At 71.5% G+C, this 55,586-nt stretch carries 55 protein-coding genes and 1 riboswitch (2 of these 56 only partly in view); of the genes, 29 read left to right on the top strand and 26 right to left on the bottom strand.

Annotated features, from left to right (window positions below):
* A protein-coding gene (locus tag OHO83_RS04265) for an MFS transporter (protein WP_323187125.1) crosses the window boundary here: on the bottom strand, positions 1 to 886 show its 5' portion. It extends 413 nt beyond the left edge of the window; the window shows 886 of its 1,299 coding nt (coding positions 1-886); the start codon lies at positions 884 to 886; its stop codon lies beyond the left edge, outside the window.
* A 299-nt stretch (positions 887 to 1,185) separates the two neighbouring features.
* On the opposite strand from OHO83_RS04265, the gene OHO83_RS04260 reads away from it, so the two are divergent.
* A complete protein-coding gene (locus tag OHO83_RS04260) occupies positions 1,186 to 1,806 on the top strand; it encodes an L-threonylcarbamoyladenylate synthase (protein WP_266678744.1) in 621 nt (206 codons plus the stop codon).
* Between the two features lie 16 nt (positions 1,807 to 1,822).
* On the opposite strand, the gene OHO83_RS04255 is transcribed toward OHO83_RS04260, so the two are convergent.
* The 3 genes from OHO83_RS04255 to OHO83_RS04245 form a co-directional block, all read right to left on the bottom strand.
* Positions 1,823 to 3,058 carry an epoxide hydrolase family protein gene (locus tag OHO83_RS04255; RefSeq protein WP_330278700.1) on the bottom strand — a complete coding sequence of 412 codons (1,236 nt, stop codon included), beginning with the start codon at positions 3,056 to 3,058 and terminating at the stop codon, positions 1,823 to 1,825.
* A 10-nt stretch (positions 3,059 to 3,068) separates the two neighbouring features.
* On the bottom strand, positions 3,069 to 4,406 hold the full coding sequence (locus OHO83_RS04250) for a M1 family metallopeptidase (RefSeq protein ID WP_330278699.1): 1,338 nt from the start codon (positions 4,404 to 4,406) through the stop codon (positions 3,069 to 3,071).
* A 105-nt stretch (positions 4,407 to 4,511) separates the two neighbouring features.
* The gene (locus tag OHO83_RS04245) at positions 4,512 to 8,582 is read right to left on the bottom strand and encodes a Pls/PosA family non-ribosomal peptide synthetase (protein WP_330278698.1); all 4,071 of its coding nucleotides are present in this window, start codon (positions 8,580 to 8,582) and stop codon (positions 4,512 to 4,514) included.
* Positions 8,583 to 8,907: 325 nt separating this feature from the next.
* On the opposite strand from OHO83_RS04245, the gene OHO83_RS04240 reads away from it, so the two are divergent.
* A complete protein-coding gene (locus tag OHO83_RS04240) occupies positions 8,908 to 10,551 on the top strand; it encodes a GMC oxidoreductase (RefSeq protein ID WP_330278697.1) in 1,644 nt (547 codons plus the stop codon).
* Positions 10,552 to 10,590: 39 nt separating this feature from the next.
* Here OHO83_RS04240 and OHO83_RS04235 read toward each other — a convergent pair whose 3' ends face one another.
* Both OHO83_RS04235 and OHO83_RS04230 read right to left on the bottom strand, forming a co-directional pair.
* The gene (locus OHO83_RS04235) at positions 10,591 to 11,070 is read right to left on the bottom strand and encodes a carboxymuconolactone decarboxylase family protein (protein ID WP_266680228.1); all 480 of its coding nucleotides are present in this window, start codon (positions 11,068 to 11,070) and stop codon (positions 10,591 to 10,593) included.
* Positions 11,070 to 12,155, bottom strand: coding sequence for an NAD(P)H-dependent amine dehydrogenase family protein (locus OHO83_RS04230; protein WP_266678754.1), 1,086 nt, complete (start codon positions 12,153 to 12,155; stop codon positions 11,070 to 11,072). Before OHO83_RS04230 ends, OHO83_RS04235 begins: the two co-directional genes overlap by 1 nt.
* Before the next feature lie 178 nt (positions 12,156 to 12,333).
* Here OHO83_RS04230 and OHO83_RS04225 point away from each other — a divergent pair, with 178 nt between their 5' ends.
* Positions 12,334 to 12,786: a hypothetical protein gene (locus tag OHO83_RS04225; RefSeq protein WP_266678756.1), complete on the top strand. Its 453-nt coding sequence runs from the start codon at positions 12,334 to 12,336 to the stop codon at positions 12,784 to 12,786.
* A 40-nt stretch (positions 12,787 to 12,826) separates the two neighbouring features.
* Here the strand turns inward: OHO83_RS04225 and OHO83_RS04220 are convergent, their stop codons facing one another.
* Complete coding sequence (locus tag OHO83_RS04220; protein WP_227299348.1) at positions 12,827 to 13,132, bottom strand: cupin domain-containing protein; 306 nt, start codon at positions 13,130 to 13,132, stop codon at positions 12,827 to 12,829.
* Positions 13,133 to 13,278: 146 nt separating this feature from the next.
* Here OHO83_RS04220 and OHO83_RS04215 point away from each other — a divergent pair, with 146 nt between their 5' ends.
* Entirely contained in the window at positions 13,279 to 13,848 is a 570-nt protein-coding gene (locus tag OHO83_RS04215) for an isochorismatase family protein (RefSeq protein WP_266678758.1), read from the top strand.
* A 28-nt stretch (positions 13,849 to 13,876) separates the two neighbouring features.
* Here the strand turns inward: OHO83_RS04215 and OHO83_RS04210 are convergent, their stop codons facing one another.
* The 4 genes from OHO83_RS04210 to OHO83_RS04195 form a co-directional block, all read right to left on the bottom strand.
* Positions 13,877 to 14,227 (bottom strand): UBP-type zinc finger domain-containing protein, encoded by a 351-nt coding sequence (locus tag OHO83_RS04210; protein ID WP_266678760.1) that lies wholly within the window; start codon positions 14,225 to 14,227, stop codon positions 13,877 to 13,879.
* Entirely contained in the window at positions 14,224 to 15,693 is a 1,470-nt protein-coding gene (locus OHO83_RS04205; RefSeq protein ID WP_266678762.1) for an ATP-binding protein, read from the bottom strand. The genes OHO83_RS04210 and OHO83_RS04205 overlap by 4 nt, the downstream gene beginning before the upstream one ends.
* Positions 15,690 to 17,366, bottom strand: a complete 1,677-nt coding sequence (locus OHO83_RS04200; RefSeq protein ID WP_330278696.1) for an FAD-dependent oxidoreductase — start codon at positions 17,364 to 17,366, stop codon at positions 15,690 to 15,692. Before OHO83_RS04200 ends, OHO83_RS04205 begins: the two co-directional genes overlap by 4 nt.
* Positions 17,367 to 17,513: 147 nt before the next feature.
* Positions 17,514 to 18,488 (bottom strand): threonine/serine dehydratase, encoded by a 975-nt coding sequence (locus OHO83_RS04195; protein WP_330278695.1) that lies wholly within the window; start codon positions 18,486 to 18,488, stop codon positions 17,514 to 17,516.
* Between the two features lie 114 nt (positions 18,489 to 18,602).
* On the opposite strand from OHO83_RS04195, the gene OHO83_RS04190 reads away from it, so the two are divergent.
* Together OHO83_RS04190 and OHO83_RS04185 are read left to right on the top strand one after the other, a co-directional pair.
* Positions 18,603 to 18,767: a hypothetical protein gene (locus OHO83_RS04190; RefSeq protein ID WP_443066113.1), complete on the top strand. Its 165-nt coding sequence runs from the start codon at positions 18,603 to 18,605 to the stop codon at positions 18,765 to 18,767.
* 88 nt (positions 18,768 to 18,855) lie between these two features.
* Positions 18,856 to 19,686 carry an ABC transporter ATP-binding protein gene (locus OHO83_RS04185; RefSeq protein WP_266678768.1) on the top strand — a complete coding sequence of 277 codons (831 nt, stop codon included), beginning with the start codon at positions 18,856 to 18,858 and terminating at the stop codon, positions 19,684 to 19,686.
* On the opposite strand, the gene OHO83_RS04180 is transcribed toward OHO83_RS04185, so the two are convergent.
* Entirely contained in the window at positions 19,683 to 20,240 is a 558-nt protein-coding gene (locus OHO83_RS04180; RefSeq protein ID WP_266678770.1) for an AAA family ATPase, read from the bottom strand. The two genes, OHO83_RS04185 and OHO83_RS04180, sit on opposite strands and share 4 nt — an antisense overlap.
* 147 nt (positions 20,241 to 20,387) lie before the next feature.
* Here OHO83_RS04180 and OHO83_RS04175 point away from each other — a divergent pair, with 147 nt between their 5' ends.
* Together OHO83_RS04175 and OHO83_RS04170 are read left to right on the top strand one after the other, a co-directional pair.
* Positions 20,388 to 20,846, top strand: a complete 459-nt coding sequence (locus tag OHO83_RS04175; protein WP_330278694.1) for a MarR family winged helix-turn-helix transcriptional regulator — start codon at positions 20,388 to 20,390, stop codon at positions 20,844 to 20,846.
* 152 nt (positions 20,847 to 20,998) lie between these two features.
* Complete coding sequence (locus tag OHO83_RS04170; protein ID WP_266678774.1) at positions 20,999 to 22,225, top strand: SpoIIE family protein phosphatase; 1,227 nt, start codon at positions 20,999 to 21,001, stop codon at positions 22,223 to 22,225.
* A 43-nt stretch (positions 22,226 to 22,268) separates the two neighbouring features.
* On the opposite strand, the gene OHO83_RS04165 is transcribed toward OHO83_RS04170, so the two are convergent.
* Complete coding sequence (locus OHO83_RS04165; protein WP_266678776.1) at positions 22,269 to 23,480, bottom strand: FAD-dependent monooxygenase; 1,212 nt, start codon at positions 23,478 to 23,480, stop codon at positions 22,269 to 22,271.
* Between the two features lie 119 nt (positions 23,481 to 23,599).
* On the bottom strand, positions 23,600 to 24,394 hold the full coding sequence (locus OHO83_RS04160) for a helix-turn-helix transcriptional regulator (protein WP_266678778.1): 795 nt from the start codon (positions 24,392 to 24,394) through the stop codon (positions 23,600 to 23,602).
* A 58-nt stretch (positions 24,395 to 24,452) separates the two neighbouring features.
* On the opposite strand from OHO83_RS04160, the gene OHO83_RS04155 reads away from it, so the two are divergent.
* Positions 24,453 to 24,935 carry a DUF2000 domain-containing protein gene (locus OHO83_RS04155; protein WP_266680230.1) on the top strand — a complete coding sequence of 161 codons (483 nt, stop codon included), beginning with the start codon at positions 24,453 to 24,455 and terminating at the stop codon, positions 24,933 to 24,935.
* A gap of 376 nt (positions 24,936 to 25,311) precedes the next feature.
* Positions 25,312 to 27,402: an elongation factor G gene (fusA, locus tag OHO83_RS04150; protein WP_266678780.1), complete on the top strand. Its 2,091-nt coding sequence runs from the start codon at positions 25,312 to 25,314 to the stop codon at positions 27,400 to 27,402.
* A 68-nt stretch (positions 27,403 to 27,470) separates the two neighbouring features.
* Here fusA and OHO83_RS04145 read toward each other — a convergent pair whose 3' ends face one another.
* A complete protein-coding gene (locus OHO83_RS04145) occupies positions 27,471 to 28,469 on the bottom strand; it encodes a quinone oxidoreductase family protein (RefSeq protein WP_266678782.1) in 999 nt (332 codons plus the stop codon).
* Positions 28,470 to 28,689: 220 nt separating this feature from the next.
* Here OHO83_RS04145 and OHO83_RS04140 point away from each other — a divergent pair, with 220 nt between their 5' ends.
* Positions 28,690 to 29,661, top strand: coding sequence for a class I SAM-dependent methyltransferase (locus OHO83_RS04140; protein ID WP_330278693.1), 972 nt, complete (start codon positions 28,690 to 28,692; stop codon positions 29,659 to 29,661).
* Positions 29,658 to 30,161: a hypothetical protein gene (locus tag OHO83_RS04135; protein ID WP_266678786.1), complete on the top strand. Its 504-nt coding sequence runs from the start codon at positions 29,658 to 29,660 to the stop codon at positions 30,159 to 30,161. The genes OHO83_RS04140 and OHO83_RS04135 overlap by 4 nt, the downstream gene beginning before the upstream one ends.
* A 24-nt stretch (positions 30,162 to 30,185) precedes the next feature.
* On the opposite strand, the gene OHO83_RS04130 is transcribed toward OHO83_RS04135, so the two are convergent.
* From OHO83_RS04130 to OHO83_RS04115, 4 genes are all read right to left on the bottom strand, one after another.
* A complete protein-coding gene (locus OHO83_RS04130; protein ID WP_266678788.1) occupies positions 30,186 to 31,811 on the bottom strand; it encodes an amidohydrolase in 1,626 nt (541 codons plus the stop codon).
* 77 nt (positions 31,812 to 31,888) lie between these two features.
* The gene (locus OHO83_RS04125) at positions 31,889 to 32,548 is read right to left on the bottom strand and encodes a TetR/AcrR family transcriptional regulator (RefSeq protein ID WP_266678790.1); all 660 of its coding nucleotides are present in this window, start codon (positions 32,546 to 32,548) and stop codon (positions 31,889 to 31,891) included.
* 120 nt (positions 32,549 to 32,668) lie between these two features.
* Positions 32,669 to 33,022 (bottom strand): deoxyxylulose-5-phosphate synthase, encoded by a 354-nt coding sequence (locus OHO83_RS04120; protein WP_266678791.1) that lies wholly within the window; start codon positions 33,020 to 33,022, stop codon positions 32,669 to 32,671.
* Between the two features lie 44 nt (positions 33,023 to 33,066).
* The gene (locus OHO83_RS04115; RefSeq protein WP_266678792.1) at positions 33,067 to 33,960 is read right to left on the bottom strand and encodes a LysR family transcriptional regulator; all 894 of its coding nucleotides are present in this window, start codon (positions 33,958 to 33,960) and stop codon (positions 33,067 to 33,069) included.
* 119 nt (positions 33,961 to 34,079) lie between these two features.
* Between OHO83_RS04115 and OHO83_RS04110 the strand changes: the two genes are divergently transcribed.
* Positions 34,080 to 34,478 (top strand): tautomerase family protein, encoded by a 399-nt coding sequence (locus tag OHO83_RS04110; RefSeq protein WP_266678793.1) that lies wholly within the window; start codon positions 34,080 to 34,082, stop codon positions 34,476 to 34,478.
* A gap of 18 nt (positions 34,479 to 34,496) precedes the next feature.
* On the opposite strand, the gene OHO83_RS04105 is transcribed toward OHO83_RS04110, so the two are convergent.
* On the bottom strand, positions 34,497 to 35,018 hold the full coding sequence (locus tag OHO83_RS04105; protein WP_266678794.1) for an Imm49 family immunity protein: 522 nt from the start codon (positions 35,016 to 35,018) through the stop codon (positions 34,497 to 34,499).
* On the opposite strand from OHO83_RS04105, the gene OHO83_RS04100 reads away from it, so the two are divergent.
* Positions 34,947 to 36,200, top strand: coding sequence for an RNA-guided endonuclease InsQ/TnpB family protein (locus OHO83_RS04100; protein WP_266678795.1), 1,254 nt, complete (start codon positions 34,947 to 34,949; stop codon positions 36,198 to 36,200). The two genes, OHO83_RS04105 and OHO83_RS04100, sit on opposite strands and share 72 nt — an antisense overlap.
* 50 nt (positions 36,201 to 36,250) lie before the next feature.
* Here OHO83_RS04100 and yczE read toward each other — a convergent pair whose 3' ends face one another.
* Positions 36,251 to 36,994 (bottom strand): membrane protein YczE, encoded by a 744-nt coding sequence (yczE, locus tag OHO83_RS04095; RefSeq protein ID WP_266678797.1) that lies wholly within the window; start codon positions 36,992 to 36,994, stop codon positions 36,251 to 36,253.
* Positions 36,995 to 37,096: 102 nt separating this feature from the next.
* Here yczE and yczR point away from each other — a divergent pair, with 102 nt between their 5' ends.
* Together yczR and OHO83_RS04085 are read left to right on the top strand one after the other, a co-directional pair.
* The gene (gene yczR / locus OHO83_RS04090; RefSeq protein ID WP_323187069.1) at positions 37,097 to 38,584 is read left to right on the top strand and encodes a MocR-like transcription factor YczR; all 1,488 of its coding nucleotides are present in this window, start codon (positions 37,097 to 37,099) and stop codon (positions 38,582 to 38,584) included.
* Between the two features lie 27 nt (positions 38,585 to 38,611).
* On the top strand, positions 38,612 to 39,187 hold the full coding sequence (locus OHO83_RS04085) for a hypothetical protein (RefSeq protein ID WP_266678799.1): 576 nt from the start codon (positions 38,612 to 38,614) through the stop codon (positions 39,185 to 39,187).
* Here the strand turns inward: OHO83_RS04085 and OHO83_RS04080 are convergent.
* Both OHO83_RS04080 and OHO83_RS04075 read right to left on the bottom strand, forming a co-directional pair.
* Positions 39,135 to 40,013: a bifunctional 5,10-methylenetetrahydrofolate dehydrogenase/5,10-methenyltetrahydrofolate cyclohydrolase gene (locus OHO83_RS04080; RefSeq protein ID WP_266678801.1), complete on the bottom strand. Its 879-nt coding sequence runs from the start codon at positions 40,011 to 40,013 to the stop codon at positions 39,135 to 39,137. The genes OHO83_RS04085 and OHO83_RS04080 overlap by 53 nt on opposite strands.
* A gap of 22 nt (positions 40,014 to 40,035) precedes the next feature.
* Positions 40,036 to 40,126: riboswitch (ZMP/ZTP riboswitch) on the bottom strand.
* Positions 40,113 to 41,009: a helix-turn-helix domain-containing protein gene (locus OHO83_RS04075; RefSeq protein WP_330278692.1), complete on the bottom strand. Its 897-nt coding sequence runs from the start codon at positions 41,007 to 41,009 to the stop codon at positions 40,113 to 40,115. Its footprint overlaps the riboswitch before it by 14 nt.
* A gap of 97 nt (positions 41,010 to 41,106) precedes the next feature.
* Here OHO83_RS04075 and OHO83_RS04070 point away from each other — a divergent pair, with 97 nt between their 5' ends.
* Both OHO83_RS04070 and OHO83_RS04065 read left to right on the top strand, forming a co-directional pair.
* Positions 41,107 to 41,901 carry an NAD(P)H-dependent oxidoreductase gene (locus OHO83_RS04070; RefSeq protein WP_266678805.1) on the top strand — a complete coding sequence of 265 codons (795 nt, stop codon included), beginning with the start codon at positions 41,107 to 41,109 and terminating at the stop codon, positions 41,899 to 41,901.
* A gap of 83 nt (positions 41,902 to 41,984) precedes the next feature.
* Positions 41,985 to 42,962 carry a TIGR01777 family oxidoreductase gene (locus OHO83_RS04065; protein ID WP_266678807.1) on the top strand — a complete coding sequence of 326 codons (978 nt, stop codon included), beginning with the start codon at positions 41,985 to 41,987 and terminating at the stop codon, positions 42,960 to 42,962.
* Between the two features lie 29 nt (positions 42,963 to 42,991).
* Here OHO83_RS04065 and OHO83_RS04060 read toward each other — a convergent pair whose 3' ends face one another.
* Positions 42,992 to 43,699 (bottom strand): SDR family NAD(P)-dependent oxidoreductase, encoded by a 708-nt coding sequence (locus tag OHO83_RS04060; protein ID WP_266678809.1) that lies wholly within the window; start codon positions 43,697 to 43,699, stop codon positions 42,992 to 42,994.
* A gap of 275 nt (positions 43,700 to 43,974) precedes the next feature.
* Here OHO83_RS04060 and OHO83_RS04055 point away from each other — a divergent pair, with 275 nt between their 5' ends.
* The 7 genes from OHO83_RS04055 (at position 43,975) to OHO83_RS04025 (ending at position 51,496) form a co-directional block, all read left to right on the top strand.
* Positions 43,975 to 44,235, top strand: a complete 261-nt coding sequence (locus OHO83_RS04055; RefSeq protein ID WP_329432113.1) for a hypothetical protein — start codon at positions 43,975 to 43,977, stop codon at positions 44,233 to 44,235.
* Positions 44,236 to 44,925: 690 nt separating this feature from the next.
* Positions 44,926 to 46,149 carry a cytochrome P450 family protein gene (locus tag OHO83_RS04050; RefSeq protein ID WP_266678813.1) on the top strand — a complete coding sequence of 408 codons (1,224 nt, stop codon included), beginning with the start codon at positions 44,926 to 44,928 and terminating at the stop codon, positions 46,147 to 46,149.
* 93 nt (positions 46,150 to 46,242) lie between these two features.
* Positions 46,243 to 46,494: a 2Fe-2S iron-sulfur cluster-binding protein gene (locus tag OHO83_RS04045; RefSeq protein ID WP_330278691.1), complete on the top strand. Its 252-nt coding sequence runs from the start codon at positions 46,243 to 46,245 to the stop codon at positions 46,492 to 46,494.
* Between the two features lie 501 nt (positions 46,495 to 46,995).
* The gene (locus OHO83_RS04040) at positions 46,996 to 47,559 is read left to right on the top strand and encodes a winged helix-turn-helix domain-containing protein (protein WP_330278690.1); all 564 of its coding nucleotides are present in this window, start codon (positions 46,996 to 46,998) and stop codon (positions 47,557 to 47,559) included.
* 122 nt (positions 47,560 to 47,681) lie between these two features.
* Positions 47,682 to 48,530 (top strand): oxidoreductase, encoded by an 849-nt coding sequence (locus tag OHO83_RS04035; RefSeq protein WP_266678818.1) that lies wholly within the window; start codon positions 47,682 to 47,684, stop codon positions 48,528 to 48,530.
* Between the two features lie 352 nt (positions 48,531 to 48,882).
* Positions 48,883 to 50,883, top strand: a complete 2,001-nt coding sequence (locus OHO83_RS04030) for a hypothetical protein (RefSeq protein WP_330278689.1) — start codon at positions 48,883 to 48,885, stop codon at positions 50,881 to 50,883.
* Between the two features lie 109 nt (positions 50,884 to 50,992).
* Complete coding sequence (locus tag OHO83_RS04025) at positions 50,993 to 51,496, top strand: GNAT family N-acetyltransferase (RefSeq protein WP_266678822.1); 504 nt, start codon at positions 50,993 to 50,995, stop codon at positions 51,494 to 51,496.
* A gap of 224 nt (positions 51,497 to 51,720) precedes the next feature.
* Here the strand turns inward: OHO83_RS04025 and OHO83_RS04020 are convergent, their stop codons facing one another.
* Entirely contained in the window at positions 51,721 to 52,608 is an 888-nt protein-coding gene (locus OHO83_RS04020; RefSeq protein ID WP_266678824.1) for an alpha/beta fold hydrolase, read from the bottom strand.
* Between the two features lie 85 nt (positions 52,609 to 52,693).
* Here OHO83_RS04020 and OHO83_RS04015 point away from each other — a divergent pair, with 85 nt between their 5' ends.
* Positions 52,694 to 53,299 (top strand): CGNR zinc finger domain-containing protein, encoded by a 606-nt coding sequence (locus OHO83_RS04015; protein ID WP_330278688.1) that lies wholly within the window; start codon positions 52,694 to 52,696, stop codon positions 53,297 to 53,299.
* Between the two features lie 163 nt (positions 53,300 to 53,462).
* Here OHO83_RS04015 and OHO83_RS04010 read toward each other — a convergent pair whose 3' ends face one another.
* On the bottom strand, positions 53,463 to 53,930 hold the full coding sequence (locus tag OHO83_RS04010) for a nuclear transport factor 2 family protein (protein ID WP_266678828.1): 468 nt from the start codon (positions 53,928 to 53,930) through the stop codon (positions 53,463 to 53,465).
* A gap of 172 nt (positions 53,931 to 54,102) precedes the next feature.
* Here OHO83_RS04010 and OHO83_RS04005 point away from each other — a divergent pair, with 172 nt between their 5' ends.
* From OHO83_RS04005 to OHO83_RS03995, 3 genes are all read left to right on the top strand, one after another.
* Positions 54,103 to 54,513: a nitroreductase/quinone reductase family protein gene (locus OHO83_RS04005; RefSeq protein ID WP_330278687.1), complete on the top strand. Its 411-nt coding sequence runs from the start codon at positions 54,103 to 54,105 to the stop codon at positions 54,511 to 54,513.
* Positions 54,514 to 54,599: 86 nt separating this feature from the next.
* Positions 54,600 to 55,136 carry an NUDIX hydrolase family protein gene (locus OHO83_RS04000; protein WP_330278686.1) on the top strand — a complete coding sequence of 179 codons (537 nt, stop codon included), beginning with the start codon at positions 54,600 to 54,602 and terminating at the stop codon, positions 55,134 to 55,136.
* A 142-nt stretch (positions 55,137 to 55,278) separates the two neighbouring features.
* On the top strand, positions 55,279 to 55,586 hold the 5' portion of the coding sequence (locus OHO83_RS03995; RefSeq protein WP_266678833.1) for a DUF1330 domain-containing protein. Its footprint extends 46 nt past the window's final position; 308 of the gene's 354 nt are visible here — the first part of the coding sequence; it begins with the start codon at positions 55,279 to 55,281; the stop codon falls past the right edge of the window.

Here is a 55,586-nt window from a genome sequence, read left to right as displayed (position 1 = left end):
CCTGCACCCACGAGGACGCGGCCCACGCGAGCGCCGCACCCGTGAACGCCAGACCCGTCAGCACCGCCGACACATGCCGCTCGGTGTCGAGCATCAGCGGCACGAACGCCTCCAGCGTGAAGTACGCGCCCGAAGTCAGGCCCCGCAGCAGCACCGACGCGGGCAGACCGCGCGCCGCCCGCCACGTGCCCCGCGGCAACAGCCGTGGCACGAACGAGCACAGCAGGGCGACCCCCACCGCCCCGCACACCAGGTTGCGCACACTCCAGCCCGACGTGGCGTACTGCGCGAGCGCGGCACCCAGACTCACCAGGGCCGCCGCGAGCAGCGGCGGCCGCCGCGCCTCGTCGCCCCGGTACGTCGGCGCGGACTGCCGGGAGCGGCTGCTGAGCAGCGCGACCACCGCGAGCGCCGGGAGCAGCGTCAGCGCGGCCAGACCGAAGAACACCGCTCGCCAGGACCACCAGGCGGCCACGAGTCCGGCGAGTGGGGGACCGGCGAGCGAGGGGATGATCCAGGACGTGCTCATCAGGGACAGGGCGCGCGGCCGCAGACGGTCGGGGTAGGTCTGGCCGATGGCGGTGTTGATCGACACCGCGATCATCCCGGCCGCGATCCCGTCGAGGAAACGCCCGGCCGCCAACTGCCAGACGGTCGTACTCGTGGCCGAGATCAGGAGCGTGAGCACCGCGAGCACCACGCCCGCCGCCAGCGGCCTGCGGGCCCCGGCACGGTCCGCCCAGTCGCCGCCGAGGACCCCGCCCAGCAGACTCGCGGCCACGAAGCATCCCGCCACCAGCGGATACAGGGACACCCCGGCCAGGTCCCGCACGGCCGCGGGCAGCGTCGGGATCACGGCGAGTGCGGCGAACCCGGTCAGGAACATCACCGCGGCGAAGCTCACGGTGGCCGCCGCGTACTTCCTGCCGAACAGCCCGTCCCCGGCGGCGACTTCCGACCGCGACGTCCCCCGCTCGGCCACCGCCCCACCCTCGATGCCGTCACTGCGGCAATGCCGGGCGTCGCGCTCGGGGGACTCGGAGGGGGCCGTCGGATCATCGGTCACGGGCGGACAAGCTATGCGGGGCGCACGAACGCATGCCACTTGTTTTCGGCGACTGCTTTCGGGGGAGCGCCGCCCCCGTTCCGAGATCCATTCACGCCCTCGGCCACTACACTCGGCGAATGGCGAAGTACTTCGACGTACACCCCGAAAATCCCCAGCGGCGCACGATCAGCGGTGTGGCCGACAGCATCCGTGCCGACGAACTCGTCGCGTATCCGACCGACTCCTGCTACGCGCTCGGGTGCCGGCTCGGCAGCCGGGACGGCATCAGCCGGATCCGGGCGATCCGCCACCTGGACGACCGTCACCACTTCACGCTCATGTGCCAGAACTTCGCCCAGCTCGGGCAGTTCGTGCAGATCGACAACGATGTGTTCCGCGCGATCAAGGCGGCGACGCCCGGCAGCTACACCTTCATCCTGCCCGCCACGAAGGAGGTGCCGCGCCAGCTGCTGCACCCGAAGAAGAAGACGGTCGGCGTCCGGATCCCCGACCACGCGGTCGTGCAGGCCCTGTTGGCCGAACTGGGCGAGCCGATCCTGTCCAGCACGCTGCTCCTGCCCGACGAGGAAGAGCCGCTGACGCAGGGCTGGGAGATCAAGGAGCGGCTCGACCACGAGGTGGATGTCGTGGTCGACTCCGGTGACTGCGGCACCGAGCCGACCACGGTCATCGACTTCTCCGGCGGCGGGACGGAGATCGTCCGGCGCGGGGCGGGCGATCCTTCGCGGTTCGAGTAGCGGCCGGAGCAGCCGCTCAGCGCCGCCCGCGGAAGGTGCGGCGCAGGTCGTCGACCCAGGCGTCGGGGACCTCCCACGGGATGAAGTGCCCGCCCTCGTCATGGGCGTTGACGTTGACGTGGTGGTACCAGTCGGCACGGTCGCTCGCGAGCCAGTTGTCGACGCGCTGCTGCGCGGTCGTGACGCCGGGCGGGTTCTCGTGGCCGACGAAGGTCAGTCCGGTGGGGGCCTCGACCACGGGCGTGCGGGTGTGGGCGGGCGTCCACGGGTAGCGGTTGGCGTTCGCGTAGTACCGCGTCGACGTGCCGATCGTGTTGCCGGCCCAGAAGATCGTGGCGTGGGTGAGGAGATCGTCCTTCGTGAAGACGGTCTCGATGTCGCCGTGGTGGTCGCTCCAGCTGACCCAGCGCTCCAGGATCCAGGCGAGCAGGCCGACGGGAGAGTCGCTCAGACCGTAGGAGAGCGTGCTGGAGTCGAGGACGTGGACGGCGAGGTGGGAGGCGAAGCGGCGGTCGAGGGCCAGGATCCCGGCGCGGATGTCGTCGGGAAGTCCGTCGGGGATGGGTTGGCCGCCGCTCAGGTCCCAGGCCCGGTCGCCGTTGAAGAAGGTGAGCTTCTGGCCCGATCCGATGTGGATGCCGAGCAGTTCGTCCGCGTACTTGTGGCCCAGCTGACCGGTGACCAGGGCGCCGATGTCGCAGCCTCCGGCCGCGTACCGGGTGTGGCCGAGAGTGTCGGTCATGAGGGTGTGCCAGAGGTCGGCGACCTTCCAGAAGTTCATGTCGGGGTGGTCGCGCAGCGGCGCCGAGAAGCCGAACCCGGGCAGGGACGGGACGATGACGTCGAATGCGTCGGCCGGGTCCCCGCCGAAGGCCGCGGGGTCGGCGAGCGGGTCGACGACCTTCGACCAGTGCCAGAACGTCCAGGGCCAGCCGTGGGTGAGGATGAGCGGGGTGGGGTTCGGTCCGGTCCCGGGTCTGCGCATGAAGTGCACCGGGACCCCGTCCACGCGCACCTGGTAGTGCTCGTAGGCGTTGACCGCGGCTTCGGCCTTGCGCCAGTCGTAGCTGTGGAGCCAGTACTCGGCCAGCTCCTGGAGGTAGCCGCGGTCGACTCCGTAGAACCAGTCGCCGTTCCCGACGTCGTCGGGCCAGCGCGTCATGTCGAGACGCCGGCGCAGGTCCTCCAGGACGGCGTCGGGCACGTGGACGGGCGTGGGATCCAGGGGGAAGCGTGGTGTTCCGTCAGCCACGGGAGATTCCTTACCTGTAGGGGACGAGAGGTGCGGGCAGCGGCGGAAGCGGCCTGCGGCGCAGCCACGCCGTCATGAGGTCGCCGACCGGCGCCGCCGCGTACCGGGCGACGTGCGCCGTGAACGCCTCGGTGGTCACCACGCCGTGCCGGTGCGCCGAGACCCAGTCGCGCACCATGCGGAAGAACGGCTCGTCGCCCAGCGCGCAGCGGACCGCGTGCACGGTGAGCCCGCCGCGCTCGTAGACCTGGTCGTCGAACAGCGACTTGCGGCCCGGGTCGGCGAGGAGCAGGTCCTGCGGGAGCGCGGACAGCTCCCGGTGTGCGGCGGCGGCCAGTTCCTGGGTGGTGCGGCCGCCCGAGCGCTCCGACCACAGCCACTCCGCGTACTTGGCGAAGCCCTCGTTCAGCCAGATGTCCCGCCAGTCGGCGATGGTGAGGCTGTTGCCGAACCACTGGTGGGCGAGCTCGTGCGCGACGAGCCGCTCCCAGCCCCGCGCGCCGTCCACGTGGTTCGCGCCGAACAGGGAAAGCCCCTGCGCCTCGACCGGGACGTCGAAGTCCTCGTCGGCCACCACGACGGCGTACTCACCGAACGGATACGGGCCGAAGAGCTCCTCGAAGAGGCGCATCATCTCGGGCTGCCGGGCGAAGTCCCGCGAGAACTCCGGCAGCAGACGCACGGGCACGTATGCGCTCTGCGGCACACCGCCGAGCCCCGGCTCGCCCAGCAGGACCGTCTGGTACATGCCGATCGAGAGGCCCACGAGATAGCTCGGCGTCGGTGCCGGCTGCTCGTACACCCAGGTCGTCGTCGACGACTTCGTCGTGCGTGTGAGCAGGCGCCCGCCCACGACCACCGTGTACGGCGAGGGGACCGTGAGGGAGATCTGGTAGGCGGCCTTGTCGTCGGGCCGGTCGTTGCACGGGAACCAGGACGGTGCACCGACGGGCTGGCTCGCGACGAGCGCGCCGTCGGACAGCTCCTCCCAGCCGAGCCCGCCCCAGGGGCTGTTGACCGGCTTCGGATTGCCCGACCAGTGCACCTCCACCGTGAACGCGGCGCCGGCCCGCAGCGGCTTCACGGGCCGGATCCGCAGCTTGCCGCCCCGGTGCGTGAAGCGCGGCTGCCGGCCGTCGACGAGCACCTTGCCGAGCCGGAAGGCCTCGAGGTTGAGATGGAACTCGGTCAGCGGGGCCCGGCCCGCTATGGCGCTGATACGGGCGTTCCCCGCGAGGCGGTTGGGGCCGGGACGGTAGTCGAGGGACAGCTCGTAGCGGTGCACCCGGTAGCGGGGGTCGCCGTGGCCGGGGAAGTACGGCTCCGAAGCCGCTGTCTGGCCGCTCACTGAAGTGTCCACTCCCTGCGCCGTACTCAACGTGTCTGTGTCGTGCCCCCCACCCCGTGCCGTACGCATCGAAGCCCTGACCGACCTTAAGGTGTCTCCGCCCGTCTAGGACCGCCAGGCCTCGATCGGATTGCCCAGCCAGCGAGTGTCGTCGGGTACGGACTCCGCGGCCATGACCAGGGACGCGGGGCCCAGAGTGGCGCGAGCGCCGACCGTACTGCCCGGCAGGACGATTCCGCCAGGGCCCACCGTCGAACCCCCGCCGAGCGTCACCTTGTCCATCCGCAGGATCCGGTCGTGGAAGAGGTGCGTCTGCAGCACACAGCCGCGGTTCACGCTGACCGCGCTGCCGAGGGTCACGAGGTCCGTCTCCGGCAGCCAGTAGCTCTCGCACCACACGCCCCGGCCGACGCGCGCGCCCAGGCCGCGCAGCCACAGCGTCATGAGCGGGGTGCCCGGCACCGCGCCGATCAGCCACGGCACGGCGACCACCTCGACGAACGTGTCGGCGAGCTCGTCGCGCCAGACGAAGCCGCTCCACAGCGGGTGTTCACCGGCCCGGTGCCGGCCCACGAGAAGCCACTTCGCGGCGATCGCGGACAACGCGCCCACGACACCCGCGCCGAGGAGCACCGCCCCGGACAGCGCGGCGGCACCCCACCAGCCCACGCCCGCCGGCCCGGCGAGCGCACACAGCGCCCCGCCCGTCAGCACGGCGAGCGCCGCCGAGCAGAAGACGGGCACGAGCCGGAACAGTTCCACCGCGCCGCGCGCCCACAACAGCCGCCCCGGCGGGTCGTACGTACGCGAGTGGTCGCCGCCCTCGGGAGCGCGCGGCAGCTTCATCGGCGGCAGCCCCAGATACGAGGTGCCCTTCTTGGCCTTCTTCGGGGTGGCCGACAGGACACCGACCAGACCTCCGTCCGGGACGCTCCGTCCCGGCCCGGTCATGCCGGAGTTGCCGAGGAACGCCCGCCGGCCGATCGCCGCCCGCCCGATCCGGACCCAGCCGCCGCCGAGTTCGTACGGAGCGGTCAGCGTGTCGTCGGCGAGGAACGCCCCGTCGCCGACCGTGGTGAGGCTCGGCAGGGCGAGGACCGTGGAGACCTCGGCGCGACGGCCGATCTTCATGCCGAGCAGCCGCAGCCACAGGGGAGTGACGAGCCCCGCGTACAACGGGAACAGCGTCTGCCGGGCCGCGTCCATCAGCTGCGTGATCGTCCAGGACTGCCAGCCGGTGCGGCTGTGCGTCGGGTGCAGGCCCGGCCGCAGCCCGAGGCTCAGCAGCCGCACGGCGCCCACCAGAAGCAGCGCGTACGCGCATCCGAAGGCCAGTGCTGCGGGCACCACCGCGACCAGGGCGCCGCGCAGCGCCTCGCCGAGACCCGCGGCCGCGGGCACGAAGCGGAGCGCCACCGCGAGCGCGGGCACGGCCGCGAGCACCGGCAGCGCGGAGAGGACCAGGCCCGACGCGCCGTACATCAGCCGCCACCCGTACGAGCGCCTCGGCCGCTGCTTCGGCCAGTCCCGCTTGGCCTTGCCCAGCTTCACGGCGGGGGAGCCGGCCCAGCGCTGGCCGGTCGGGATCTGGCCGGTCACCGCGGATCCGGGGGCCACCTCGGCCTTCTTGCCGACGCGCGCACCGGGGAACAGCAGGCTGCGGGTGCCGACGACCGCTCCGCCGCCGACTTTGACGGCGCCGATCACCAGACGGTCGCCGTCGAGCCAGTGTCCGGAGAGGTCCACGTCGGCCTCGACGGCGCAGCCGCGGCCCAGTTTGAGCATGCCGGTCACCGGCGGCAGCGAGTGCAGGTCCACCTCGGCGCCGATCCGCGCGCCGAGGGCGCGCGCGTACCGCAGCAGCCATGAGCCGGTCAGCGAGGTCGCGCCGCTGCACTCGGCGAGCCGCTCAGCCGTCCACAGCCGCAGATGGACATGGCCGCCGCGCGGATATGTGCCGGGCCCGACGCCCCGCAGCAGCAGCCGCGCGCCTCCCGCGGCGAGCGCGAGCCGCCCCGCTGGGCTGAACAGCACCGCCGCCCCCGCGGCCACCCACCACCAGGACACGGCCTGAGCCCAGGCATAGGACCCGAACCAGTGCAAAACGTTGCCGAGCGCGGCCAGAGCCACGCACCAGCGCAGTCCGACGAGCGTGAACAGCGGGAGCAGAAGCAGGAGTTGAAGGACCTGGGCGCGTAGCGGCACCGGTTCGACGTCTCGGTGGGCCTGCGTGCCCTGCGCGGACTCCTCCAGATGGCGGGCGAGCTTGCGCAGCGTCGGGTGCTGGTAGATGTCGAGGACGGCGGCGCTGGGGTAGCGGGTGCGCAGCCGGGTGGTCAGCTGGGCGGCGGCCAGGCTGGAGCCGCCGATCGCGAAGAAGTCGTCCTTGGCGCCGGTCACGGACACTCCGAGCGTGTGCGCCCACTGTTCGGCGAGCCACGCCTCGGTGCCGTACAGCTGCTCGGTGGGCCCGGTGGAGCTGTCCAGGTCGGGGAGCGGCCAGGGCAGGGCGGCGCGGTCGACCTTGCCGGACGTGCGGGTGGGCAGGCTCTCGACGGGGGCGAGGAGTGGCACCAGGGCGGCGGGCAGCGCGGCCCGCAGGCGCTCGACGGCCTCGGCACGGTCCCAGCCGTCCTGCGTGACGACGTAGCCGACGAGCAGCTGGTTGCCGCTGCGTGCCGTGCGTACGGCGGCGGCCGCCCCGGCTACGCCGGGCAGCGCCTGCAGAGCCGCATCGACCTCGCCGAGCTCGATGCGGCGGCCGCCGAGTTTGATCTGCTCGTCCCCGCGTCCCAGGAACACGAGGCCTTCCGGGTCCGCCTTGACGAGGTCGCCGCTGCGGTAGGCGCGCTCCCAGCCGAGGGAGACCAGCGGCGCGTACTTCTCGGCGTCCTTGGCGGGGTCGAGATAGCGGGCCAGCCCCACGCCGCCGATGACGAGCTCGCCGGTGGCGCCGAGCGGGACGGGATCGCCGGCCTCGTCGACGACGGCCAACTCCCAGCCGTCCAGCGGCAGTCCGATCCTGACCGGTTCCTCGCCGGTCATCAGGCACGCGCAGGCGACGACCGTGGCCTCCGTGGGGCCGTACGTGTTCCACACCTCGCGGCCCTCGGTGACCAGACGCTGCGCCAGCTCGGGCGGACACGCCTCACCGCCGAAGATCAGAAGGCGTACGTCGTCGAGGACCTGGGGCTCCCACAGGGCGGCGAGCGTGGGCACCGTGGACACGACGCTGATGTCCTGCTCGACGAGCCAGGGCCCGAGGTCGGCGCCGCTGCGGACGCGGGAGCGCGGTACCGGCACCAGGCAGGCGCCGTTGCGCCAGGCCAGCCACATCTCCTCGCACGACGCGTCGAAGGCGACGGACAGGCCGGCCATCACGCGGTCGCCGGGGCCGATCGGCTCGTCGGCGAGGAACAGCGCGGCCTCGGCGTCGACGAAGGCGGCGGCGCTGCGGTGCGAGACCGCGACGCCCTTGGGCTTCCCCGTGGAGCCCGACGTGAAGATGATCCAGGCGTCGTCGTCGGTGCCGGGCAGGCAGTCCGCGGCCCCTCGGGGAGTCCTGGCGCCGCCCTCCTCCTTGCCGTCGGGTCCCCACGCGGTCAGGTCGTGGCCGGCGCTGATGACGGCGCGCACCCCGGCTTCGCCGAACACCAACTCGGCCCGCTCGTCCGGGTCTTCGGCGTCCACGGGGACGTAGGCGGCGCCGACGGCGAGCACCGACAGGATCGCGATGTAGAGATCGTTGGTCCCGGACGGGACGCGGACCCCGACCCGGTCGCCCCTGCGGACCCCGGCCAGCGCGAGCCGCACCCGCAGGTTCTCCACCTCGTCGGCGAGCGCGCGGTACGTGAGCTGCTTCGCCCCGTCGTCCAGGGCCACCTCGTCGCGGTGGTCGCGCACGGACGCGCCGAAGATGTTCATGAGGGTGCGGGGAGGGGCGGCCGGCCCCGCGGTGAACAGGGCCGTACCGCCGCGTACGCCGACGGCGCTGTCCTCGAAGGACTCCGCGTCGGGGGCGGCCACGGTCAGGTCCAGCGGTTCGATCAGAGCCGGGGGTTCGACCGGCGGCGTCACGTGCTCCACGACGACGCCCGTCGCGTCGTCGAGTGCCACCGTGCCGGGTGGCGGTCCGTCAGGCGGGGGGACGTCGCTGCCGTTGTCTGAGGTTGTCATGGGTTCCTTGCGTGTCGCCGCCGGAGCTGGATCAACGGTGATCCCGCATGAAAGCCGTGCTGCCGGTCCGGCCGGGCGCCGAACAACCTGACGAAGTGTAGTAACCCGCTCGATTGTTTACATGCAAGGACTTGCCTGGATCTGTGTGACAGTGCTAACTCCTCGGCGGCTGCCGACAGCCGCCCCGGGGCCGTCGGTGCGCCCGGGGACGAGTGGACGCGAGTTACCTATTCGGCGCACATGAATTACCTATTCGTGTGTAGTGACTTGATGCGCCGACGGCAGTAGAACTCGTTTCGATTCCATCGAAAGTGAGGAACGTGCCATGAGTGGTTCCACCACGCGTGCAAGCGGTTCCAGGAACGTCTCGCGACGCACTTTTATCGCTGGAACCGGTTCTATTCTGAGCGCCGCGGCGCTGTCGGCCCACGCCCCCGCCGCCTATGCGGCCACCGCCCCCGCCGCCGCTCCGATCGACTCCGGCGCGCACGTCCGCGCCCTCGTCGTCGGCACGGGATACGGCGGCTCCGTGGCCGCGCTGAGACTCGCCCGGGCGGGTGTCGACGTCCACATGATCGAAATGGGGATGGCCTGGGACACCCCCGGACCGGACGGCAAGATATTCGCCAACACGACCAGTCCGGACGCCCGTTCCTACTGGCTCCGGACCAAGACCAAACAGCCCCTCAGCAACTTCCTCGGCTTCCCGCTCGACAAGGACGTCCCCCGCCACACCGGAATTCTGGACGCCGAGGAAATGGGCGGGATCGTCGTCTACCAGGGCCGCGGCGTCGGCGGTGGTTCCCTGGTCAACGGCGGCATGGCGGTCACCCCCAGACGCGAGAACTTCGGCGCCATCCTCCCGTCGGTCGACGCCGCCGAGATGTACGCGACGTACTACCCGCGCGCCAACGCCGCGCTCGGCGTCGGCACCGTCGACCCGGCCTGGTTCGAGAGCGCCGAGTGCTACCGGTTCGCGCGCGTCGGCCGTAAGCACGCCCAGCGCTCCGGCTTCCCGTTCGTCTTCGTGCCCGACGTGTACGACTGGGACTACATGAAGCAGGAGGCGGCCGGCACCGTTCCCAAGTCGGCGCTCGCCGGCGAGATCCTCTACGGCAACAACTACGGCAAGAAGTCCCTCCAGAAGACCTACCTGGCCCAGGCCTCGGCCACCGGGAGGGTCTCCATCTCGCCGCTGCACAAGGTGACTTCGGTCGCGCCCGCACCCGGCGGCGGGTACACGGTCGTCATCGAGCAGATCGACACCACCGGCACGACCACGGCCACCAAGACCGTCACCGCGGACAGGGTGTTCTTCGCGGCCGGCAGCGTCGGCACGAGCAAGCTCCTGGTCAAGCTCAGGGCAACCGGCGCCCTGCCCGCCCTGAACGGCGAGGTGGGCAAGGGCTGGGGCGACAACGGCAACGTCATGTGCGGCCGCGCCAACCATCTGTGGGACCCGACCGGCAAGGTCCAGGCGTCCATCCCCTGCGGCGGCATCGACAACTGGGCCGCCGGAGGAGCGTTCGCCGAGGTCGCGCCGCTGCCGACCGGGATCGAGACCTACGCCTCGTTCTATCTGTCGATCACGAACACCCCGCACCGCGCCGAGTTCTCGTGGAACGCCCAGGCGGGCAGGGCCGATCTGAACTGGCAGACGGCCTGGAAGCAGACCTCCATCGACATGGCCAGGACGATCTTCGACAAGATCAACGCGAAGGAGGGAACGATCTACCGCACCGATCTCTTCGGCACGTACAAGATCTGGGGCGACCACCTCACGTACCACCCGCTCGGTGGCGCGGTCCTGGACAAGGCCACCGACAACTACGGCCGCCTGCACGGCTATCCGGGCCTCTACGTCATCGACGGCTCGCTGATCCCCGGCAACACGAGCGTCAACCCGTTCGTCACGATCACGGCGCTCGCCGAGCGGAACATCGAGAAGATCATCGCCACCGATCTGTAGCGGGTGAGCAGCGCGGGGGCCGGCCGCGGCCCCCGCGTCTCAGGCCGTGGGCAGGACACACGCGGTGTCGAGACCCAGCACGTGGTTGAGCCTGCCGAACGCCAGCCAGGAACCGATGCTCATGCTCAGCTCCACGATCTCGACCTGGCTGTACAGCGCGGTCATCCGGGACCAGAACTCCTCGTCCAGGCCGTGGTGGTCGAGCGCGTACCGCTCGGCGTACTCGGCCGCGAGACGCGTGCGGTCGTCGAAGGCGTCGCTGGTACGCCACTCGGTCACCGAGTCCGCGAAGGACTCCTCGACCTTCTCCCCGTCCCGGTCGGTACGCCAGTCCAGGCAGAACTGACACCCGTTGATCTGCGCGATCCGCAGCCGTGCCGCCTCGAACTCCCGCAGGCCCAGGGTCGTATGGGCGTACACGGACAGCGAGAAGTTGGCGGCCGCCATGCCGATACCGGGGACCATGTCCCCCCAGACGTAGCCGATCGGTTCCTGTCCCTCGGGGATGTCGATGATCATCATTGCTTCCTTCCGCGATGGCCGAGCTTTCCGACTGCGGGGCGCAGCGGGACGTCGAGCGCGTCGTAGAGGCCCGGGGCCTGGTCCACGAGCCAGTCGATGGCATTCACCAGCCGGCCGACCGCGGTGGCGTTGCCGCCGGCCGACCGGTTCTCGCCCTCGTCCGCGGCCTCGACGGTGACCTCGATGCGCGGACGGCCCTCGATGATCACCCGGTGCGCCCCGGTGCCGTCGGGGGGCGTCGGCCAGTCCGGCGCGCAGGACGGGTGGATGCGGGTGACGTGCTCGATGACGATGAGGGGTTCGCCCCCGACGATGCCCTGCACCTCGAACCGGACGGCGCCCTGCGTGCCGGCCTCGAAGTCGCCCATCGTGCGCGTGCTGACCGTGGTGTCGAGCGGGCGGCGGTCCAACGTCTCGCGGATCTCGTCGAGTTCGACCCCGAGCGCCCGCGCCATCAGACGTATCTGTCCGCCCCACACCATCGTCGGGACGGTGTCCCACAGCATGGGCGGGTCGTAGTCCATCGGCTGACCCATGCCGACCAGGAGCCGTACCGAGTCGGGCTGGTCGTACGTCGAGTAGTCGAAGATCTCCTGGCAGCGGATCGCGTCGACGGTGCTGCCGAGCCCGCTGACGAGGAGCGGCAGGACGTCGTTGCCCCAGCCCGGGTCGACCCCGGAGGCGAACAGGGACCCGCCGCCTTCCGCGATGGCGGCCACCACCGGATCCCGGAACTCCGGCGGCGCGCCGCGGTGGTCGTAGAGCGGATAGAGGGCGGGGGAGACGACGACGGCGCCGGACCGCAGGGCCCGGGTGATGTCGGCGAGGGCGTCGTCGGGGCGGATGTCGCCGGAGGCCGCGTACACGACGGCCCGGGGCCCGGCGGCCAGCACCGCTTCGATGTCGTCGCTCGCAGTGACCTCCAACTCGTGGTCGAGGCCCGCGAGTTCACCCGCGTCACGGCCGACCTTCGCGGGATCGTGGACCAGTACGGCGACGAGCTCCAGTGCCGGGTGGGCCTCGACGGCGCGGATGGCCGCGCGCCCGACATTTCCGGTACCCCAGACAACGGTCGAAATCATGCGCGGAGGGTAGCGCCGGGGCCCGAACCTTCCTAGAGCCATGACGAGTCGAGGAGATGCGGACGGACGCCTACGCACCGAGTGAACGTCCCGGGCGCCCCACTATGCTCAGCAGTTCGGCCCGGGGGAGGTCTGCCCGGGCCGAAATGCTGAGTTGTACGGGGATCACGGAGGAAACGTGCGCAGGACGCTAACCGGTATTGCTCTGGTCGCGGCGACAGCCGCTCTGCTGGCCGGGTGCGGCAGCGGCGGGGGAGACGGCAAGGAGGCCGGGGCGAAGCAGGACACGTCGACGGCACCCTCGCCCGCCGCCTCGAAGCCGGCCGGGGGTCAGGAAGCCACCCGCGAAGTGACCTTCGAGGTGCGGGGCCAGGGCAGTACGCAGGTCCTGTGGACGGCCGGCGACAGCAAGACGGAGCAGGTGAACCTGCCCTGGACGAAGACGACCCAACTGACCGTCAAGGGCGCCGAACTGAAGGTCGGCAGCCTGGTGTCGGTCGTCCCCGGCTCGGTGACCGGCTCGGAGGGCCAGCTCGAGCCGGCCTCCTGTGTCATCAAGGTCGACGGCAAGCAGGTCGCGGACAACAAGGGCGGCAAGTCGATCGCGGGCTGCAAGTACCTCGTCAAGTGACTGCCGTCAGGTGACTGCCGTCCGGTGACCCGGCGGAGCGTTACGCCACGGCTTTCGACGTCCCCTTGAGCTCGATCTCGACGAACGCCAGCCACGTGCCGCCCGTGTTGACGACGTCGTGCTCGCCGCCTGCCGGGCGCGCGTAGGACTCGCCGGCGCGCAGCTGTGACTCGGTCACCGTGCCGTCGGGGGCGAACGCGCTGATCCGGCCGTCCACCACGGGCACGACCACGTAGTCGTGCTCGTGGACGTGGCGACCGGTACGCGTGTCGGGCTCGAAGTCCCAGCGGGTCACTCGTACTTGCTCGTCCTCGTGCTGCACGCTCGGCTTCGCGGTCGTCGTCATCGAACCTCTCCCTGCTGTCGATCATGGGGCGTCGGCTTCAACGCCCACGTCAGAGGCCTGATCGGCATCCGACGCCAGTGGAACACAGGCGTGGGGGCGCAGGAAACCGCATGGAGGCGCGCGGCCCCGCCGGTCATGATGACCGCATGATCAATCGCGTAGAGGCCCTGATCGTGGTGGACGTCCAGTCAGCGTTCGTCTCCGGCAAGGGGGCCGTTCCGGATGCGGTACGTCTCGTGGAGCGGACGACGGACCTGATCGCGCGGGCCCGCCGCGGCGGGGCCCTCGTCGTGCACCTCCAGAACGACGGGCCGCCCGGGGCGGAGGACGAGCCGCACACGCCGGGCTGGAAACTCCACCACCCGGTCGAGCCGGGCCCGGCGGAGGTCGTGATCCGCAAGCCCAAGGACGACGGCTTCGACGGGACAGCGCTGGGCGGTCTGCTCGCCGGTGCGGGGGTCGAGGCGCTCGCCGTCTGCGGTGTGATGTCCGAGATGTGCGTCCAGGCGACGGCGCGGACCGCTCTCGCGCGGGGCTATCGGGTGGTCCTGCCGTACGACGCCCACGCGACCCAGAACGTCCCGGCGGCCCCCGGCATCAGCGAGGAGATCCCGGCCGCCACCGTCTCCAGGGTCGCGGCCTGGGCGCTCGGCAGCGACGCGGACACGACCACGCGCTCGGCGGACGTGTCGTTCACGGCCCCGGGGCCGGCCTGATCCGGAGCTCGTCCGTCCGGCGAACCCGTCAGCCCAGCAACTCGTTCCAGTTCGAGGGGACTCGGTCCCCGGGGCCGGGGGCCGACTGGGTCTCGGGATGGCTGACGGGGGGAGCGAGGTCCGGGCCCGTCTCGATGAGCGAGGACGTGTTGTAGTCCCAGAACCAGCTCTCGCCCGGCTCGAAGCTCTGGATCACCGGGTGGCCGCTGGTCCTGGCGTGATCCGTCGCGTGCTTGCCCAGTGAGTCGTCGCAGCAGCCGATGTGACCGCACTGCGCGCAGCGCCGCAGATGGAACCACCAGCCGTCGACCGCGTCGCACTCGACGCATCCGGTGCCGCTCGGCGGGACAGCGGGGTCGATTCCTTTCGGGGTGCTCATGAGGGCTCCTGTAGGGGGTCGGGTTCGGGGTCGGAGTTCGTGGACGTGAGAGGGAGACGCACCTGGAAGCGGGTGTCTCCTGGTTCGGAGTGCACTTCGAGCTGGCCGTGGTGCTTGTTGACGACGATGCGCCAGGAGATGTCCAGGCCGAGCCCGGTTCCCTCGCCCACCGGCTTGGTGGTGAAGAACGGGTCGAAGATGCGGCCACGGATGTCCGCGGGGATCCCGGGCCCCGTGTCGCGGAACTCCACGAGCAACTGGTCACGGTCGAGCGCGGTGCGCACCGTCAGCGTGCCCTCACCGCCTGTGCTGTTCATCGCCGCGACCGCGTTGTCGACGAGGTTCGTCCACACCTGGTTGAGCTCGCCGGGGTAGGCGGGGACCTCGGGCAGTGTGCGGTCGTAGTCCTTGACGACCTTGATCCCGTTCCCGAACTTGCCGGAGAGCATCATCAGCGTGCTGTCGAGCAGCTCGTGCACGTCCGCGAACCGGGAAGGGGCCCGGTCGATCTGGGAGTACTGCTTGGCCGCGTCGACGAGGTGGGAGATCCGCGCGGTGGAGTCCTCGATCTCGTTCATGAGGAGTTCGGTCTCGACGGTGTAGTTCAGCCACCGCACTGCGCCTTCGAGGGTCTCCTCGCCGACGGCCGAGGCGACCTGGTCGAGCCAGTCGACATCGAGGCCGGCCTGGACGAAGTTCGGCGCCAGCTGCCAGCCGGCGGTGATCCCGTGGTCGTCCAGCCAGTCCGTGAGGGCGTCCTCGCGGTCGGAGGTCTCCAGAGGGGTCAGAACAGGAGCCTTGGCCACCTGCTCGGCCGTCCGCTCCTGGATCTCGACGAGTGTCTCCAGCGTGGCCCGCCGGTACGGGCCCGAGGCGATCGCGCCCAGCTTGTGCCGCATGCCCGCGACCCGCTCGCGCAGCGCCGACGTGGCCCGCGCCGCCGCCGCGGCCGGGTTGTTGAGCTCGTGGGTGAGCCCGGCGGACAGCGAGCCCAGCGCCAGCAGCCGCTCCCGCTGGCCGACCGTCTGCTGGGTTTTCCGCGCACCGAAGAACAGCCCTTCGAGCAGGTGGACGGCCATGGGGAACCATTCCCGCACGACGGCCGCGAAGGTCTCCGCGGGCAGGACGAAGAACCGCGAGGGTTCCGTGACCCGCATCGAGCTGTTGTACGTCTGCGCGGCCCGATCCCCGAGGTAGGACTGGAAGGCACCCGAGTACACACCGCGGCTGGAGCTCCGGTTCACCTCCACGTCGTCGGCGCCGACGCGGCGCGACATGACGAGCGCGCCCTCGAGGAGCACGTAGAAGCAGGTCGCCGGATCGCCTTCCGCGTACACGGGCCCGGGCTCGAAGGCCTCCACGCGGCCCTCGCGGCACAGCCGGTCGAGCTGGTCCGGGTCGAGTTTCTCGAACAGGAACAGTGAGCCCAGTTCCTCGCGGCTGCACGGAACCGGCCGCCCGTTCACGACTGCTCCAGATACCGGTGTACGAGCATGACGGCCATGGCTCCCTCTCCGACGGCGGACGCGACGCGCTTGGCGGACTCGGAGCGGGCGTCCCCGGCCACGAACACACCGGGCACATTGGTCTCCAGGTGGTACGGCGGCCGGTCGAGGTCCCAGTCCGCGGGCGGCCGTCCGTCCGGGGTGAGGTCGGGACCGGCCATGATGAACCCCCGCCCGTCCCGCAGCACCGTCCCCTCCAGCCAGCCGGTCAGCGGCGCGGCCCCGATGAACACGAACAGCCAGTGCGCATCCACGAGTTCGGTGTGCCCGCTCGCCACGTCGCGCAGGGTCAGCTGCTCCAGATGCTCGGATCCGTGCGCGGCGTCGAGGACGGTTCCGGTGCGTACGGAGACGTTGGGCGCGTCCTCGATCTGCTGGACGAGATAGTGCGACATCGAGGCGGAGAGCGACGGGCCCCGCACGAGGAGGGTCACGGACTTGGCGCCCCTGGCCAGGTACAGGGCGGCCTGTCCCGCCGAATTCGCGCCGCCGACGATGTACACGTTGTGCCCCTGGCAGGCGCTCGCCTCGGTCAGCGCGGAACCGTAGAACACCCCGCACCCCGTGAGTCCCGCGAGGCCTGGGGCGTCGAGCTGCCGGTACGACACTCCGGTCGCGAGGATCACGCTGTGCGCGGAGACGGCGGTGCCGTCGGAGAACAGCACGGTGCGCGCGGCTCCGTTCACCTCCAGGCCCGTCACCTCACGCGCGGTGAGGATCTCGGCGCCGAACCGCGCGGCCTGGCGCCGGGCGCGTTCGGTGAGCTGGGACCCGGACACGCCGTCCGGGAAGCCGAGGTAGTTCTCGATCCGTGAGCTCTGGCCCGCCTGTCCGCCGGTCGCCGAGCGTTCCACGAGCACGGTCCGCAGTCCCTCGGATGCCCCGTAGACGGCGGCGCCGAGCCCCGCGGGGCCGCCGCCGACGACGACCAGGTCGTAGAAGTCGGCCGTCGGCGTCGTCGCCAGGCCCACCCGCGCGGCCAGCTCGGCGTCCTCGGGTTCGACGAGCGCGGTGCCGTCCGGGGTGATCACGAGCGGGAGCCGCGAGCCGTCCTGCCCGGCGGCGGCCAGCAGACAGCGGGCCTCCGGGTCCTCGGACGAGTACCACCGGTACGGAACCTGGTTGCGGGCGAGGAACTCCCGTACGTCCGACGACCGCGCCGACCAGCGGTGCCCGACGACCTTCGTCGTCGCCACGGGCTTGCGGTCGGTGGCCCGCCAGGTCTCCAGCAGGTCCTCCACGACGGGATAGAGCTTCTCCTCCGGCGGGTCCCACGGCTTGAGGAGGTAATGGTCGAGGTCGACGACGTTGATCGCGTCGATGGCGGCGCTCGTGTCGGCGTACGCGGTCAGCAGGATCCGGCGCGCGCCCGGATAGATGTCGATGGCCTGCTCGAGGAACTCGATGCCGTTCATCTCGGGCATCCGGTAGTCGGCCAGGATCACCGCGACCAGGTCGCCGCGCAGCTTGAGCTCGCGCAGCGCGTCCAGGGCGGACGCCCCGGACTCCGCGCGGACGACGCGGTACGACTCGCCGAAGCGTCGCCGCAGGTCACGGGCGACGGCGCGGGACACCCCCGGGTCGTCGTCCACGGTCAGGATGACGGTGCGCGCTGGGCCTGCGGCCTGTGCCATGCGTCTTCCACCCCGAACTCATCGGCGTCTCGCCCCGGCGCCGGTCCCCGCGGACGTGCGCGCGGGAGCGGCCGGAGAACCCCATCGTAAGTTCGATCGCCCGGGTTCGCCCCGGAACGCCCGCGGGGTGCGTGCTGCGGGGATGTGTCAGCCCGGGAGGCGTGTGCCCCGCGTGAGGTCGCCGGGGTCCGTGTTCGCGCCGCACAGGATCACGGCGACCCGCTCGCCGGGTGCGGGCGTATAGACGCCTGAGGTCACCGCCGCGAGCGCCGTGGCCGCCGCGTGCTCGACTGCGAGCCGGCGGTCGTCCCACAGGGCCTGCCGTGCGGACACGATCGCCCGGTCGGTCACGAGAACGGACCGTACGTGGTCCTTGCCCGCCCAGTCGAGCGCCATCTCGGAGGTGCGGCGTGCGCCCAGGGAGTCGGCCGCGACGGAGTCGACCGGGACGTTGACCACAGCGCCCGCCTCCAGCGCGGAGCGCAGGGCGCAGCAGCGCTCCGGTTCCACGGCCACGACACGCACGCCGTGCTCACGCGCCGACGCGGCGATGCCCGTGAAGAGTCCGCCGCCGCCCACCGAGACGAGGACGGTGTCGACTCCGGGCAGCGCCTGAACGAGCTCCTCCATGACCGTCCCGGCGCCGGCCGCGATCAACGGGTGGTCGTACGCGTGGGACTCCAGGGCGCCGCTCTCGGCCGCGTACTTCTGCGAGGCCGCCAGCGCCTCCGCGTACTCCGAGCCGACCTGCCGCACCGTGGCACCCAGCCGCCGGAGCCTGTCGACCTTCACCGCGGGAGCCGTCTCGGGGACGAAGACGGTGGCCCGGACCGAGTGCCGGGCCGTGGCCCAGGCGCAGGCGAGCCCGGCGTTGCCCCCGGAAGCGATGACGACGCCCGCGTCCGGCATCAGGCCCGCCTCGATGTGGCTGCTCACGAAGTTGAAGGCGCCACGCGCCTTGAACGAGCCGGTGTGCTGCATGAACTCCAGCGCGAGCCACCCTTCGGCCTCACCGAACGCACCATCGAACGCCCGGCCGCCCAAGGGGGCCACCACGAGCGGGCGTGTGTGCCCCGCGATGCGGTCGGCCGCGGCCCGTACGTCGTCGAAGGCAATGGTCACGAGCTTCTCCTCGGATGAGCGGGTGGTGACGACCCTACGAGAAGGGGCCGGCGCCCCGGCCGTCACCCGTTCGATTCAATGCCGGTCGGTTCGCATCGGCATGCCGGTGCGAGCGTGCTCATCGACGCCACCGTCGTGCGGCTGCTGCTGGTGCCCGCGGTGATGACGCTCCTCGACCGGTCCGCGTGGTGGACCCCGCGCTGGCTCGACCGCATCCTGCCGCACCTGTCCGCGGAGGGGGACCCGGAAGCGCCATTCGCCGCCGTCAAGCGCCCGTAGCGACCGCGCGGGTCCACGAACTGGACGTCTCCACGTTTGAATGCCATGTGCAGCTAACCTGTGCCGGTCCATTCGACAGGAGGCGTCAGTGAGCAACGGACGGATCGTCGCCGCCCTCGACGGGGCCTGCGTGCGCAGGTTCACGACGGGCCAGGTCATCCTCGACGACATCAACTGGACGGTGCGCTCCGGCGAACACTGGGCCCTGCTCGGCGCCAACGGCGCCGGTAAGACCAGCGTGCTACGCCTCATCGGCGCGCTGATGCACCCCACCACCGGCACCGTCGAGGTCCTCGGCCACCGCCTCGGCAACGTCGACGTACGCGAACTGCGCGCGCACATCGGCCTGGTGTCGAGCGCGCAGCGCGTGCCGCTGGACCTGACCGGGCACACCGTCGTCCTGACCGGGCACACCGGCACCGTGCAGCCGCTGTGGCGGAAGTACGACGCCGACGTACGCGAGCGCGCGCACACGCTCCTGGCCGAGCTCGACATCAAGGACCTCGCCGACCGGCCGTACGGCGTCTGCTCCGGCGGCCAGCGGGCCCGCATCCTCATCGCCCGCGCGCTCATGGCGGACCCGTCCCTGCTCCTGCTCGACGAGCCCTTCAACGCGCTCGACCTGCCCTCGCGCGAGGACCTCATCGACACGATGCGTCAACTCGCCGAGGGGCGACGGGGGCTGTCCACCATCACCGTCACCCACCACCTGGAGGAGCTGTCGCCGGCGATCGGCCACGCGCTGCTCCTGCGCGACGGCCGCGTTCTGGCGGGAGGCCGGGCCGACGAGGTGCTCACGTCCGCCCGGATGACGGCCTGCTTCGGCCGCCCCATCGAGGTGTCGCGCCACGGGGGCCGCTGGCTGGCCGGCTCGGCAACCGTGAGCCAGGTCCCCCCGGTCGCGGGAGACCGAAGCTAGGTCCACCCGGGGACGGGCGGCTTCTCGGCCCAGCCGGTCGCGGCCACCACCTCGCGGGCGATGTCGGCGACCGTCCGCCCGTCGGTCGCCACTCGCACGGTGTCCGCGGGGGCCCGCTCGTCCAGGAGGCGTGCCTTGCGCATGCTGCCCCGCAGCTCCGTCTCCAGCTCCGAGCCGAGCTCCCGGGCGGTCAGCCGCTCGCCCGCGGTGGCGTCGGACGCGGTGAGCAGGACCCGTACCATCCGGACGCCCGGTCCCATCGCGCGCTCGAACATGGCCGCCGCCTCGGGCAGCACACTCACCGTGTTCGTGTAGATGAGGCGCCGATGGCCGCGCCGGGCGAAGTTGCCCCACACGGCCGTCAGATTGTCCTCGGTGATCCCGGCCCGGTGCGGGTCACCCTCCGGCGCCGGGTGCACCTGCCCCATGAAGTCGCCCTCGATCACGGCGTGCGACACCTCCACGGCGCGCAGGAGGGCCGACACCTCCCAGCCCACGGTCGTCTTGCCGACACCGGCCCGTCCGCCGAGGAGCAGCACTTCGGCATCACTCATGACAGCAGGGTGACAGGGCACGGCCGCCCCGCGCGATCCGAAATCGCCGCGATCCTCTCCGCCGCGAGCCCTGGACCTCAAGTGCGGTTCAGTTTCTAGGCTCGGACACACCGAAGAATCGTGCGCACCGGACGGAGCGAACCAGCCATGGAGTACTCGCACAGCGACGCAGAACTGATCGAGCAGCCCATCGGCTACTGGGCCTGGGCCGCCTACAAGGCTGTCGTCACCCGCACCCGGGGCGCCCTCGCGGAGAAGGGCACCACCCAGCCGCAGTGGTGGGTCCTCGCGCAGGTCGCACGGGCCGAGCGCATCAAGACCCGGGCCGAGGTGTCCGACATCCTCAGCGGCTACCTCGGCACGGGCGATGTCGTCCTGGCGGAGGAGATCGACGCGACGATCGCCCACGGCTGGATCACCGAGGACGCCGGGGGGCGGCTCTCGCTCACGGCGGCGGGCAAGGACTTCTTCGACGAAGTCGCTCTGCTCCAGAGGGAGTTGCGGGTCGAGCGGCACGCGGGCGTCTCGGAAGAGGAGTATCTCACCACCCTCAAGGTGCTGCAGCGCTTCATCCACAACACGGACGGCCACGCCTGGCACCACTGACGGCGGCCGGGCGGAACGGCCACAGGACACGCCGCCGATGACGTAATCGGAGCTCCGGCCCCTGCCGCTGGGACACCCTGTGGTCGTTCGAACGCGGGGTGCCCGGCACCGTTCGCCGCACGCGCGGCACACGCAAGGAGGCGGGACGCGTCGTGAGGGAGTCCGGAATCGACTACGAGCAGGTGTTCCAGGCGCTGCCCAGCTCGGTCGCCCTGCTCAGACCCGACCTCGTGTACGCGGACGCCAACGAGGCGTTCTGCCAGATGTCGGGGCGCACCCGTGAACAGCTCGTCGGCCGGTACCTCTTCGACGTATTCCCCGACAACCCCAACGACTCGGGTGCGACGGGCATGCGCAACCTGGAGGTGTCGCTGCGCAGGGTGGTGGCCACCGGGGAACGCGACACCATGGCGCTCCAGCGGTACGACGTCGAGTACCCCGACCGGCCCGGTCAGTGGCAGGAGCGCTACTGGAGCCCTATCAACGCCCCCGTCTTCGGCGCCGACGGCAGCGTCGTGCTGCTGCTGCACCGGGTGGAGGAGGTCACGCAGCTGATCCGCGCCAAGGGCGGCCGTGGCGGTGACCGGGCCAAGGTGCTGGAGGCGGAGCTGTACACGCGCGCCAGGGAACTCCAGGACGTCAACGAGCGGCTGCGCCAGGCCCACGCCCGCGAACGCGAGGTGGCGCTGAGTCTCCAGGCCGCGATGCTGCCGGTGCCGGAACGTGTCGGCGGTGGCAGGGCGGCCGTGCGCTACCGGCCGGCCGTGGGCGCCCTGAACGTGTGCGGCGACTGGTACGACGTGGCCGAACTGCCGGGCAACCGGCTCGCGGTGGCCGTGGGAGACGTGGTCGGCCACGGCCTGCGCGCGGCCGGCGTCATGGGCCAGCTCCGCAGCGCTCTGAGCGCCGCCGTGCTCGTGGCCGCCGGCCCCGCGGCCGCGCTCGACGCCCTCGGGCTCTACGCCCGCTCGGTCGAGGGTGCCGAGTCCACCACCGCCGCGCTGGTGGTCGTCGACTGCGACCGCCACACCCTCGCCTACAGCAGCGCGGGCCACCCTCCGCCCGTGTTGCTGCACCCCGACGGCACCGTGGAGTTCCTGGACCGGGCGACCGACCCGCCGCTCGGGGCCCGCCCCGAACACGTCCCCAGACCGGAGGCCGAGACCGCCTTCGAGGACGGGGCCACGCTCGTCCTCTACACCGACGGCCTGGTCGAGCGCCGCCGTGAGGACATCGACACGGGCCTGGCCCGCCTCGCCGCCTGTCTGACCCGCCATGCGTCGGCGGACGCGGAACGCCTCGCCGACACGGTGCTCGCCGAACTGCTCCCGCGCGGTGGCAACTCCGACGACACGGCAGTCGTGATCATCCGGCTCTGAGTCTCTGAGTCTTTGAGCCTCTGACTCTCTGACTCGAAGTGCCTTACCCGCGCGCGGAGTTGCGGTGCTGGAGGGTGCGGGCGAGACGCGGCCCCAGCCACTGCTTGAGTCTGCGCAGTGACTGCAACTGGTCGGCGGCCCGGTCGATCCGGTAGTAGAGCTGCGGCGGGATGTGGGGGAGCAGTGGGGAGTGCCGCTGGCCGAGCAGGGCGAACATGTGGGCCGGCGGGAGCTGGATGTAGCGGGGGAGGTTCTCGTACCACTGGGCGCTGTGCCGGGCCGCGCTCTGGACGGACAGCAGCTCGCTCTTGCGCGTGCGCTCGTAGTGGCTGAGCGCCGGCTGGATCGTCTTCGCCTCGGCGAGGGAGCTCGCCAGGACCATCGCGTCCTGCATCGCGAGCGTCGTGCCCGCGCCGATGGAGTAGTGCGTGGTGTGCGCGGCGTCGCCGAGCAGCACCAGATTGCCGTGCGACCAGGTCCGGTTGGTGAGGGTGCGGAAGGTCTGCCAGGGGGCGGGACCGCCGAGGCCGCTGCGGCCGATGAGGGCGTGGCCGTCGAGGAGCGACGCGAAGATTCCCTCCAGACGGCGCAGGGCCTCCGGCTGGGGCAGACGGTCGAGTTCGAGGCCCTGCCAGGTCGCCTTGGAGCATTCGACGACGCAGGTGCTGTGCTCGCCGCTGTACCCGTACGCGTAGCACCAGATCCAGCCGTGCGCGGTCTGCGCGAAGGCGAACGTGAAGGAGCGGAACACCTTGGTCGTGCCGAGCCAGAGGTAGGGGTTGCGGCCCAGCGTGGTGTGCGTGCCGAAGTGGCCGGAATGGCGGTCGCGCATCGTGCTGTTGGCGCCGTCACCGGCCACGATCAGGTCGGCCTCGGGCAACTGCTCGCGGTCGCGGACCTCGCGGCCGTACTCGATGCCGACGCCCAGGGACTCCGCGCGGCGGGCGAGGATGTCGAGGAGCTTGTGCCGGCCGATGGCGAAGCCCTCGTCCCCCTCATGGGTCGTGGTGCGCTCCCCGACATGGGCGACCCCGTCACGCCAGCGCAGCGAGCCGTCGCTGATCGAGGACGCGGAGTGCGGGTCGTGGTGCCTGAGCCGCTCCAGCATGTCCGGCCAGTAGGTGACGCCCCAGCCGTAGGTGGAGCCGGCCGGGTTCCGCTCGAGGACGGTGATGTCGTGCGAAGGGGCCTGGAGTTTCAGCAGGATCGAGAAGTACAGGGTGGCGGGTCCTCCACCGACACAGACAACCTTCACGCACACTCCCAGGGTCTTCTCGCGGCCCGGCCTCGGCGCCCGGCGGCATCCGTGCAACGACGGTAGGGGGAAGTGGTTCCGCGAACCCGCGCAACACCCGCTAAAAGCACCCGAAGCGCTCAGGGTGCGGTACGGGCGTAGCGGCCCGGCGTGGTGCCGAGGACCCGCTTGAAGTGCCGGGTGAGGTGCGACTGGTCGTAGAACCCGGCGGCGGTCGCCACCTCGCCCGCCGGCTGCCCGCCGAGGAGAAGGCGGCGCGCCAGGTCGACACGGCGGGACATCACGTATTGGTGCGGCGGGATGCCGAAGGCGCCGCTGAAGGCGCGTACGAGATGGGTCGGGTGGGCGTGGACGAGACGCGCCGCCTCGTCCAGGGAGATACCGTCCACGAGCCGTGCGTCCAGGAGGTCCCGCAGGTCGTGGGCGACACCGCCGCCGGGCCGCTCGGTGTCGGGGACCCCGGGGCGCAGGTGGGTGCGCAGCCGTTCGCCGATCAGGGCGAGGCGGCTCTGCGCCTCGAACTCGTCGCCGGGACGGGCGAGGGCGCTGTGGAGCTGGCCGACGCGGGTGCGCAGGACGGGGTCGGTGAGGTCGGGCCCGTCCACCGCCGCTCCGATGAACGTCTCGTCGAGCTGCGTCATGTCGAGGTAGAGGACGCGCTTGCGGAAGCCGTGTGCGGTGGCGGGCGACCCGTTGTGCGGCACGCGCGGCGGAAGCAGACTGACGGTGTCGTTCGGTGTGCCGCGCTCGTGGCGGTCCAGGTGGTAGCGGACCGCGCCGTCGTCGACGATCAGCAGCGTCCACGCGTCGTGGACGTGCATGGGGTACGCGTGCTCGGTGAAGTGGGCGTGGAACACCTCCACGACACCCGCGACCTGCGGGCGCCAGGCGGAGATCTCCGGCCGGGGCACCATGCAAGGAACGTACAAGACCGGACCGGCCCGGACAGCGCAGTCTCGAAGCATGAGAACGATGGACGAGATCCCCACCGACGTTGCGAGCCCGGCGCCGGCCGCGGCGGACGACCACTCCGGCCCCGCGCCGGTCCGTTTCGATACCAAGATCGCCGTCCTGCTGCGCGACGACCTGGAGCCCTGGCAGCGGCTCAACGTGACCGCGTTCCTGGTCAGCGGGCTCGGCACGGCGGCCCCCGAGGTGGTCGGAGCCCCGTACGAGGACGCCGACGCCACCGCGTACCTGCCGATGTTCCGCCAGCCGGTGCTGGTCTTCGAGGGGGCGAGGCAGACTCTGGCCACGGCGCACGGACGCGCCCTGTCGCGCTCGCTGCCGACGGCCGTGTTCACGGCGGAGCTGTTCGGCACCGGCAACGACCGGGACAACCGTGCCGCCGTACGGGCCGTACCCACCGACCGACTGGACCTGGTGGGCATGGCCGTGTACGGCCCGCGCAACGCCGTCGACAAGGTCCTCAAGGGGGCGCGGATGCATCCATGAGCGGCGAGCCTGCGGGCCGCTCTGCGGACGAGCCTGCGAGCCGTCCTTAATCGGGTGCCCGGCACGGGTCCGGTTCCCTACACTCGCCACGTGTTCACGCCGCTGCCCTTCGTCGCAGCGTGCGCCGTGACAAGTGAGGGGAGCCGGGCCGTGCGTCACCGCACCGCTGTCGTCGTTCCCCGGTCACGGTTCGAGGTGATCCTGGTGTCTCGGTGCGCCCGGCACCGGCTGCGCGGCCGGTACCGGACCCCCGCGACGGACATCTGACACCTCACGTGTCCGCACGACCCCGAACCGGCCCTACGGCGGGGCCCGTTGCGCTGTCCGTCCGGCAATCGCGCTGCCTCTGAGTGGAACCACCTGAAAGGCCACAGGCGTGCGTACCGACCTGCACCGTCATGACACCGCCCCTCTGACGGCCGTCCGCAACGTGGGCATCCTCGCCCACGTCGACGCCGGAAAGACCACCGTCACCGAACGGATCCTCTACACCACCGGCGCCACCTACAAACGCGGCGAAGTCCACGACGGCACCACCGTCACCGACTTCGACGTCCAGGAACGCGAACGGGGCATCACCATCTCCGCCGCGGCCGTCAGCTGCGCCTGGGACGGGCACCGGATCAACCTGATCGACACCCCGGGCCATGTCGACTTCGCCGACGAGGTCGAGCGCTCCCTGCGCGTGCTGGACGGCGCCATCGCCGTGTTCGACGCCGTCGCGGGCGTCGAGCCGCAGAGCGAGTCGGTCTGGCGGCAGGCCGACCGCCACGGCGTGCCGCGCATCGCCTTCGTGAACAAGCTCGACCGCGCCGGTGCCGACCTCGACACGGCGGTCGAGTCGATGCGCCGGCGCCTCGGCACGGTCCCGATGGTGGTCCAGCTGCCCGTCGGCCGGGAGGACGCGTTCACCGGTGTCGTCGACCTGATCCGCATGCGCCTTCTCACCTGGCGCGAGGGCGGTGACACATACGAGGAGGGGCCCGTTCCGGAAGAGCTGCGCGAGGAGGCGCGGCGGCGCAGGCGGCTCCTCGAGGAGACGGCGGCGCAACTGCATCCCGGCGCGCTGGAGGAGTTCTGCGACGGATCGGCCCTGTCCGCCGGGACGTTGACGGGAGCGCTGCGGGATCTGACGCGCAGCGGTGAGGGCGTGGTCGTGCTGTGCGGATCGGCGTACCGCAACCGCGGTGTCGAACCGCTCCTGGACGCGGTCGTCGCCTACCTGCCGTCGCCGCCCGACGTGCCCGCGGTCCGCGGTGCCGTCGGCGACGACGAGCAGGAGCGTGCCTGCGATCCGGAGGCACCACTGGCCGCGCTGGTGTTCAAGGTGCAGGCGACTCCTCGCGGGCGTCTGACCTATCTGCGGGTGTACTCGGGAACGGTGCGCAGAGGAGAGGCGGTGTGGGATGCGGGCGCACGGCGTACGGAGCGGATCGGCCGGATCCTGCGCGTCCAGGCCGACCGGCACACCGAGGTGGACCGCGCGGTGGCCGGGGACATCGTCGCGGTGGCCGGAGTGAAGGCCGCCCGCAGCGGCGCGACCCTGTGCGCACCCGACGCGCCTGTCGTCCTCGAACCGCCCACGGTGGCCGAACCGGTCGTCTCCGTGGCGGTCGAGGCACACAGGAACGCCGACAGCGCACGTCTGGTCTCCGCGCTGGCACGACTCGTCGAGGAGGACCCCTCGCTCGTCGTCAGGACCGACCGCGAGAGCGGCCAGACGGTCCTTTCGGGCATGGGTGAACTGCATCTGGAGGTGGCGGTGGAGAAGATCCGCCGGGCCCACGGTCTGGAGGTCGGCGTCGGCAGGCCGCAGGTGGCCTACCGGGAGACGGTCTCGCGCGGGGTGTCCGGACTGGTGTACCGGCATGTCAAACAGGAAGGAGGAGCAGGCCAGTTCGCGCACGTCGTCATCGACGTACGGCCGCTGCCGGTGGCGCAGGACGGCACGGGCGACGGTTTCGTGTTCCGGTCGGTCGTCACCGGCGGACGGCTGCCGCGGGACTACGTCCAGGCCGTGGAGGCCGGGTGCGGGGACGCCCTGAGCGAGGGCCCCCTCGGCGGCCATCGGGTCACCGGGGTGCAGGTCACGCTCACCGACGGGTCCACGCACCCCAAGGACTCCTCGCCGATGGCGTTCCGCACGGCGGGCCGTTTCGCGCTCAGGGCAGCCTTCCGGGCGAGCGTCATGGCGCTCCTCGAACCGGTCGTCGAGATCACGGCGACCGTGCCCGAGGACGCCGTGGGCGGGGTGCTCGGGGACCTGGCGGCGCGACGCGGCCAGATCTCCGCCTCCGCGATGCGCGCGGGCACCGCGGTCGTCACGGCGACGGTGCCCCTGGCCGAACTCTTCGGCTACGCGTCCCAGTTGCGCGGCCGGACGCAGGGCCGGGGCACGTTCACCAGCCGGGCGACCGGTTACGCGCCGGTGCCGGGTGCGGTGTCCGACGAGGTGGCTTCGCGGTAGACGCGAGAGCGGTGGCCCCGTCCGTCCGAGGGCGGGCGGGGCCGTCCGGCCGTGGCGCGGGCAGGAGTTCAATCGGCCACGGACAGCACCGTCTTCGCCGGGGCCGTCCGGTTCTCCAGAGCCTCGTGCACCTTGCCGGCGTTCTCCAGCGGCTCGACCGCCGGCAGCGGCTCGTCCAGGATGCCGCGGGCCACCAGGGAGATGACGGCGGTGAGCGCCCCGGTGCAGGTCGCCGGGCGCAGATGGGCGACGCCGCCGATACTCAGGCCCGACACAGTGCGCGTCGCCAGCCAGGTCTCGTCACCGGAGAAGGGCCGGTCGTCGCGGCCGGCGTTGCCGAGGACGACGTGACGTCCGAAGGGGGCGAGGCGCTGGAACGCGGTGGCGCGCAGCGGGCCGCCCACCGGGTCGATGACGACGTCGACCGATCCGTCCGGCGTGAGCCGGTCGAGACCGTCGGCCAGCGCGTCCGCGACCACCACGTCCGTGCACTCGGCCGGTGCCCGGTCCGGGTCGCGGCCGACGACCCCGATCACCTGCCGGGCCGGGAAGAGCGCCGCCATGCGCGCCGTGGTGGCGCCCAGGCCACCGGTCACCCCGAGGACGAGGACCCGGTCCCGGGAGTCGAGCCGGGCGACATCGTGCAGGGCCACCCACGCCGTGACGCCGTTGACGATGACGGCGGTGACGCGGCGCAGGTCGACGCCGTCCGGCACCGGAGCGGCCATCGTGTGGTGCGCGACGGCGACCTGCGCGTAACCGCCGGCGCGCTGCCCGCGCCCGAAGTCGTTGAGCAGCGCGGCGACGCTCCGGCCGACCGTGAACCCCTGGACATCGCGGCCCACGGCCCGCACCCGGCCGGTGACCTCGATCCCGGGAACCATCGGCGTCCACAGGGGGAACGCCCCGGAGCGCAGCAGCGTGTCGACGAACCCGACGCCCGCATACGTGACGTCGATGCTGATCTCCCCGGGCCCCGGCTCGGGAACGGGACGGCGTGACACGGTGAGAGCGGAGGCGGGCCCGAACTCGTCGACTCCGGCGGCGAGCATGGTCGTGTCAGTCATCAGCGGATCTCCTTTCCAGACAGCCCGGCAGTGCGTGTGGTCGGCATCCCGCCGCGTTCCCGGGGCCGCCGCCCCGGACCACGACCGCATCCCCACGGACCGACCCTGCCATCGCGGCGGCCGAACGGCGGGACCACACGCGCGCATCACGACACCGGCCGCCGGTACCGCCTCCCGGGGCGCGGCGCCGACGTCCTCCCCAGCCGCGTACCTTCTCCCTGTGCAGCTCATCGAGATATCCGATCTGGTCGTGGACCACGACCCCGGCACGCGCGAACGCCTGCCGGTGCGGGGCGCCGACGTCGTCGCGCGGCTCGTCGCCGCGGGTGACCGAAGTGGCGCCCGTATCGCCGCCGGGCTTGCGTGCGACGACGACGGGAACCTCGATCCGCTCGCCGTGGACCGCCGGCTCGTCGCCGTCCACACCGAACTCCAGCGGCTCAGCGAGGAACTGCGCCTCGGCGACCGCATCGCCGAACTCCTGCGTCCGCTGCTCGCCGTGATCCGCGCCGCCGGGCGGACCGACGGCCCGCTGCGGGTGGTCGACGTCGGCTGCGGCCTCGGCTACCTCGTGCGGTGGCTGGCCGCGTCGGATGCCCTCGGCCCCGATGCCGACCTGGTCGGCGTGGACTTCAACGCGGCCCTGGTCACCGAGGCCGGGCGGCTCGCCCGCGCGGAGGGACTGCCCTGCCGTTTCGTACGGGGTGACGCGTTCGCCCTCGACGAGCCCGCCACCGTGTACGTGTCGACGGGCGTGCTGCATCACTTCCGGGGCGACGACCTCGACGCCTTCTTCGCCGCCCAGGCCACGCCGGGCACCGCCGCGTTCTGCCACTTCGACATCGCCGCCACCGGTCTCGCCCCGATCGGCGCCTGGGTCTTCCACCGGGCGCGTATGCGCGATCCGCTGGGCCGCCACGACGGTGTGATGTCGGCCCGCCGCGCCCACGACGACGAGACACTGCTCGCGGCCGCCGCACACGCCGACGGCCTGACCCCGCTCGTGTACGAACCGCGGGGCCGCAGCAACCCGTTCTGCACCACGCTGCGCCCCGTCATCGGCGTACGCCCGGACCTGCTGCCGCCACTGCGGGCCGAGCTGGGACCCGGACCGTCAGGCCGCCTGGTCGGGCGTGCGGACACCGTGGGCGGGACGCGCCAGGGGGCTTCGACGGGGGAGGGCGCCCGGTGAACGCCTTCCTGCTCGCCGCCCTGGCGCTCGTCGACGCGGCGTTCGCCGGGTTCCGCGCCTACACCGGGCGGGACGGCCGCATCCGTAAGTCGGAACGAGCGCTGCTCGCGGCCCGCCGCGGTCTCGCGGTCGGCGCCCCTGCGCTGCTGCTGAGCGCGGCCCTCGCCGTGACGCAGCTCGTCACGGCGGCGGACCGCGGCGCGCGCTACGCCGAACTCGACGCCGCCGCCCACCGGATGCTCCTGTGCTACGCGCCGTACGCGGTGATCGTCGCGCTGAGCCTCGGGTGCTACCTGTGGGGCCCGTTCCGGGCCGGCACCCTCGCCGTGGTCGTCGGCCTCGGGCCGCTGACCCTGGTGCGCCCGCTGGTGGTGCTCGCCGGGGCGGCCGCGGCCGCGTGGGGTTCGCTTCCCGCGGCCTCGGTGGCGGCGGCCGCGGCAGTGGGGGTGCTCGTGGTGGAACCGGTCGTCCACCGCCACTGGTACGCGGAGCCGGTGTGAGCGGCGCCGCGCACCAGCGGACGACTACAGGCTCGCGTCCCGGTGCGTGGGACGGCCGTCGAGGACCGTGAGCAGCACCGGCAGGTCCGGCAGCGCGGTGTCGGCCGTGGTGAGCGGGTTGTCGGCGAGGACGGTGAGGTCGGCGCGACGGCCGACGGCGATCCGCCCGGCCTCGTGCTCCTCGCCCGCCGCGTAGGCCGCGTTGACCGTCAGACCCTGGAGCGCCTCCAGCGGCGTGAGCGCCTGCTCGGGTCCGTGCGGGTCCTGGGTGAGGTCGCGGCTCGGACGGCGGTGACGCGCGCCGGCCATGACCCCGAGCGGCGGATACGGGGCGATCGGCCAGTCGGAGCCGAGGACCACGGTCGCGCCCGAGTCCTGCAGGTCGCGGCAGCGCCAGGCGCGCGATGCGCGCTCCTCGCCGAGGCGGCGCGACCAGTTGTCGCTGTGGTCGGCACGGGTGAAGTCGCAGCAGTGGGTGGGCTGCATGGACGCGATGACGCCGAGCTCGGCGAACCGTCCCAGGGTGTCGTCGGGCACGGTCTCGATGTGCTCGACCCGGTGACGCGCCCCGCGCCCGCCGGTGGCCTGCGCTTTCTCGACGGCGTCGAGGACATGGCGTACGGCGGCGTCGCCGATCGCATGGGTGGCGGTGGGCACTCCGGCGCGGTGCAGCTCGCCGATGATCCGCGTGTAGACCTCGGGGTCCGGCCAGAAGGCGTGGGTGGACTCGCCGTGGCAGTCCGGGCGCTCCAACCAGGCCGTGCCGTTGTCGATCGTGCCGTCCATGAAGATCTTGACGCCGTCCGTACGCCACAGTGCGCCGCCGGCGCCCTGCTGCTCGATGAGCGCCCGCACTCCTTCGGCGTCGGTGCCGGGCTGGCACCACGGCGCGACCCGCAGACGGAGCGCGAGCTCACCGGCGGCGTCGAGCTCGGAGAACAGGGCGAGGCTGTCGCCGTTCGCGTCCATGACGTGACCGCCGGTGAGTCCCGAGGCGGCCATGGCGCGCAGCGTGGCGGCGAGCCGGTCGCGGCGCTCCTCCCGCGAGGGCTGCGGGGCGACCCGTTCCACGAGCTCGCAGGCGGCGTCCTCCTGAAGGAGACCGGTGGGACGGCCCTGCTCGTCGCAGACCACTTCGGCGGAGGCCTGGTCGAAGGTGCGCGGACCGTCCACGCCGGCCAGTTCCAGTGCGCGCCGGCTGGCCAGCATGGAGTGGGCGTCGAACAGCAGCAGAAGGGCCGGTACACCGTCGAGGACGGAGTCGAAGGGGGCGATCCCGACGGGCCGGTCGCCGAAGACGTTCGGATCGAGCCCCCAGCCGTGCAGCCACGCCCCTGGCGCCAGTTTCCGCACCTCGGCGGCGAGCGCCGCCCGCACGTCCTCCACGTCGGTGCAGCCCGACAGGTCGAGCCCGCCCGTCAGCTCGGCGCCCGAGACGGGGTGGAGATGCCCGTCGACCAGGCCCGGGGTCACCACGGCGCCCTTGAGGTCGATCACCGTGGTCGATGCGTCCACGTGCTCACGTATGCCGTGGTCGTCGGCGAGGGCGGAGATCCGCCCGCCGGACACGGCGAGGGCGGTCTGCGGCAGGAACGCGCCGGTGACCGGGTCGAGCAGGCGGGCGGAGAGCAGGACGAGAGGGGTGGGCACGGCGGCTCCTTGGAGGGCGGGTGAGGGTGGCCGGGCTGCGGGTCCCGGCCGGTGGGTGGTGGCCGGGACACGGGACCCTAGCCGGTGGGTGACGCCGTGAGCGGCGCGTCGGACCGGGTGAGGGTCCCGTGCGGAAGGCCGAGTTCGCGTTCCGCCGTCGTGGCGGCCATGCGCGACACCTCGGAGGGACGGTTACCGGTTCCGGTGTTGGCGTGCGCTCCGAGGCCGTCGAGCACGACCAGGATCTGAATGGTTGTCACATACGGGTCGTCCGTACGGAATTCGTTCCGGTCGACGCCCTGCCGGATCAGGCCGGTGAGTCGCTCGCGCCAGGCCGCCTCCTGCTCGGCGACCCGGTCGCGCAGGACGGGCCGGTAGCGGCTGAGGTGGCGCGCGTTGATCCAGAGGCGGCTGATGTTGTCGTAGGACGCGCCGGTCGCGCGGGCGAAGAACCATCCCAGGTGCAGCGTGGGCGTCCCCTGGGCCCGCTGGGCGGGCAGGAGGCTGTCGAGCTCGGCGCCGGCGGCGCTGCCGAAGGCCTCCGCCACGAGGTCGTCCGTCGAGGGGAAGTAGTGGCTGATCAGTCCGGGGCGGACGCCGAGCTCCTCGCCGATCCGCCGCAGGGTGACGCACTCGAGCCCCTCGGCGAGGGCGACCGTGGCGGCCGCGCCGACGATCTCCGCACGTCGGGCGGCCGGCGCCTTCCGGATGCGCTTGTGCTGGAGGCTTGACGGCATGCCCGGATGCTATTGAGTGCACGACCAATAAGCAAGTGTGTGGTGGATCGGGGTGCTGTCTCGCCATCGGCGCAGCGCCGTCGGGCTCTGTGCCGGTGGCGATCGACACGACGGCGCCCCTCAGTGCTGACGGGGCGCAACGATCCAGGGCACCTCATACCGCGAGAGCGCGCGGGCGACGGGCTCACCGGACCGCTCGGCGTACGCAAGGCGCTCGCGCACCTCACGCAGGCCCCGGGGCCGGAACCCCGGGCCACCGCAGCAGCTCTTGTGGAATCCCACGCCCGCGTGCAGCAGAACCGAGAGCGTGCGCCACGCGGCGGTGTCGCGGCGGCGCGGCGCGGCGAAGGCGGACCCCGCGTGGATCATCGGCTCGGCACAGCGCGGACAGATCCGCTCCCTGTCCCGGTCGTGGGGCTGCTTGTACGAGACCCGGCAGCGCAGGCATACGTATGAGGTCTTCCCATGGGGCATGCCGCCACAGTAGGCAACACCGGCCGTGGCTTCGACGGAATTCTTCAGCCCGCGTGTGCGCCCGACATGGCGCCGGCCGCGGCGAGATGGTCCAGGGCGGAGTTCGCCAGGGTGCGGACGGCCGGGTGCCAGGGGCGGGCCCGGGGTCCGGTCAGCACGAGGCGCCGTGAGGTCTGGGGGTGCAGCGGCAGCAGCGCCAGGTCGGGCGGCATCAGTGAGCGGGACGCCTCCGACAGGACGGTCACGCCGATACCGGCCTGCACCATGCTGATCAGGGTCGCCAGATCCCGGACCCGGTGTGTGGGGCTGAATTCCAGCCCGGCGAGACGGTGGATCGTCCGGATACGGTCCTCGCAGCCGTTGGGCGAGATCAGGAACGGATCGTCCTCCAGGTCACGGATGTCGACGACCGGCTCGCCGGCGAGGGGATGGTCCAGGGGTAGTACGGCGCGGTAGCTGTCCTCGGCGAGCTGAATGCCCGGGCCCGGGGGAGGGTCGATCAGGATGGCGGCGTCGGCCGTCCCGTTCTCCAGCCAGGCGGCGATCTCGGCGCTGTCCCCTTCGAAGACCCGGACCGTGACGCGGGGCTGGTCCTCGCTCCAGTGCCGCAGCAGGCCGGGGACCAGGCCCTGGCAGACCGTGGGTGTGGCGGCCAGGCGCACCGTGCCCGTCATGGTGGCCGCGTCCGCCGCGAGTTGCTCCACGGACCGGGCCGCCGCCACCGCGGTCCGGGCGTGCGGCACGACCCGTTCGCCGAGCGCCGTGGTCCTCACCGGAGTGGCCCGCACCAGTAGCGGAGCGGTCAACTCGCGTTCCAGGGCCGCGACTGCGTGCGACACCGCCGACTGGCTCAGACCGAGTTCGGCCGCCGCCGCGCTGAATCCGCCCGCGTCGACGACGGCGAGGAACGCCCGCAGCTGGGAAAGGTTCAGGGTCATGCGTGGGCCTCATATACCTATGACACGTATGCGTTGGATCAATGGTGCCAGGTCGGTGACGCTGGGTCCGTGCCGCCACCTCCGGCGGACACACCCCCGGCACCTGCTCAGGAGGAGCCATGCCCTTCATCCGCGTCACCGTCACCGACACCGCGCTTCCCGCCGACGTAGAACGCACCCTTGCCGAGGGCCTCACGGGCCTGGCCGTGTCGGCGCTGCGCAAGTCCGGCGCCAGGACCATCGTGCACGTCGACCTGGTGCCGGCCGACCGCTACTACGTCGACGGCAGGCCGCTGACCGGTGGCCTCGACGCCCATGTCGAGGCCACCGTCACCGTCGGCACGAACAGCGCCGCGGAGAAGGCCGCGTTCATCGCCGAGGCGGGCGAACTGCTGACCAAGACCCTCGGCCCGCTCGCCCGTTGCGGAGTCGCGCTGCACGAACTGCACCCCGAGAGCTGCGGCTACGAGGGCGTGACGCAGTTCGACTTCTACCGCCGCGAGGCCGCCCGGCGGTAGCCGCCCCGGAGCCCGCTCTCACGTGTCGAACTCGCCGTACCAGGACCGGTCGAGGAGGAACCCGGGCAGATACGGCGACTTGCTGTCGACGGGGAACTCCGAGTCGAAGGCGAGGCACGCCAGCGCCAGCGGGCCGAGGGCCACCCGGCTGTGCGGCCCCGTCGCGTCGCTCCAGTAGCGCTCGTGATGGGCGAGCGCCTCCGCGAGCGCTTCCGCGAAAGCCTCGCGGTCGCCCGTCACCAGACGGTGGAAGAGCGCGACGGGCTGGTAGTCGACCAGGTTCAGCGTGCTCTTGCGAGGAACCCCGGGGGGTTCACCCCCGGGAGGAATCGCATCCGGTGACGGCGATGCGGAGCATCGCCGCGGCAACGGGCGCGGAGAGCCCGCAGGAAACCGGGCCGCAGTGCCCGGTGTGGAATGTGCGCCGTTCGAATGCCGGTACGTCAGGCGGCAGGTAACGTCACGGTCGTGAAGTTGACGGTGCAGGTGAAGCTCCTGCCGACGCCTGTGCAGGCGGCGGCACTTGAGGCAACCCTGCACGCCTGCAACGAGGCCGCGACCTGGGTCTCCCAGGTGGCGTTCGAGAAAGACATCAAACGCAACTTCCCCCTGCGCGAGCACACCTACACCCAGGTCAAGGACCGATGGGGACTCGGAGCTCAGGCCGCCCAGCACGTCATCAAGAAGACCTGCGACGCCTACAACACGCTCAAGGCGAACCTGAAGGCAGGAAACCTCGGCAGGCCCTCCTCCAAGCGCTACCGGCGCGCCACCGAAAAACCGATCTCCTTCCGCCCTGAGGGCGCGCAGCCCTATGACGACCGGATGCTGTCCTGGCAGCACACCGAGTGCACGGTGTCGATCTGGACCCTGTCCGGCCGGATGAAAGAAGTGGCGTTCACCGCCGCCCCCGAACATGTGGCGCGTCTGGCCCTGTATCGCAAGGGCGAGTCCGATCTGCTGTTCCGCGACGGCATGTGGTTCCTGATCGCCACCTGCGAGGTCCCCGAGGCCGCACTCAACACCAGCGTCACCCAGTTCCTGGGGATCGATCTGGGGATCGTGAACATCGCGACCACCTCGGACGGTCAGATCATGGCCGGACGCCGCCTGAATCGCGGACGCCTCCGCGAGCGCACCTTGCGTCAGAAGCTCCAGAGGAAGAACACCCCGTCCGCCAAACGGCGCTTGAAGAAGCGCAGGCGTAAGGAGGCGCGGCGGGTGAAGGACATCAACCACAAGATCGCGAAACATGTGGTGGTCGAGGCAGAACGCACCGGACGCGGAATCGCCCTCGAGGATCTGACGGGCATCCGCGCCCGGGTACGGCTTCGCAAGCCCCAACGGGCCACCCACTCCAGCTGGAGCTTCGCCCAGCTCGGACAGTTCATCGCGTACAAGGCCCGCAGAGCGGGGGTGCCGGTGGTGTACGTCGATCCGGCGTACACCTCCCGCACCTGCGCCGAATGCGGGTACATCGACAAGGCGAACCGGGCCTCCCAGGCCCGCTTCGTATGCCGGTCCTGCGGTGTCGTTGCACACGCGGACTGGAACGGCTCCCGCAACATCCGTCACCGTGCGGAAGAGTTGTGGCGACGCGGGGCGCAGTCAACCGCCCCAGACCCACCCCCGAACACCGGGCGTGGGACAGGACGCAAACGCAGCACCACAGCCAGTGGTGCCCGTTGTGCAAGCCCGGGACTTTCAGTCCCGGGTCGTTGACCATCGGCAGGTGTGGATCGGGTGCGTGGTGAAGGTTCACCGCGCAGACTCTACGAAGAGGTGCGGGAGCCGGTGACACGCGGGCCTGGGCGTGCGGTCCTGGTCGGGCCCGAGTAGGCGAACCGGGGCAGGAAGAACTGCGTGACGGGCCCGACGGTCAGGGCGTACAGCACGGTGCCGAGCCCCACGCCGCCGCCGAGCAGCCACCCGACGGCGAGCACGGAGACCTCGATGAACGTGCGGACGACGCGGATGGAACGTCCCGTGAGGGCGGACGCACCGGTCATCAGCCCGTCCCGGGGCCCCGGCCCGAACCGTGCGCCCACATAGACGGCGACGGACAGCGCATTGGCGAATGTCCCGGCGAGGAGGAGCCCGACGCGTTCGGGAAGCGGCAGGCCCTCGGGGACGAGCGCGAGCCCGAGGTCGGACGAGAAGGCGATGACGACGAGGTTCGCGGCGGTCCCGAACGTCGGCCGCTGCCGCAGAGGGATCCACAGCAGGAGGACGCACACTCCCACGACGGCGGTGAGCGTGCCGAAGCTCAGCGAAGTGTGCTTCTCCAGCCCCTCGTTGAGAACGCTCCAGGGACTCAGGCCCAGCCCGGCGCGGACCATGACGGCCATGCTGAATCCGTACAGGGCCAGGCCGATGAACAGCTGGGGCAAGCGGTGGAGCGGGCGTTCGCCGAGGCGTACGTAGGCGAGTGGGGGAGCGGAGCGGCTGCGCCCGGTCCCCTCGTCTCCCGGAGCCGCCTGCTCGGGGCGGGCCGTCGTGTCCGTGTCCTGCCGCATATGTGCCTGCCTCCACCGTGGGTGCCGTGGGCCTTCAAGGCCATTGCGGCAACTCTGTAGAGTGATTGGCCCGGGTGACATGGCCAATTTCGGGAGAATGGTTTGACTGACGCGAACGCCTTCCAGCCGGTGGACAAGGTGGGCCGCGCGGACCGGACCCTGGGCAGCCGCCGGCTCGCCGCGATGCTGCCCGACACCGCCGGCACGAGACCCGCCTACCGCCACCTCGCGCAGGCGATCAGCACACTCATCCTGGACGGTCGCATCGCCCTGCACGTCAGACTCCCCGCCGAGCGCGAACTGGCCGCCGCCCTCGACACCAGCAGAACCACCGTCACCGCCGTGTACGACCTGCTGCGCGAGAGCGGTTACGCACACAGCCGCCAGGGCTCGGGCACATGGACCGCCCTTCCCGAAGGCCGCACCCCCAGTGGCATCACCCGTCTCCTCAGTCCCCAGGACAGCGCGATCGACCTGGCCAGAGCCTCCCCCGGGCTCCCGCAACAGGCACTCGTCGACGCCCTCGCGCACATCACCCCGCAACTCGCCGCGCAGGCACACACCCCCGGCTACCACCCCTACGGCCTGCCCGATCTGCGCGCCGCCGTCGCCGAGCGCTACACCCGACGGGGCCTCGCCACCCTGCCCGAACAGATCCTGGTGACATCCGGCGCGCAGCACGCATTGACACTGGTCCTGGGACTGCTGAGCAGCCCCGGCGACCGGGTCATGGTCGAGAACCCGTCCTACCCGAACGCCCTCGAGGCGCTGCGTCGTGCCCGGCTGCGCACCGTGTCCGTCCCGGTGACCGAGAGCGGCTGGGACATCGAGATCACCGAATCGACCCTCCGTCAGGTCGTGCCCCAACTGGCCTACCTGATCCCCGATTTCCACAACCCGACCGGCTGCCTCATGCCCGAACACGAGCGGGCGCGCGTCCTGCGCGCGGCGGAGCGGTCCGGTACGTGGCTGGTCATCGACGAGACGCTGGCCGACCTCGCGCTCGACGTCCCCCCGCCGCCTCCCTTCGCCTCCCACGCCGCGAAGTGTGGCACCGGCCGGGTCGTCAGCATCGGCTCGATGAGCAAGACCCACTGGGGCGGCCTGCGCATCGGCTGGCTGCGCGCGCCCGCACGCCTCGTCACCGAACTCGCGGGCCAGCGCGTGGCCACCGACATGGGCGGATCGGTCGTCGACCAACTCCTGGCACTCGCCCTCCTGGACCGGGCCGACGGTCTTCTGTCGTCCCGAGTCGAGCAACTACGCGTGCAGCGCGCCGCGTTGGCCGCCGCACTGACCGATCACATGCCGCACTGGACCTGGCAACTGCCGCCCGGCGGCCTGTCGTTGTGGGTCGACCTGGGTGAACCGGTGGCCTCCGCGCTGTCCGAACGAGCCATCGACAACGGCGTCCGGATCGAGAGCGGCGCCTGCTTCGCCACCGACCCCGGCATCTTCGAGCAGCGGATGCGCATCCCGTACACGACCCCGGCGGACACCCTGCTCGAAGCCGTCCACCGCATGGCGACCGCGCTCGCCGCCGGCCTTCCGCCGGCGTCCGGCGCGCGACGGCCGCACTGGGTCGCCTGAGCATCGGAGGACGAGGGAGATCGCTGCATGGCGTACGGAGGTGAGCGTCCCGGGACCGGTCCGCTCTTTCGCCTCGCATGGCGTGGGTCCCACCACCCGGGCCGCCCCGTCGAGGACCAGTGGATCGCCCTCGACGGAGATGCGGACGGCGGCTGGTGGTTCGACGCGTACTTCCTCGGGTGCCTGCCGCTGGGGCAAGGGGCGCCGCGGGCCGCCGAGTTCGCCCGGTGGCTCCTTGCGGCGCCGCCGCCGGGCCCGTACGAGCGGGAGTTCACGCTGATCGACCGTGAATCGCAGGCCGGATCCGCGCGGATCGCCGCCGGTACGCTCCTGACCGTCGAGTTCCTCCTGGGCCGCGAGGAACCCGACGGTCCCGAGTATCTCCAGGTGCTGCCGTCGGGCGAGACGGCCGTACGGCACCTCGGCTTCGAGGTGTGCGCACCGCTGGAGTGCGCACCGCTGCCGCGCGCCGCCCTCGAGATGGCGGCCGCCGGACTTCTCGACGCCGCCACCGACCGGGGATCCCGGATGCGCGATCGGCGCGGTCCCGTCAGACGAGCGCGCGATCGAGGTCCGCACCGAGCTGGTGGTACGCCGCGGTGACCGTCTGGGCCAGGAGGACGGCGATGGTCATGGGGCCCACCCCGCCGGGGACGGGAGTGATCAGGCGGGCCCGCTCGGCCGCGGTGTCGAAATCGACGTCGCCGACGTTGCCCGCGTTGTAGCCCGCGTCGATCACGACCGCGCCGGGCTTGATGTCCTCGCCGCGGATGAGCCGGGGCCGGCCCACGGCCGCCACCACGATGTCCGCCTCCCGCACGTACGCGCTCAGGTCGGCCGTGCGGGAGTGGCAGTACGTCACGGTGGCGTCCCGGGCGAGCAGGAGCATCCCGGCCGGCTTGCCGAGGATCGCGCTCCGGCCCACGACCACCGCGTGCCGCCCCGCGACATCGACGTCGTACTCGTCGAGGAGCCGCATGATTCCGCCCGGTGTGCAGGAGACGAACCCGGGCAGTCCGAAGGCCATCGCGCCGAACGAGGTCATGGTGACGCCGTCGACGTCCTTCTCCGGGGCGATGGCCTCGAACGCCGCGCGTTCGTCGATGTGCGGGCCCACGGGGTGCTGGAGCAGGATTCCGTGCACCGACGCGTCCTGCGACAGCTCGCGGAGAGTGGCGACCAGCTCCGCGGTCGTCGTTTCGGCGGGGAGCTGGACGCGCCGCGACTCGATACCGGCCTTGGCGCAGCGGGCCTGCTTCATACGGACGTACGTGACGGAGGCGGGATCCTCACCCACCAGGACGGTCGCGAGGCAGGGCGCCGAGCCCGTACGCCTCACCAGCTCCGCCGCTCTGCCCGCGGACTCCTCGACGAGGCGCCGGGCCGTGCCGGTGCCGTCCATGAGGTGGGCTGTCGGTGTCGGGGACATGGTCGCCTCCCAGGCGTCATTGACCATTCGCCCAGGCGCACGGCATACATCGACCCTTTGGTCAGGCCGCTCCCCGGTGGTTCTCCACCCCAGCGCCAGTCACGGCCTGTCCGACACTGTAACGGTTTCGGTCAGCCGTGCGAGAGCCGCGGCCTCCTCGCTGCCGTCCTCGGCGCTGAAGACATGCACCACCAGGCCCGTCTCGCCGGGCGCGGCCGGTACGTGCAGCGTCTCGAAGTCCAGGGTGAGCAGCCCGGCCACCGGGTGCCTCAGGCGCTTGCGCCCCGCCGCGCACATCACGACCTCGCCGCTGTCCCAGATGCGCCTGAACTCCGCGCTGTGCGAGGTGAGTTCGGCGATGAGGCCCGCCAGTTCCGTGTCGTCCGGGTAGCGCCCCGACCAGACGCGCAGCTGGCCCACGGCCTCCGCCGCCCGGTCCTCCCACTCCGGGTGGACGACGCGCGAGGCGGGGTCGAGGAACAGGTACCGCGCGTTGTTGCGGTCGCGGCGGGCCGGCTCGGCCAGGCCGCCGATCAGCTCGGCGCCGAGCGCGTTCCACGCCACCACGTCCAGGCGGTGGTTCGTGGCGAAGGCCGGGAAGCCGGCCATGGAGTCGAGGAGCCGCCGCAGCATCGGGCTCACCCGGGCCTCGGGCGCGGGGCCCCGCCGGGCGCCTGCCAGGGTGGCGAGATGCCCGCGCTCCGCCGTGTCGAGGCCGAGCGCTCCGGCGAGCGCGTCGACGACCTCGGCGGACGGCTGAGTGGCGCGGCCCTGTTCCAGGCGCACGTAGTAGTCCACGCTGATCCCGGCGAGCTGCGCCAGCTCCTCGCGGCGCAGTCCCCGCACCCGTCGGCGGCGGCCGCCGGAGAGCCCGACGTGCTCCGGTGCGACGCGCGCGCGGCGGGCGCGGAGAAAGTCACCGAGACCGTGCTGCGAGCCGCCGGTGGTGAGGGTGGTAACCGCGTCCGTTCCCCCGATGTGGTTCACGCCGTCCATGGGCCCAAGTATGCGTGGTCCTCGCAGTACCAGGATCAGCGTTCCGCCGTTGACCAGGGTGCTGGCTGCCCGGACGCGCCCGGGCGAACGTGGTGGCATGAACGACACGACGCCTCGGCGGCCCAAGAAGATCCTCGTGGTCAGCGCCCACCCGGAACCCCGTTCGCTCAACTCCGCGTTGACCGACTTCGCGGTCGAGCACCTGCGCACGGCAGGACATGAGGTGAAGGTGTCCGACCTCTACGCGATGAAGTGGAAGGCGACGGTGGACGCCGACGACTTCCCCGAGCACACCGGAGCGGGCCGGCTGCACGTGATGGCCGACTCCGAGCGGGCGACGCTCTCGGGCGGTCTGTCGCCCGACGTCGCGGCGGAGCAGGAGAAGGTGCGCTGGTCGGACGCAGTGGTCCTGCAGTTCCCGATGTGGTGGTTCTCGGCGCCCGCGATCCTCAAGGGCTGGATCGACCGGGTCTTCACGAGCGGCTTCGCGTACGGCCCCGCGGTCCCGCCGCCGTACGGCGAAAGCTCCCTGCCGGGCAGGCGGGCGCTCGTGTCGGTGACCGTCGGCGCGCGCGAGTCGGCGTTCTCCGATCGAGGCATCCACGGAAGCCTCGACGACGTCCTGCACCCCGTCCAGCACGGCCTGTTCTGGTTCACCGGCATGAGCCCGCTGGAGCCGTTCGCGGTGTACAGCGCGAACGAGCTCCCCGACGACCGCTTCGTCACGGCACGGAAGGAGTACGCCCGACGGCTCGACACACTCTTCACGGCCACGCCGGTCCCCTTCCGGTCGCTCACGGGCGGGGACTACGACCACGACATGAGGCTCCTGCCGGGGGTGGAGACCCCGGGTGCGAGGGGGCTCGGTCTGCACGTCCGCGACCGGGGCTGAGGGCCTTCTCGACTACTCCCTTCTCGATTTGAACACGTTCAAATGTCTGCGCTAGGGTGGTGCCGACGCGATGAGGGGGCTCCATGAAGATCGTGATACCCGGCGGCACCGGGCAGGTGGGGACGATCCTGAAGCGTGAACTGGCCGAAGCGGGACACGAAGTCGTGGTCCTCACGCGGCGGCCGGTGCGCGAGGGGGAAACGCGCTGGGACGGCGAGACCCTGGGGCCTTGGGCCGAGGCCGTCGACGGCAGCGATGCCGTGATCAACCTCGCCGGACGCAGCGTCAGTTGCCGCTACACCCCCGCCAACCTCCGGGCCATGATGGACTCGCGCGTGCGGTCCGCCGAAGTCGTCGGCGAGGCCGTCGCCGCCGCCGCGCGACCTCCGAGGGTGTGGCTGCAGATGAGTACGGCGACCGTCTACGCCCACAGCTTCGCCGCACCGAACGACGAGGCGACCGGCGTGCTCGGCGGCGACGAGGCCGGCGTCCCCGGCTACTGGAGCTACAGCGTCGAGATCGCCAAGGCGTGGGAGCGAGCGCAGGAGCGGGCGGACACCCCGCACACCCGCAAGGCCGCCCTGCGCTCCGCGATGGTCATGAGCCCCGACCGCGGCGGCGTCTTCGACATCCTCCTGCGCCTGGCCAGACTCGGCCTCGGCGGTCCGGTCGCGGGCGGCGGCCAGTACGTGTCCTGGATCTACGACCGTGACTTCGCCCGAGCGGTCCGGTTCCTGATCGAACGCGACGACCTGGACGGGCCCGTGAACCTCGCCGCCCCAGAGCCGCTGCCGCAGCGTGACTTCATGCGCGCGCTTCGTACGGCATGGGGCGTCCCGGTGGGCCTGCCCGCGACGAAGTGGATGGCCGAACTCGGCGCGTTCGCGCTCCGCTCGGACACCGAACTCCTTCTGAAGAGCCGCCGCGTCGTCCCGGGCCGGCTGCTCGACGCGGGCTTCTCCTTCGACCATCCCGCGTGGCCCGATGCCGCCGCCAACCTCGCGCGGCGTGTACGCGGGGGACGTGACGTCACGCGGGACATGGCGGACGGACTGGTGTGAGGCGGGGGCCCGTCGGGCGACCCGCGTCGTCACCAGGGGAGCGGGCCCTCCGCGGCTACGTACGTGCCGGTCGGGCCGTCGGGGCCCAGCTGGGCCATGCGCACGATGATCTCGGCGCCCTCCTCGACGGTCTGGATGCCGGTGTGGGCGTTCAGGTCCGTCGCGGTGTAGCCGGGCTCGACCGCGTTGATCCGCATGCCGGGGAACGCCTTCGCGTACTGCACGGTGATCATGTTCACCGCCGTCTTCGACGCCGGGTAGGCGACTCCGGGATAGGCGTGGGTCGGCGTACCCGCGTCGGTGACCCGCGCCAGCGATGCCAGGCCGCTGCTCAGGTTGACCACGACCGGCGCCTCGGACTTCTGCAGCAGGGGCAGGAACGCGTGGGTGACACGTACGACGCCGAAGACGTTCGTCTCGAAGGTCGACCGCATCTCGTCGGCCGTCACGTCCGCGGCGCCGATCACGCCGCCGTCAGGGGTCCGGCCCTCGATGCCGGCGTTGTTGATCAGCACGTCAAGTCCGCCGTCGGCCTCGATGGCCTTGGCGGCGGCGGCGACGGAAGCGTCGTCCGTGACGTCGAGCTGAACCCAGAGTGAGCCGAGCCGCTCAGCGGCGCGGCGGCCGCGCTCCGGGTCGCGGCTGCCCACGTAGACGGTGTGGCCTGCGGCGACGAGCCGACGGGCGGTCTCGAAGCCGAGACCCTTGTTCGCTCCGGTGATGAGTGTTTTCGTCATGGCACCAGCGTGCGGCGGAGCGGCGCCGACAGCCAGGCGTCCCGTCTTCCTGGGACCGGCAGTACCAGGCGGGTGCCGACGCGGCCACCCCAGGAGTGCTCCCCGGCGTCGCCCCGAGATGCGTCCCGTCGAGTGTCACCTCGACCTCAGCTTTAGGGTGAGGGTTCGGTGATCCTGGGGGTCGCATCGCGCGCGGCGCGTGTCACCGGCCGCCGAACGCCCCCCGGCCGGCCTCGGGCGGCAGGCCGGTGACGCGGGTGACGTGTCGCCGCAGCATGGCAGAGGTCCCCATGTCGGCCCGTGCCGCCGCGACGGCCGGCCTGGACACGCTCCCGCGCCAAGCCCGGGCCGGCCGCTTCACCGTGGTCGCGTTCGGCTCCGCGCGGGACGCGCGCGTCGCCGGCCTCGTCCGCGACCGGCTCGACCGCGAGAGGGGCAGCGGACTCGTCCTGTACGAACACGCGCTGGGTGGCCGGGTCGCCGTCACGCCCTGGGCCGCGCACACTCCCCGGACGAACCCCCGAGGCGCGCGATGATGAACCTCGCGCCTCGGCGCGGCATCCGCGCGGAGGGCACCCCCGAGCCCGTACCCGCCGACGCCGAGGGCCGTTCCGCGCAGTCCTTCCTCGTGGAGGCCGTCGTGACCCGCGGTCACGAGACGCGCCGCGCGGTGGCGGGAGGCCGTGACATCCACGCCGTCACGGCGCCGCTCGTCGTCGAGGGCCTCGCGCGCCTTCTCCGAGGTGACCGGGCGGTGACGGGCGTGGTCGCAGTCGGCGAGGCGTTCGACGCCGGGAGCTTCCTGCGCGCACTCACCCTCGACCACCTGAAGCGCCTCGGGCTGCCAGCCGGGGCGAGTCGAGCGCGGTGTCTCGCTCGAGGCGGTGGCCGAGGAAGGGGCGTGGAGTCGGTCGCCTGCGGGCAGCGACTCCGGTCCGTCTTCCGTGCCAACACGGCTGTGTGCGGCCTGCTCTTGACGGACCGTCGAGCGGTTGACTTTCGGCCAAGACGGGGCCCGTCGAGGACCGGGCGGCTTAAGGGGGCCGTCCGCGTCCGCACCGCCGCGACCGTCATCGAGCGACCGGCAACCCTGGTCCGCCCGCATCGAACCGGCCATCGGTGCCTGACGGTCGTAATGATCTTGGGTACGTTCCTACGGGCTCTCGCGCCGCGGGGCGGCGCGTCACCGTACGGCCCCGAGATCCCGATCAGACAGGAGCCATTTCATGGGACCGCAACCCGTCGCACTCGACCCGGCAGGCGCCGACATCCACGCCGAGGCCGCCCGGCTGAGCGCCTTGGGCCCGGCGACGCTCGTCCGGCTCCCGGACGGCCCCGAGGCATGGGCCATCACCAGCCACAGCCTGGTCAAGGATCTGCTGACCGACCCGCGCGTGTCCAAGGACGCCCGCCTGCACTGGCCCGCGTGGCAGCGCGGCGAGTACCACGAGTCCTGGCTGGCCACCTGGGTCGGCGTGAACAACATGTTCACCGCGTACGGGAGCGACCACCGACGGCTGCGCAAGCTCATCGCACCGGCGTTCACGGCACGCCGTACCGACGCCATGCTGCCCTCGGTCGAGCGCATCACCGCCGCCCTCCTGGACGAACTCGCCGCGGTGCCCCCGGGATCCGTGGTCGACCTCCGCGAGGGCTTCACGCACCGACTGCCGATGCAGGTCATCTGCGAGCTCTTCGGCATCCCCGAGGGCGACACCCGCGCCGAACTGGCCCGGCTGTCCGAGATCATCATGACCTCCGTCGACCCCGTGGAGGCGGGCGCGGCGTTCGTCGAGATCCAGGCGCTGCTGAAGGGGCTGGCCGCCCTCAAGCGCGAGGAGCCCGCGTCGGACCTGACCAGTGTGCTCGTCGCGGCCCGGGACGAGGATGGTCACCGGATGACCGAACAGGAGCTGATCGACACGCTCCTGCTCGTTCTCGTCGCGGGCCACGAGACCACGGTCAACCTCATAGGCAACGCCGTTCACGCCCTGCTCACGCACCCGGAGCAGCTCGAACTGGTCCGTGCGGGCGAGCTCTCCTGGAACGACGTGATCGAGGAGACCCTCCGCTGGGCCCCCAGTGTCGCCAACCTTCCGCTCCGGTTCGCCGTCGAGGACATCGAGATCCTGGGCGGCCCCACGATCCGCAAGGGCGAGGCGATCCTGCCGTCGTTCGCGGCCACCGGCCGCGATCCGCAGCAACACGGTGACACCGCCGGGCAGTACGACGCCCGGCGGCCGAGCGCCGAACACCTCAGCTTCGGCCACGGAGTCCACCGCTGCCTGGGCGCACCCCTGGCCCGTATGGAAGCCGCGGTCGCCCTCCCGGCGCTCTTCGACCGCTTCCCCGACATGGAACTCGCCCTGCCCGCAGACTCGTTGGCACCCGCAGGCGGCTTCATCGTCGGAGGCCTGAAGGCGATCCCCATGAGGCTGACGAAGGGCTGACCCTGACCCAGGTCGGGGCGCGCGCGGCGGCCGAAGCTCCACACGCTCACCCGGCCACCACGCGCACCGGGACCGAAGACCCAGCCGCGCAGCGTGTTGTGCACGAAACGGGGTCTCCGGAGCGGCGGGCTCCAGGCGTTCGATGCGGCGGACCAGTGCGGTGCGGAAGACCTCCATCTCGAGCCGAGAGATCGGCCGGCCCCGCAGGGAACCGCACCGGAGGGAAGCGCAGGACGCGCGACTTCGTCGACCCTCGACGCTCTGGACCGCACGGGCGTACGCGTCTTGAGCAGTTGCCGCCAGGGAGCGTGCGGCACGTGCGAGACGCCGGTCCTGGCCGGATAGTCCCGAACACCGCGACGACCTGCTCACCGATCAGGAACACGCCGAGAATCGGGCGATGCTGCTGTGCGTGTCGCGGAGCGCCGGACCGAGGCTCGCGCTGGACGTGTGACCGAGCCGTTTCGCGGCGACGGAAGGGCGGACAGGGAGCTGCGCAGGGCGTGCCGTCGCCGTCCGGATGTGTGTCCTGGGAAAGATCCCCCTCCAATGGCGTGGCCAGGAGCGGACGCGATCGTTGGGCAGCGCATGAACGACCCGCGCAAAAGCGTTCCTGCGCCCCGACCGCGTCACGCTGCCCCTCTGGGCGGGGGCGGGGCCGCCTCTCCGACGCCCATCTACGACGCGCTCGTGCACCAATGGCGCGCCCTGCAGCGGGAGGTCCCGCGGCCGCCCACCGCACGGCAGGGCTGGGTGCGCGTAGACCCGCAGGACCTGTTCCACCGTGGTTGAGGCAGTCCACAAGAACCCTTGCACAAGACCTCTTGTGTAAGTAGTGTCGCCCGTATGGCCCCTCCGATCACCGATTCCCGGGTGCTGGCCGCGATGGCCCACCCGGTGCGCCGCCGCCTGCTCGACCTGCTGAAACTCGACGGCCCTTCCACCGCCAGCGCGCTGTCGCAGGCGACGGGCGAAGCCGTCGGCAATGTGAGTCATCACCTGAAGGCGCTGGCCGCCGCGGGGCTGATCGAGGAGGCCCCCGAACTCGCCCGCGACCGGCGTGAACGATGGTGGCGGCGCACCACGCCGAAGCTCCTGTGGTCCTCCGTCGACTTCGCCGACGACGCGGCGGGGGAGGCCGTCGCGAACGCCGCCGAGTCCCTCAACCTCGAACGGCAGGTCGACCAGGTGCGCCGCTGGGCCGATCAACCCCAGTCCGAACAGCAGCGCTGGCCGCTCGGCCCCTTCGTCGCCGAGGTGTGGCTGCGGATGACCGATGCCGAACTCGCCCAGTTCAAGGACGAGATCGTGGAAGTCATGGACAGGTGGGCCGACCGGGAACTTCCCGACGACGGTCAGAAGCGGGAAACCGTCTTCACCTTCGCCCGTGGAGTGCCGGGTCACCCGTAGTCCGTACCTGCATCCGCATCCGCGCCGCACACGCATCCCCGAACAGAGCATCCGGCACGTACGACCCCTACGGCACACGCATACGGCACACGCAGTCAGTCAGGCTCACGAAAGCAGGAGACATGTCTGTTTGGTTCATCACCGGCGCCTCGCGAGGTCTGGGCGCGGAGATCGTGCGGGAGGCGCTGGCGCGAGGACATGAGGTCGTCGCCACCGCACGTGACGCCGAAGCCGTACGCCGCGCGTTCCCGGACGCGTCCGACGCCCTGCTCGCCGTCGACCTGGACGTCACCGTGGAGGCGACGACACGGGCCGCGGTCGATGCCGCACTCGCGCGCTTCGGCCGCATCGACGTCCTGGTCAACAACGCGGGGCGCGGCCTCCTCGGGGCGGTGGAAGAGGTCACGGACGAGGCCGTACGCGCCGCGTTCGACATCAACGTCTTCGGGGTGCTCAGCACCCTGCGGGCCGCACTGCCCACGCTTCGAGCCCAGCGGTCGGGCCACGTGATCAACATCAGCTCGGTCGGTGGTTTCGCCACCGCTCCCGGTGTCGGCCTGTACGGCGCGACGAAGTTCGCCGTCGAAGGCATCACCGAGGCACTGCACGGCGAACTCGCCCCCTTGGGCGTCCATGTCACGGTCGTCGAACCCGGCGGCTTCCGCACGGACTTCCTCGACGCGTCGAGCCTCTACACCGAGCCCCGCCTGATCGACGACTACGCCCCCACGGCAGGCGCCACCCGCAAGGCCCTCGCGGACGCCAACCACCGCCAGCCCGGAGACCCCGCCAAGGCGGCAGCCGCCGTGGTCGGCCTCGCCGAGACCCCCGAACCCCCGCTCCGCCTCGTGCTCGGCGCCGACGCCGTGGCCCGGGTCGAGGCCAAGCTCGACCTCGTCGCCCGCGAGCTCGACCGGCACCGCGCCCTGGCCATGTCCACGGACCTGTCGTCGTCCGACGACCCGGCATGACGTAGGGGTAGACCCGTCGACCACCGGACCTCGAACGCGCGGACGCCGTGCTCTGCGAACTGGACGAGGACCAGCCGGCCGGAGGTGCCGCGCCGGATCGTGGCATCTCCGCGCACCAGGGCCCCGCGCCACCCCGCAGATCCGGCCGCGGCCCATCACGCCTCAGTGACCTGCTTGAAGTTGCTCGAAAGTTCCATTGACCGAGCAATTTCAAGCAGATAGCTTTCCTTCGTCCTCAGATCGTCAGTTCCCCGCGACACCTCCCCTCGGCACGTCCCGGAGCTGCGCGGGTGAACAGGGCGGCGGGCCGGTGGGACCACCGGCCGCGCCGCTCTCGTACAAGGAGAGTCCGTTGCCGGCGCGCTACCACCTGCGATTCCAGCTTCCTCCCCGCAAGGACCCGGCCGAGGCGGTCGCGCACGCCACCGCCCTGGCCCGGGCCTGCCAGGAGGCCGGGGTCGACGAAGTCGTTCTCCTGCTCGCCGCCGAGGAGGTGTTCGACGGCTATCTCACCGGTGAGGCCGAAGACCGCTGGTACGAGACCACGGCCACCGTCAGTGACGTCCTGCGCGACGCCGGACTCGACGTCAGCCTCAACCCCTGGGTGACGACCGGCCACGCGGACCGCGGTCGCAAGGACGCCCACGGCTTCCTGCCGATGGTCTCGCCCACCGGCAGGACCGCCGCCGCGCAGGCCTCGTTCACCTGCCCCGACTGGCGCGAATGGCTGTACGCCCACTACGGACGCTTCGCCGGACTCGGCTTCCGCGTGCTGTGGCTCGAGGACGACTTCCGTTTCCACAACCACGCCCCACTGGACTGGGGCGGCGGCTTCGAGGCCCCCGTCCTGAACCGACTGGCCGATCTCGCCGGCCGCCCCGTGACCCGCGACGAGGTCGTGCGGGCGATCACCGAACCCGGCCCGCCGCACCCGTGGCGCGCCCTCCTCCAGCAGGTCTGGCGCACCGTACAGACGGAGATCGCCGAGCGGTTGAGCGAGGTCGTCGAGGAGATTTCGTCGGGGCGGTCCAGACTCGGGCTGATGAGCTCTCTGCCCGACGTCCACTCCGTCGAGGGCCGCGACTGGCCGGCGCTGTTCCAGGCCCTGGCCGTACAGGGCCGGGCCACGCACCGGCCGCACTTCGCCCCGTACAGCGACAGCGCCCCGCGTTCGATCAGTGGCCAGATGTGGCTCCTGGAGTCCCAGCGCGCGCTGCGGCCCGCCTGGGTAGAGTCCGAGCCGGAGATCGAGAACTGGCCGCACACCACCTGGTCGAAGTCGGACGTGCAGACCTGGTCCGAGATGACCACGGCCCAACTGTCCGGCGCGGACGCCCTGTTCCTCAACGTGCACCCCATGCAGGCCGGCCGCCCCGACCGCTTCCGCGGCACCTCTCAGCTGCTGCGCCGCTCACGCCCGGCCCTCGACTGGATCGCGGGACGCCACACCAAGGAGGCCCGGACACTCGGGGTCGGGCTGCCGTACCGCCAGGACGCCGCGGCCCACGTCCGCACCCGGACCGGCACTCTGGACGAGCTGCGCACCGGCCCGCGCGGGGCAGCCGACTTCCTGCTGCGCTACGGCATCCCGGTGACCGCCTCAAAGGCCCCGGTGCAGGCTGTCTTCGGCAAGCTGGCCTGGGCGTTCGACGACGGCGAGATCCGGGAGATGCTGACGGGCGGACTGCTGCTCGACGGAGTCGCGGCCGATGTGCTGACGCGGCGCGGATTCGGCGATCTCCTCGGTGTCCAGGTCACCGAGGTCGTCGACCGCGAGGACGCGCAGGCGGCGGACCCCTTCAGCTTCGAACAGATCACCCACCACCCCGACCCCGACATCGTCGGCACGCTGCTGAGCGTCAACACGCAGCCCGCGCTGGCCCGCCTGCGCCCGGGTCCGGAAGCCGTCGTGTGGACGCACGTCCTCACACCGGGGGAGGACGTGTGGGGCGCCGGAAGCTGCGGATACGTCAATGAGCTCGGCGGGCGCGTCGCCGTACTCGCCGCCACCGACCCCGCCGACCTGCCCCGCGACGACTTCGGGCAGCGCGTCATCCACGCCGTCGTCCGGTTCCTGGAGGGACCGAGCCCGACGCTGCCGCTGGTCAGCGGCGGACCGCACCTGATCCCGCACCTGTCGCAACAGGACGGGGTGACACGACTCGCCATGGCCAACGGCAGCTTCGACCCTGCCCTGCCCCACGTCGACATCCCCACACCGCCCGACGCGGTGTCGTCGATCCGCCTGGACCCGCTGAAAACCCCGGCACCGGCGAGCGTGCTCCACGGAGAGGAAGGCATCACGGCCGAGACGGAACTGCCGCATCGCGCTTGGCTGATGCTGGCCTGGTGAGCCGCCGCACCGGGCGCCGCAGGCCTGGTGAGCGCGTGACCAGCGGCCACCCGGCCCTTGGCGCCGAAATTCACTTGATCCTCCCTCCCGCGGCGCAGAGGGTGCAGGCATGACGACGGAGCTTCGCCTGGAGGCGATCACCCCGGCCAACTTCGAGACCGCGACAGCCATCGAGGTCCGGCCGGACCAGCACCACTTGGTCGCCCCCGTGGTGAAGTCCCTCGCCGAGGCCTATGTGCATCCCGAGGTGGCCTGGCCCCGGCTGATCGTGGACGGCGGGCGGGCCGTCGGCTTCCTCATGGCCTTCTTCGACATCGACTTCGCCGGGGACGGTACGGGCAACGACGTGCGTTCCGGACTCTGGCGTCTGAACATCGCTGCCAATGAACAGGGGCGGGGGTACGGCCGCTTCGCGGTCGAGTCCGTCGCGGACGAGATCCGGCGCCGCGGCGGAACCCGTCTCACGGTCACGTGGCACCCCGGTGCGCGGGGCCCGGAAGGGTTCTACCTGGGGCTCGGGTTCCGGCCGACCGGCGAGACGAGCGGGGATCAGACGGTCGGGGAGCTGGACCTGGCTCGGCAGCCCGTGGCGGGACGGTCCCGGACGGCGTAACTCAGGGCGCCGGGCGGGTGTCCTGTGCGTACGGTCGGCGATGGGCGCCCTGACCGGACGGCGCACCCGGGCGGCCTCGCGGTCCACTTCGCACGTACCGCGAGGCCGCCCATCGCCGCGTCGGGCGGGGGAGGGGTACTGGCAGACAGACCCCGGACAGCGGGGAGTTGGCCGATCCCCGGAAGGGTCCGTACGCGCTTCGGCCGGAGGTCGTCCACGGAAGGTCAGGCGCGGTCCAGGAAGTCCGCGATCAGAGGGGCGATCTGCGGCAGGTGGTCCTCCAGGGCGAAGTGACCCGTCTCGAAGAGATGCAGCTCCGCGTCCGGGACGTCGCGGAGGTAGGCGCGGGCCCCCGGCTCGGGGAAGAAGGGGTCGTTGACGCCCCAGGTGATCAGCGTCGGCGGCCGGTGCTCGCGCAGCCACTCCTGCCAGGCCGGATAGGCGGCGACATTGCTCTTGTAGTCGTAGGCCAGGGCGAGTTGGGCCTGCTTGCGGCCGGGCAGGTCCAGGAAGTGCTGGTCCAGCAGCCAGCCCTCGGGGGCGACCAGCGAGGGATCCGAGGTGCCGCCCTCGTACTGGGAGCGGGTGGCCTCTTCGGTGAACAGGCCCATGATGGTCCGCTCGGCCCCGGGAGTGTCCGGGGTGAGCGCGGTGAAGTCACGCGCCGCGTCCGACAGGCCTTCGGCGTAGGCGTTGCCGTTCTGCACGATCAGGCCGGTGATCCGCTCCGGGTGACGCAGTGCGAGACGGAAGCCGACGGGCGCGCCGAAGTCGAAGAGGTACAGGGCGAACCGGGTCAGGCCCAGGCGTTCGACGAAGCCTTCGGTGACGGCCGCGAGCCGGTCGAAGCTGTACTCGAACCCGTCGGGCGCCGACGTGTGACCGAAGCCGGGGTAGTCGGGCGCGATGAGGCGGTAGTGCGCGCCCAGGGTGTCGATCAGGCGCCTGAACTGGTGTGAGGCGGACGGAAAGCCGTGCAGCAGGAGCAGCGCGGGGGCGTCGGTGCGCTCTGGCAGTGATTCGCGGTAGAAGACCTCGACACCGTCGACATCGATGCGCCGGTGGGCGGTTCGGGCGGGAAGGGTGACGCGGGGTGTGGTCCGGGACTCCATGTCACATGCCTCCGATGCGAGAAGATGCATTAGTTATAGCGACACCTTTTCTAACGCGTCAATGGCCGGATGTAGCATTAGGTGCATGAGTGACGGCGAACCGCTGACCGGCGAACCCCTGGCCCTGGACCTCGTCAACACCCGGCCCACGGGGCTTGACGGCCACCCCGCCGACCTGATCGACACGCCACGACGGCTGGCCGCCTGGCTGGACCTCGAAGCGGACCGACTCCCCGCGGACCTCACCCGTACCGCCCCGAGCGCGGACGACCTCGCCGCCGTCCGTGCCGTCCGTGGCCACATCGAGGCCATCCTCCGCGCGGTGACCGAAGGAAACGCGCCGCCCCCGTCGGCCTTGCGTGCGCTGACCGAGGCGCAGCGCCTCGCGCCGGCCTTCCGTGAACTGGCCTGGGACGGCGCCGCCGTGACGGCGGCCCCCCGCCGGACCGGACCGCTGGGTGTTCGCCTCGCCGCCCTTCTGGCGGAATCCGCCGCCGACCTCCTCACCGACCCCGGGATCGGCAAGGTCAGGCAGTGCGAGGCCGAGGACTGCGTGCTGCTGTTCCTGCCGGCCCACCCCCGCCGCCGCTGGTGCTCGGCCGCCCGCTGCGGCAACCGCGCCCGCGTGGCCCGCTACTACCGGCGCCATAAGCCGAACGCCGTGAACAGCGAGACAGAGATGGGGAGTTGAGCACCATCTCCCCGTACTCGCACGTGTCCGTCCGTTCGTGAGGCGTGCTTCCGATCACGTCCGGAGTCTGTGAAACTTGAACAGTCACGCTCGTCGTGGCAGCCCCCGCCGTCCCATCCCCGTGACGGCGGGGCGCTACGCCGTCACGTCGCGGGGAGCGGGTTCAAAGACCGAGATCGGTGAGGCCAGGGTGGTCGTCGGGGCGGCGGCCGAGCGGCCAGCGGTACTTGCGCTCGGACTCCTCGATCGGCAGGTCGTTGATGCTCGCGTGGCGCGTGCGCATCAGGCCGTCGTCGTCGAACTCCCAGTTCTCGTTGCCGTACGAACGGAACCAGTGGCCGGAGTCGTCATGCCATTCGTAGGCGAAGCGGACCGCGATGCGATGACCCTCGAAGGCCCACAGTTCCTTGACGAGACGGTAGTCCAGCTCCCGGTTCCACTTGCGCGACAGGAACGCGACGATCGCTTCCCGGCCGGTGATGAACTCGGCGCGATTGCGCCAGCGTGAGTCCTCGCTGTAGGCCAGGGCGACCTTCTGCGGGGAGCGGCTGTTCCAGCCGTCCTCGGCGAGGCGCACCTTCTCGATCGCGGTCTCGCGGGTGAAGGGCGGGAGGGGTGGACGTGTGGACATGGCTGCCTGCCTTCGAATGGTCAACTGGGGCCGTTCTACAGGAGAACGTAGGCTTCCGGTGCGCGGGCCACCAGGACAGGCACGCGTAGGACTCGTTCGAGCAGGACAAGATCGAGCAAGGCACGTCGGAAGAGGGGAGGGGCGCATGGCGAAGTCGTACCGTGTCGGACCCGTGACGCGCGCGGTCAACCGGGTGTTCCTGACCATGACCCGGCTGGGGATGGGCAAGGGCTACCGCTTCGTCCTGACCGTGAACGGAAGGAAGTCGGGCCGCCCTTACTCCATCCCGGTCGACGTGATGTCGGCGGGCGGCGAGCGCTGGCTCGTCGCCGCTTACGGGGTGAGCAACTGGGTGCGCAACGCGCGCGTCGCCGGCGAGGTCGGCCTGAGCCGCGGCGGCCGCTCCGAGAACCTGCGCGTGGTCGAACTCGACCCCGAGGAGAGTGTCGCCGTGCTGCGGCAGTACCTGCGGGAAGTGCCGGTCACCCGGGCCTACTTCGATGTGACGCTCGATTCGGCCGACGAGGAGTTCGCCGCAGAGGCGGCAGGGCACCCGGTGTTCCGTCTGGTGCCGTTTGCCTGAATTCGCGTAGGACCGTCCATGCCCGATCGGGGTGTTGCCTGGAGCGGCGTGCGTGACGCGGCAGACGGTGAAAGTACGATCGCCCAATGTCTGATACGACCGAAACCACGCCCGGCTGGCTCACCTCCGACGATCTTGAGCAGGCGCGCGCCCGCATGCCGATCCTGTACGTCGAAGCCGTACCGGTGCGAGTCGACAACAATGGTGAAGTCACCCACATCGGACTGCTGTTGCGCATCGGGCGGGACGGGACGGTCAGCCGCTCCTTCGTCTCCGGCCGGGTGCTGCACCACGAGCGCGTCCGCGACGCGCTGCTGCGTCATCTGGAGAAGGACCTCGGCCCGGTCGCCCTGCCCCGCGTACCGGCGTCCCTGCAGCCTTTCACCGTCGCCGAGTACTTCCCGACGCTCGGCGTCACGCCGTTCCACGACCCGCGCCAGCACGCCGTGTCCCTCGCGTACATCGTCCCCGTGACGGGAGACTGCCGGCCCCGGCAGGACGCGCTCGACCTGGTCTGGTTCACCCCGGAGGAGGCCTCGTCACAGGTGGTCCAGAACGAGATGCCGGGCGGGCACGGTGTCCTGCTGAAGCAGGCCCTCGCGTACGTGGGGGCCCTTTCCTGAGGGTGGAACGGGTGGGAGGCCGGCGAACGCTGTGACGCCCCGCCGGCAACTACCTCAGAGGTAATCGACCCCTCGAACGCCCGCGGGCTACGTTCAGGTCCTCGTCTCCGCGCCGCGAGGACCTGAACGAGGGAGCCCGATCGTGCCCGCCTATGGTTTCGCGCATCTTCGCAGCCGCCGGCATCACGCCGACATCATCGAGTACCTGGAGCGCATCCAGGCCACGCTCGACCCCTTCGAGGGCCGCTTTGTCATCCACGGCCCGCCCGCCGAAGTGGTCGAGGGGAGCTGGCCCGGCAGCATGGTGCTGATCGAGTTTCCCGGCCTCGCCGAGGCGCGTGCCTGGTACAACTCGCCCGCGTACCAGGACATTCTGCGGCTGCGGACCGACCACATCGAGGGGGATCTGCTGCTGATCGAGGGCGTCGGACCGGACTACGACCCGACCGA

This window comes from Streptomyces sp. NBC_00569, assembly GCF_036345255.1.
GTDB lineage: Bacteria > Actinomycetota > Actinomycetes > Streptomycetales > Streptomycetaceae > Streptomyces.
This window is presented reverse-complemented; position numbering and strand designations above follow the sequence as displayed.

Bases quoted from the DNA above. Each gene is read 5' to 3' on its own strand.
- OHO83_RS04220 (WP_227299348.1), bottom strand. From the start codon at position 13,132: ATGACGACGACCGCGAAGCCGAGCGTGCAGCACGAGGACGAGCAAGTA.
- OHO83_RS04230 (WP_266678754.1), bottom strand. From the start codon at position 12,155: ATGATTTCGACCGTTGTCTGGGGTACCGGAAATGTCGGGCGCGCGGCC.
- OHO83_RS04180 (WP_266678770.1), bottom strand. From the start codon at position 20,240: ATGAGTGATGCCGAAGTGCTGCTCCTCGGCGGACGGGCCGGTGTCGGC.
- OHO83_RS04080 (WP_266678801.1), bottom strand. From the start codon at position 40,013: ATGTCCCCGACACCGACAGCCCACCTCATGGACGGCACCGGCACGGCC.
- OHO83_RS04120 (WP_266678791.1), bottom strand. From the start codon at position 33,022: ATGCCCCATGGGAAGACCTCATACGTATGCCTGCGCTGCCGGGTCTCG.
- yczE (WP_266678797.1), bottom strand. From the start codon at position 36,994: ATGCGGCAGGACACGGACACGACGGCCCGCCCCGAGCAGGCGGCTCCG.
- OHO83_RS04160 (WP_266678778.1), bottom strand. From the start codon at position 24,394: ATGGTGCCCCGGCCGGAGATCTCCGCCTGGCGCCCGCAGGTCGCGGGT.
- OHO83_RS04055 (WP_329432113.1), top strand. From the start codon at position 43,975: ATGGCAGAGGTCCCCATGTCGGCCCGTGCCGCCGCGACGGCCGGCCTG.
- OHO83_RS04000 (WP_330278686.1), top strand. From the start codon at position 54,600: ATGTCTGATACGACCGAAACCACGCCCGGCTGGCTCACCTCCGACGAT.
- OHO83_RS04015 (WP_330278688.1), top strand. From the start codon at position 52,694: ATGAGTGACGGCGAACCGCTGACCGGCGAACCCCTGGCCCTGGACCTC.
- OHO83_RS04155 (WP_266680230.1), top strand. From the start codon at position 24,453: ATGGACGAGATCCCCACCGACGTTGCGAGCCCGGCGCCGGCCGCGGCG.
- OHO83_RS04245 (WP_330278698.1), bottom strand. From the start codon at position 8,582: ATGACAACCTCAGACAACGGCAGCGACGTCCCCCCGCCTGACGGACCG.
- OHO83_RS04110 (WP_266678793.1), top strand. From the start codon at position 34,080: ATGCCCTTCATCCGCGTCACCGTCACCGACACCGCGCTTCCCGCCGAC.
- OHO83_RS04115 (WP_266678792.1), bottom strand. From the start codon at position 33,960: ATGACCCTGAACCTTTCCCAGCTGCGGGCGTTCCTCGCCGTCGTCGAC.
- OHO83_RS04145 (WP_266678782.1), bottom strand. From the start codon at position 28,469: ATGACTGACACGACCATGCTCGCCGCCGGAGTCGACGAGTTCGGGCCC.
- OHO83_RS04050 (WP_266678813.1), top strand. From the start codon at position 44,926: ATGGGACCGCAACCCGTCGCACTCGACCCGGCAGGCGCCGACATCCAC.
- OHO83_RS04025 (WP_266678822.1), top strand. From the start codon at position 50,993: ATGACGACGGAGCTTCGCCTGGAGGCGATCACCCCGGCCAACTTCGAG.
- OHO83_RS04240 (WP_330278697.1), top strand. From the start codon at position 8,908: ATGAGTGGTTCCACCACGCGTGCAAGCGGTTCCAGGAACGTCTCGCGA.
- OHO83_RS04060 (WP_266678809.1), bottom strand. From the start codon at position 43,699: ATGACGAAAACACTCATCACCGGAGCGAACAAGGGTCTCGGCTTCGAG.
- OHO83_RS04260 (WP_266678744.1), top strand. From the start codon at position 1,186: ATGGCGAAGTACTTCGACGTACACCCCGAAAATCCCCAGCGGCGCACG.
- OHO83_RS04175 (WP_330278694.1), top strand. From the start codon at position 20,388: ATGGAGTACTCGCACAGCGACGCAGAACTGATCGAGCAGCCCATCGGC.
- OHO83_RS04070 (WP_266678805.1), top strand. From the start codon at position 41,107: ATGAACGACACGACGCCTCGGCGGCCCAAGAAGATCCTCGTGGTCAGC.
- OHO83_RS04020 (WP_266678824.1), bottom strand. From the start codon at position 52,608: ATGGAGTCCCGGACCACACCCCGCGTCACCCTTCCCGCCCGAACCGCC.
- OHO83_RS04085 (WP_266678799.1), top strand. From the start codon at position 38,612: ATGGCGTACGGAGGTGAGCGTCCCGGGACCGGTCCGCTCTTTCGCCTC.
- OHO83_RS04035 (WP_266678818.1), top strand. From the start codon at position 47,682: ATGTCTGTTTGGTTCATCACCGGCGCCTCGCGAGGTCTGGGCGCGGAG.
- OHO83_RS04125 (WP_266678790.1), bottom strand. From the start codon at position 32,548: ATGCCGTCAAGCCTCCAGCACAAGCGCATCCGGAAGGCGCCGGCCGCC.
- OHO83_RS04065 (WP_266678807.1), top strand. From the start codon at position 41,985: ATGAAGATCGTGATACCCGGCGGCACCGGGCAGGTGGGGACGATCCTG.
- OHO83_RS04200 (WP_330278696.1), bottom strand. From the start codon at position 17,366: ATGGCACAGGCCGCAGGCCCAGCGCGCACCGTCATCCTGACCGTGGAC.
- OHO83_RS04215 (WP_266678758.1), top strand. From the start codon at position 13,279: ATGATCAATCGCGTAGAGGCCCTGATCGTGGTGGACGTCCAGTCAGCG.
- OHO83_RS04210 (WP_266678760.1), bottom strand. From the start codon at position 14,227: ATGAGCACCCCGAAAGGAATCGACCCCGCTGTCCCGCCGAGCGGCACC.
- OHO83_RS04040 (WP_330278690.1), top strand. From the start codon at position 46,996: ATGGCCCCTCCGATCACCGATTCCCGGGTGCTGGCCGCGATGGCCCAC.
- OHO83_RS04235 (WP_266680228.1), bottom strand. From the start codon at position 11,070: ATGATCATCGACATCCCCGAGGGACAGGAACCGATCGGCTACGTCTGG.
- OHO83_RS04075 (WP_330278692.1), bottom strand. From the start codon at position 41,009: ATGGACGGCGTGAACCACATCGGGGGAACGGACGCGGTTACCACCCTC.
- OHO83_RS04010 (WP_266678828.1), bottom strand. From the start codon at position 53,930: ATGTCCACACGTCCACCCCTCCCGCCCTTCACCCGCGAGACCGCGATC.